Genomic DNA, 56,548 nt, shown 5'->3' with positions numbered 1-56,548 from the left:
ACCGACGGAACGCAGGAAGGCGTCGCCTACTGGAACGGGTTGTGGAAATACCCGACCTTCCGCGCTTCCCAGCGCTACATCACTATCGTGTGGGGCGTGGTGTTCCTACTCGAGGCCATCATCCGCGTCGTCGCCGCCTATTCCCTCCCCTTCACTACCGCCTACTGGCTGTCGAATGCAATGCCCTTCGCGGCTCTAGCTATTTGCTTAACGGCCACCTTCGTTATTGCTTCACGCACCCGCAAATCTGCACCGACCCCGGCCTAGCGCGTGAGCCCCCACAGAATCTGCTCGTGCACACGCGGGTCGTGGGGTAGATTTCCATGTTCGACTGGGGCCGATTCCACGTTGACCACGTCCGCGCCCGGAACAGCGCTGAGCTCAGAGGTCTGATTCGGTGTCACCGTATTGTCCGCCGGCGAGTAGATGGACGTGTAGGTGACACCAGGCGCGGTATCCGGAAGCTGGTTGAGATTCTCCATAAAATCCGAGCCCTCCAACTGCTCGATGCCAGCGCTGGTGCCGAGGAAATCAACCACAGCGGGCGCAATTTTTGCCGCCGTGTTGAGGGGCGTTGCTCTGTCACCCCACGTCGTCCCGTGAAAATTCGCACCGATGGTGACAACTCGGTTCACTTCTTCTGCTGAGCCATAGAGCTGCGTAAAGGTCTTGGTGTGCAGGCCGCCTTGGGAGAAGCCGACGAGGTTTACTTTATTTGCTCCGGTCACCTCACGGATGTGCTCGATGTGCCCGGCGATCTCGCGCCCTGAAGAATCTAGATCCGCAATACCCTTCATGTAGTCATAGGCGTTCTGGTACGTGATATCTTCAGCGCCATAGTCGAAGGCCCACACGCACATCCCCTGATCCTTGAGTTTCGGGATGAGGTCATTCCACTCGGCCGAATTTGCCGAAGTCCCATGCAATAAAACGACGGGTTCGGTGACGGAACCCGTGGGCTTACAGTCAGGATCGTTGATTCCGAGATCCTGCGCGGCGGAGGTCTCCATGGTCTGGGCATGAGCCGGAACGGGGGCGGCAGTGCCGAGGAGGATTGCAAGGAAAGCGCGCTGTAAAAAGCCGTTTTTCATGAGGCACTAGCTTATCCGCCGAGCCTGGCCAGCTACTGTGTGATTCCTGTGCGCAACTAAAGTACCCGTCACTACCATAGAGGTAGATAAACAAAGGACCTGAAATGAAGCGACTTCTCTGTATTACCTCTGCGCTCTTTGTGCTCGGCGGCTGTTCCTCTCTCGACGTTGAATCCACCCCTGCGAGTGAGACGTCGCCAAGCACAAGCACCAGCGTTACTGAAGACGCCCCACACCCCACCCTTCCCACTGCCGAGGAAAGCGCCGAAGATATCGGCGTGGATCAACCGCAAGAAGAAGTCATCGGCTTCACCGAGGCGCCCGGTGCGGCGCAACCTACTCCGATGGAGAAAACCATCGAGTCCTGCGGTGATGTCTCGCTACACGAAACCGGAACGACATTCTTCAGCGATGGAACCTCTGGCTGGACACAGCAGTGCGCCGACGAAATGATGGCTGCGAATCCCCCAGTGCAAGAAGCCGCCGCTATTTATGAAGCACCCGCCATTGAAGAGAACTACGTTCACCCCGGCGCGTATTGCAATGGCGGAAGCGGCGTATCAAAGAGAGGTGTCCCGATGACGTGCGCACCCGCTTCTGATGGCAGGATGCGCTGGCAAAGCGCGTAACCTCATTCCGGCAGTTGCGGGCCTTTACCCTTCTTCCACAACGCAAAGGCGATGACTCTGCGGATCAGTGCTGAAAGCCCTACGGGCAGGCAGCACAGGAGGGGCAAAGCAATGAGCATCTGGCCGATCCAGCCGAAGAGACCAAGCATCCCAATAACGACGAAAACGGCATCTAGGCGGAAATCTGTAATGTCCTTCCGCTGCATGGGCAGGGAAATAAGGTAGGCAATTCCCAGAAACACGAGTGCGGGAAGAACCACAAAGACCGCAAGGAAGCCACTTTCAGCATCAGTTCCTTGCGTATCGACGAAAAAGACGGCCACCAGCAGCCCAACAAACACGAACTCCACAAACGGTAACCGCAGCACTGGGAAATCTATAAGCCGCGGTGGCTGGGCGGAAGCGGGGCCGAACATACCGACAGTCTAGGCAAAACCCTTTCCCCGTCGTCTTTACCGAAGTAGTTAAGCCTTACGGAGCGTGAACTCTACGACGTCGACCTCATCATCCTCAGCTAATCCGGGATAGTGAGTATCGAGCGCTTCGTGGAGCTCAGCAAGAGAACCAAAGCCATCTCTTCGGGCTTGTTCCTCCGTCAAGGACCTCCGCTGGGTAGAGACGACAGAAGTGACTTCTGCGGGAATGGTGACAACCTCTCCGGATTCTTTCTCGAAGACAATCTGGGCGCTTCCTTCGTGGAAGGGGTCATCCACCCGAATGGTTTGTTGCTTTTCTCCGCTTCGAATTGATTCCTCGTAGCCTTCCCACATATAGATGCGTTGCTCTTTGTCCATGTCACGCCAGTTATATGCGAACGGTAAGAGCTCTTCCACGGTGAGTGCTTCAAGTCCATTGCTTCCGCGCACGATGCACCGGATAGACGGATCAGTATCAAATAGCACTTGGCGGCATTTTCCACAGGGCGAAAGCACCTGGCCAGTCGGACCGTGGACGGCGACTACCGCCCGGATGGGATCCTCGGGATGACTAGCAGCGTGGTTAGCTAAGGCAGAGATTTCACCACAGGGGCCACCGAGAAAATGGTATGCGTTCAAACCGAGCACGTGTTTGCCGGATTCAGTCAGGAGGGCTGCGGCTACGGTGTGATCTTCCTCGTCGTGGAAGCGCTGCGCATGGGTCGTGGCTACGGTCAGTAATTCTCGGAGTTCATTAGTAATCATCCTTCAAAGGTAGCTGTTACTGCCACAACTCCTAAGCCCAAGGGATCACAAATCTGTCACTGTCATTCACGGTAAATAAGGGCGAAAAACTTCGAATTTCTGACCGCTATAATTCCCCGAAGATATCAATAACCCCGGCGATTTACTCCTACTTTCGTAGTGCAGGGATCGTTCCGGGGTTTTCAAAGCGCACATTATCATATCCATATGGATAATCCAAGCCCAGCCCAAGTACAGCTGTCCCAGTGGTTTTCATCTGCGCGAATGAGCAGGTACGCCGATCATCCATCACCAGAAACGCTCTACCTTTGGAATACTCACCTCACGAAGACCTATCTCGCAGACATCGAACACCTCGAAGTACTCCTCCGAAATAGCATTCACAATGCCCTAACCGGAAGGTATGGCGAGCGATGGTTTGACGACGATCGAATACCTTTCAACGATGCAGCAAAGAAGAATATCCGCAAAGCAAAGAACCGGGCCGGGAAAAAGGATGCACCACTGGGAAAAATCATCGCTGAACTCAGCTTCGACTTTTGGCGCTTCCTCCTAAGCAGTCACTATCAGGCGAGCGTCTGGCCTCAGGTTAAGAAGGCGTTGAAGAAAACCCCTGGCAGCAGACAGCAGTTTGAAGATCTTGACTCCGTTGATAACGCCATCCAAATGGTGGCAAGCTTTATTGATCCTCATGCCGAAGCATGGATCAAGGACAATTCCCGAGTCCCCGATATACGGGCACAACGACCTTAGCTGTATACCGCAGGACAAAGCGGAAAAGAGCCGGGTTACTCGTAGCGAAGCGAGCTGAACATCCCGGTTTCCATGTGATAGGCGTTATGGCAGTGAAATGCCCACTCACCGGGGTTGTCAGAGATCAGGTCGGCGATCATGGTTTCACCGTGGCGGAGAAGGACGGTGTCCTTGCGTAGCCCGCCGCTGCCGGGCAGCGCCCACGTGTGACCGTGGATGTGCATGGGGTGGGGCATCATGGTCCTGTTGCGCATGACCATCCGCAGGCGCTGGCCCGCCTGCACGATCGCGGAGGAGGATTGGCCGTCGGTGAGAATGCTCCATTCATACGGCATCATCTGCCCGCCCAGGTCGATGCTGACTTCTCGGTCTGGTGTGTCCTCGGGCAGGAGTGCACGGTCTGCTGGCTTCAGGGAGGACAGAAGCAGTCCGGTGGACGACAACTCGGGGAAGTCGACATCGGGGTGAGGGGCCTGGCCGCCGGCGGTGCGGATGACGGCGAAGGCGCGGTCGTCTTTACCCACCGCCAAAGCCGTGAGCGGGAAGATGCCGTCGCCGAGGATGACCTCGACGTCGACACGCTCGCCCATCGACAGGTAGATCGATTCGGTCTCCCGGGGCTGGACGGGGAAGCCGTCGGTGTGGGTGACGGTCATGCGGTGACCACCGAGGGCCACCTTGAAGATGGTGTCACCGCCGGAGTTGATAAACCGCAGGCGGGCCTTGTCACCCGGGCGAGCCTCGAAGGTCCGGTGAGCACGGGGGATACGTCCGTTGATGAGGTAGTGCGGATACATCACATCGCCGGCATCCCCGCCCAGTACCCGGTCCGGGGTGCCGTGCATCATATGGCCGTGGCCTCCCATCCCCTTCTTCCCGTTATGGTCGCCCGAGCCCATTCCGGTGAGCTTGTCGAGCTCATCGTCGGGAGTGCCCTGAATGCCATCGACCCAGTCGTCGAGCACGATGGTCCACTCGACGTCCTGGTCCTCAGCGTCTTGCGGGTCACGGACGATCAGTGGGGCGTGGAGGCCGCGATCAAGCTGCAGGCCGGAGTGGGAATGGTAGAAGTAGGTGCCACCGTGGGGGACTTCAAAAACATAGGAGAAAGACTCGCCAGGTTCAATGGGGTCCTGGGTCATGCCGGGCACACCGTCGGCTGCGTTGTGGAGTGCGATGCCATGCCAGTGGATGGAGGTGCTCTCAGGCAGTTCATTGGTGATATCGACCTGGAGGACGTCGCCGACGGTGGCCTCAATGGCCGTATCCCCGGTGTCAGAGACGTATCCCCACGTCTTGGCTTCGATACCGCCGATATCCAGAGAGAGGGGCCGGGCGGTCAGTGTCCGGCGCACCGTCGGCTCGCCGAGCGCAGTGGGGGTGGGAGTGGGGCGAAGAGAGGAACCTGGTGCCGAAGCAGCGGGTCCAGGGTCGCTGGTGCAGGCGGCCACGGCCCCGGTGCCGGCGAGGACGAGCCCGCCGAGCAGAAACTGTCGTCGGGGAAACGCGTTCATCATGATTTAACCTTCCTTGGTGCTAGATTTCAGTGACACGGGAGACAGGTGCAGGTGAGGACCCTGCTGAGCCATCACGTCAGGCGCAGGTCTGTGACGCAGGTGGCACCGTCGTCGGCGGTGGAAAACTCCGTGGTGCCGGTACGCCCCTGGTAGCTGACCTCAATCAGGCCGGTGGCATCATCGGGAAGCCAGAAGCCAATAAACCCGTTGTCGAAGGTGGTTGTCGCCTCGTCCACCAGCACCTCACCGGTCGCCTCATCGGTGATCGTGACCTGGATATCCTCATTGTCGAGTTCCCCCAGGCAGGTCGTGAGGCTGTGGTAGAAGCAGTCGTGGGTGGAGGTGAGATAGGGTGCGATCGAGACATACGTCTGATTGTCGGGAAGATCGACCACGACTTCCTGGTCATCGCTCGAGAGCAGCAGTTCATCGGCACGCACTGAGGCGATCAGATCCGTGGGACGCTCCGTGACCTTCTGCCGGTCGAGGTGATCAATGATCTCCACCGCGTCCATGCCGGCCAGGCCATGGGTAGTCAGGAATGTATCCTGGGACACCGTCCCGTCGGCGGTGGGTTCCGGGTCGGCGGCCGAACACCCCGTGAGGGCGAGGGCAAGGGCGGCGGCTGCGATCGCTGCTCGTTTCACGTCAATCTCCTTGGATCGTGGTAAGACCGTGAGAAGACACCGCCTCAAGGTCGATGCCATACCTTTATCTAGCACGGGTGCCTGACGGACTAGAAATCAAAACCCCTGCTCACAGCCTTATAACAGGGCGAAAAGGGGGCGAATTCGGTGGGCTGGGTCACCACCGGGACACCACCCCACAGCCGTGGGCGATGTCCTTCTACCCGCCCCGGGTATGCGGTGCAGGCAGTGAAATCCCTGGTGGCGCCTGCTGAACCGACCAGGGGAGGCGATGCCGCCGGCCCGGGGTGGGGCGCAGGGGTGACGGCGGTCGAAGGGTGATGTTTGAAGATTTGATGAAGATTTCCCCGTTGGGCACTGAGCGAGGGTGATATTCCCCCTGGCCGGAGCGATACTGGGGTCCATGGCTAACCGCACACCGACCACCGCCACGCCCCCGGGGCGGGTGCTGGTCGTCGATGATGAACAACCCCTGGCTCAGATGGTGGCCTCCTACCTCATCCGGGCCGGCTTCGATACCCGCCAGGCGCACACCGGCACTCAGGCCGTGGACGAGACCCGTCGCTTTTCCCCCGATGTTGTGGTGCTGGATCTGGGGCTGCCCGAACTCGACGGCCTGGAGGTGTGCCGACGGATCCGCACCTTCTCGGACTGCTACATCCTCATGCTCACCGCGCGTGGCAGCGAGGACGACAAGATCAGCGGTTTGACCCTGGGGGCGGATGACTACATCACCAAACCTTTTAGCATCCGGGAACTGGTGACCCGAGTGCATGCGGTGCTACGCCGCCCGCGCACCAGCACCACCCCACCGCAGGTGACCACCCCCTTGATCGTTGGTGACCTCATCCTTGACCCCATCGCCCATCAGGTGCGGGTAGGGGAGACGACCGTGGAGCTCACCCGGACGGAGTTCGAGCTGCTGGTTGCCCTGGCCCTGCGCCCCGGCCAGGTGCTGACCCGCCACGACCTGGTCACCGAGGTCTGGGACACCACCTGGGTCGGTGATGAACGCATCGTCGATGTCCACATCGGCAACTTGCGTCGCAAGCTCGGCACCGACACCCGGGGCCGGGGGTTTATCGACACCGTGCGTGGCGTGGGCTACCGGGTGGGGCAACCATGAATCACGGACCCGGCCTGACCTTCCGCTTCCTGGCCGCCCAGGTGTTGGTCGTGGTGATTAGCCTACTGGTGGCCGCGGCCGTGGCCACGATGGTGGGTCCGACCCTGTTCCATGATCATATGTTGATGACCGGCCAGGAGGACCCCTCGCTGGAGCTGTTCCATGCCGAGCAGGCCTACCGGGGCGCCAACCTGATCACCCTGGCCGTCGCCCTGCCCACCGCCTTGATCAGCGCCCTGCTGGCCAGCCTGTGGTTATCGCGTCGTCTGCGCACCCCCCTGCAGGATCTCACCCGCGCCGCTACCAGCCTGACGGCCGGCAACTCCCGTATCCGCGTGCCCGCCGGAAAAGCAGGCCCCGAGGTCACCACCCTGGCGCATGCCTTCAACACCATGGCCGACCGGCTGGAACACACCGAACAGGTCCGCCGCCAGATGCTCTCTGATCTGGCCCACGAAATGGGCACCCCCTTATCGGTGCTCACAGTCTACCTCGATGGTCTCCAGGACGGGGTCGTGGACTGGAATAATGCCACCCACACGATCATGGCTGACCAACTCACCCGCCTGACCCGGTTGATGGAAGACATTGACGATGTCTCCCGGGCCCAGGAACACCGGATCGATTTGGACCTGGCGGAGGAAGGGCTCGGGGATCTGCTCCATACCGCCGCTGCTGCCGCGGGGGAAGCTTATGCTGACAAAGGCGTCGATTTACAGGTCGAGACCATTACGGACACCGCCCGGGTGCTCGTGGACCGGCAACGCTTCGGCCAGGTGATGAGCAATCTCCTGTCGAACGCGCTACGGCACACCCCGGCCGGCGGGCAGGTCCGGATCAGCGTCCACCGACAGGGGGCGTCCACCGCGCTCATCCACGTCGCCGATGACGGCGAGGGCATCCCACCTGACCAGCTCGGACACATCTTCGAACGCTTCTACCGGGGGGATGCCGCCCGCACCCGGGACAACGGCGGGGCCGGTATCGGTCTGACCATCTCCAAGGCATTGATCGAGGCCCACGGTGGCACTCTCACCGCCACCTCCCCCGGCCCCGGTCGCGGAGCGGTCTTTGCCCTCCGCCTCCCGCTGTCCCCTCCCGACAGTGAGGAGGCTGCTCGGTGACCACACCCTGCCCCGCGTGAGGGCCGCGACCTCGACCCATTGAAACTATACCCCCCTGGGGTATGCTGAAAATATACCCCCGGGGGGTATATGCTAGAGAGCGGCATCGCCGCACCCCACCGAACCGAAGGAGCTTTCCCATGATCACCTCCCCGCCCCGCCTCTTGCCGATGGCCTCCCACGGCTGCAGCTGTTGCGGACCTGCCTCACGTGCCGACACAACCTCCATCCCTGCCGCCAGCGACTCGTCAGCAGGAGGGTCCTCCCCTAGCTACCAGGTCACCGGCCTGACCTGCGGGCACTGCGCGAAAAGCGTGACCCAGGCCCTTCAGGCCCTCCCCCAGGTCGACGACGTCCAGATTGATCTCGCTGCTGGTGGTGTTTCCACCGTCACGGTCACCGGTGTCGTACCTCCGGAGATGGTTCGCCGGGCCATCGAGGAGGCCGGCTACACCGTCTTATCCTGATCAGTTTTACTCATCATCTCGACCCCGACCGGGTTGAGCGAAAGGAACGTCATGAGCACTCCCCACCATTCGGGTGATCACCATGGTGATCACCCCGCTCCGGAAACAGACCACACCCACCACCCGGATCATGCCAGCCACGAACACCACGCAGATGCCGACACCCACGGCCAGGCGATGCCCCACGATCACCCGCACTCCGCCCTGGACGAAGACCACCACGTTCATAGTCACGGCGAACACGCCGGACACAGCACCGCAATGTTTCGGGACCGCTTCTGGTGGTCGCTGATTCTGTCCATTCCCGTCGCTATTTTCAGTCCCATGGTCGCCCACCTGCTCGGCTACCACCTCCCGGCATTCCCCGGATCCACCTGGATCCCCCCGGTGCTGGGCACGATCATCTTCGGCTACGGCGGAACGCCTTTCCTCAAGGGCGGATGGAAAGAACTGAAATCCCGCCAACCCGGGATGATGCTCCTGATCGCCATGGCCATCACCGTGGCGTTTGTCGCCTCCTGGGTCACCACTCTGGGGCTGGGCGGTTTTGACCTGGACTTCTGGTGGGAGCTGGCCCTGCTGGTGACCATCATGCTGCTGGGCCACTGGCTGGAGATGCGCGCTCTCGGGTCCGCGTCCTCCGCGCTTGACGCGTTGGCTGCCCTGCTGCCGGATGAGGCCGAGAAAGTCATCGACGGGACCACCCGCACCGTGGCCATCTCCGAGCTGGTCGTCGACGACGTCGTGCTGGTGAGGGCCGGTGCCCGGGTGCCGGCCGACGGAACCATCCTCGACGGAGCCGCCGAATTCGATGAGGCGATGATCACCGGCGAATCCCGTCCCGTCTTCCGCGACACCGGTGACAAGGTGGTCGCCGGTACTGTGGCCACCGACAACACCGTCCGCATCCGGGTGGAGGCTACCGGCGGGGACACCGCCCTGGCCGGGATCCAACGCATGGTTGCCGACGCCCAGGAGTCCTCCTCCCGGGCCCAGGCCCTGGCGGATCGGGCGGCGGCGTTATTGTTCTGGTTCGCGCTGATCTCCGCTCTGATCACCGCGGTGGTGTGGACCATCATCGGCAGCCCGGACGATGTCGTGGTGCGCACGGTCACGGTGCTGGTCATCGCCTGCCCGCATGCCCTGGGCCTGGCGATTCCGCTGGTCATTGCGATCTCCAGCGAGCGGGCCGCGAAATCCGGGGTGCTCATCAAGGACCGGATGGCGCTCGAGCGGATGCGCACCATCGACGTGGTGCTCTTCGACAAAACCGGCACCCTGACCGAGGGTGCGCACGCGGTCACCGGTATCGCGGCAGCTGTCGGCGTCACCGAGGGCGAGCTGCTGGCCCTAGCCGCCGCCGCGGAGGCCGACAGCGAGCACCCCGTGGCCCGCGCCATCGTGGCGGCCGCGGCCGCCCATCCCGAGGCCTCCGGTCGGCAAATCCGTGCAACTGGTTTCAACGCCGCCTCCGGCCGGGGGGTCCGGGCCACTGTCGATGGCGCTGAGATCCTCGTGGGCGGGCCGAACATGCTGCGCGAGTTCAACCTCACCACCCCGGCCGAGCTCACCGACACCACCAGCGCCTGGACCGGGCGTGGGGCCGGTGTGCTCCATATTGTCCGCGATGGTCAGATCATCGGTGCGGTAGCCGTCGAGGACAAGATCCGCCCCGAATCCCGCGCCGCCGTGAAAGCCCTGCAGGACCGCGGGGTGAAGGTCGCGATGATCACCGGCGACGCCCAGCAGGTGGCCCACGCCGTCGGTCAGGACCTAGGCATTGATGAGGTCTTCGCCGAGGTCCTGCCCCAGGACAAAGACACCAAGGTCACGCAGCTGCAGGACCGGGGTTTGAGCGTGGCCATGGTCGGTGACGGTGTCAATGACGCCCCCGCTCTGACCCGCGCGGAAGTCGGTATCGCCATCGGTGCCGGCACGGATGTGGCCATGGAATCTGCCGGGGTGGTCCTAGCCAGTGATGACCCGCGGGCAGTGCTGTCGATGATTGAGCTGTCCCAGGCCAGCTATCGCAAGATGATCCAGAACCTGATCTGGGCCTCTGGCTACAACATCCTCGCCGTGCCGTTGGCCGCCGGAGCGCTCGCCTCGATCGGGTTCGTGCTGTCCCCGGCCGTGGGCGCGATCTTGATGTCTGCCTCGACCATCGTGGTGGCCCTGAACGCCCAGCTGTTGCGCCGCACTGATCTGGATCCGGCTCACCTGGCTCCGACCGAGCCGAAGGAGGAACACACCACGCCTACTCCGGCATCCACCGCCGTCCACTGATCCACCACTTCTCTCCACTGCCCCCATACGACCCTGAAAGGTGCTGTTGCAAAGTTGGGGCAGTAGGAAGAGCGACGTGAAATAATCACAGCCATGGGTATCTTCTCCGGTCGTCATTTCCCCTCGTGACATCATTTTGTGGGCAGTGCGGTGGTACTGCCGCTACGGGGTGAGCTACCGCGATCTGGAGGAAATGATGACTTCAGCGGGGCGTGCCGGTCGATCACACCACGATCTACCGCTGGGTCCAAAAATACGCCCCTGAGCTGGACAAGCAAACACGGTGGTACCGGCAGGTACCTGACTGGCAGGCCAGTTCCTGGCGGGTGGATGAGACCTATATCCGGGTCGGCGGCAGGTGGTGCTATCTCTATCGGGCGATCACCGCCGGTAGTCAGACCCTGGACTTTTACCTCTCTCCGAAGCGGAACGTGGCCGCAGCGAAGCGTTTCCTGGCCAAGGCCCTCAGATCCAATGCGTCAGCCGGGTATCCCAGAGTGATCAACACCGATAAAGCACCCTCACTAGCCAGGGCAATCGCCGAGTTGAAGTCAGAGGGAATCTGCCCGCCAACAGTGGAACACCGGCAGGTGAAATACCTCAACAACATCCTGGAAGGCGACCATGGTCGGCTGAAGCGGATCCTCGGGCCGAAAGGCGCGTTTAAGAACCGGACATCTGCATATCGGACGTTGAAAGGGATGGAGGCGATGCACTCATTGCGGAAAGGGCAAGGCACGATGTTTGCCTACGGGCAACCGAACCCGGACGCGGTGATCGTCAACCGAGTCTTCCAGAATATCTAAGCAGGCTGGACCATAATGCTGGCCAGGCGACGAAGAAAGGAGTGTTCGCGGTTCTCCACCCAACTTTGCAACAGCACCACCTTAGGACGCTTTTTCAACGGGTACTTCTGGGACTTGAATGGTGGTGCTGCCGCCGCGCTTAAGCATGCACGTAGCGGCCCTCAGAAACCCGTCCTTTCGGTTCCTCCTATTCCCCCAATCCCATCCATCCCTCCTGTACCCCCTATTGAACCAGTGCAGCCCGTATGGCCGATCCCTTTATTGGGATGGTCCTCTACCAAATGGGAAGAATTTATACGGGCATAGTTGGCACTTCACCGAATCATCGAAATTAGCCTCTGTTAAGCTCAGCCGGAGCTTCACCAGTCCTAAGAGGCCCTCGCACATGAAGACAATCTGAACCTCCGAAACCTTTACTCCACCACCCCGCGAGTGAAGCGAAAGCCATCGTTACTTACTTTTCTCCAATCATTAGATTCACGAGAGCTCCTAGATTATTAGCGCACCTCTTGCCATTTCAGCAGAGCTGTTACGACGGCATCCCGATGCCCATCATTGGTCTCTACGCTTCAGGATTTGTGGTCCCACTATGTCGTTTCGCAAGTTTGTTAGCTAGGTCAGCGGTAATTCGCACCGCTTCTGGGGGATCGGTGACCCAGATGTGGTCCCCAAACTGAAGCAATTGCCTTACCCCCTGAATATCTGCATATCCCACCACGATACGGACAAAGTTTTCGTCCACGGGTTCATGATGGATAAGTCGTGATCCCAAAATGCGAGATGCCATATCAAGCCGATTCGCTCGAAGAAGTGCGGTGATTCGAACAGGCATGTCTTCTTCCAATTGCTCAACGAGCTGCGCCCACACCCTTGCCAAACTTTGCCCTGAACGAAGCTGAGCAGCTTGACCTAAAACTCGAAAGGTTTTTAAACGCGAGACTGCCAACATCCTCGGTTCCCCATCGATATCGACGACTAAGTACCAATTTCTACCCTTGTGTACAAGCCCATAAGGATCAGCCACAGCACGTTGCTGTTTCTTGTCCCCACTTCGGCGATACAAGACCTCAATTCGAGCTTCTTTCCGTACAGCTTCTAGTAACTCTTCTAAGTCGCTTTGGGTTTCATTGCTAAACCAGCCACTGGAATCAAGTAGAACCTTCTCTTCCAAATTATGAGTATCGGACGCTTTCGAGAATGAGACTGCGTTCATTTTCTTCTGCAGCAGGGCGATGTCCTGGCCAAACCCCAAGTGTGCGAGTGAATCTGCCCCAACACCAAGAATCCTCATCAGCTGAATCTCAGTCGGATCCAATCGAGAAGCGTTCAACCGAGAACGCCTATCGAGCACAATCCCACCATGCATACCTTGCTCCGTATAAACAGGTATTCCTGCGGCCGAGAGTGCATCAACGTCACGCAGTATTGTGCGCTGGGAAACCTCAAAATGCGAAGCCAGCTCGGCAGCCGTAGCACGGCCTCGGGTTTGCAATAGCAAGAGCATAGACAACAGGCGCGCCGATCTCATGCCGCAATTATCGCTGGAACCACAATATTTTTCGGAATATGACACTCCTTGTCAGGTTTGTGTGCTCCAATGCACTGCGTCCACGTAAACAACACCACTCACCGAGAGGAGAATGGCAATGCCAACCCCCAATCTATTCCTGACCTATGTCTCCGATACAGAGATCTCGACTGCCTTCTACAGCGATTTATTCGACATGCAGCCATCGTTCATCAGCCCTCGATATGTAGCATTCGAAATTTCAAAGGATGTCCTGTTTGCTGTGTGGACCGGCCATAACACCCACATGGAGAAACAAACTCCGCGAACGAGCGAAATAGGCTTGATGCTGGATGGACCGGCAAGCCGCCTCGATGAGACATACCGTGTATGGAAATCAAAAGGAGTCCAAATTGTGCAGCCACCCTACGATGATGTCTTCGGCCGCACCTTCGTTGTTGCCGACCCTGATGGAAACCTTATCCGCGTCAGCCCAGTCGATTAACTCCTAAATCGGGACTCAACCGCTAGGAAATCCTCCAGCACCCGGGAAGCACCTCAGTTGGAGGATTCCAAGTGCCCCCTAAGTCGGCGCTAAAGCCAAGGATGGCTTAGGCAGACGAGCTTTCCCATACAAGGAACCCCTAAAACTGCTTGGCCTATGGGTCCCAGCTGAGATATATCGAACATAACGCCGCAGAGCCCAAAACGAACTACGAGATCGAGATCATGCATTAAAACTATTGTCCTCTCGACCTTGCCAACCAAAGCAAACATCAAGCCTCGGACTGACTGTGTTCAGAAGACTGAAATGGTAGCGGTGTGGTGAGTATCTGGTAGCGCCTGAGTGAGTATCCGGTAGCGGTGTCTTACTCAGGCGTTGTTGGTGGTTATGTGTTGGTGGTGAGGCGCATGTTTGGTCCTTCGAGTGTGATGATCTCGGCGCCGGAGACGAGTCGGTTGAGGATTGACTCGGAGATCACGGCGTCGGGGATGGACTTGTACCACTCCAGTGGGGTGAATTGTGAGGTCACTATCGTTGAGACTTTGCCTTCTCGCCCGGCGAGGATGTTGAGAAGTTGGTGCGCGGTCGCGGCATCCACAGGTGTGGTCAGGAAGTCATCGAGGACCAGGACGTCGACGTCGTGGAGGTGCTGGATGAACTTCAGCCGTGCGGGGTCATCGGGTTGGAGGACTGCCAGTTCGGCGGCGAGCATGTCGGTGCGGTAGAACCGTGCGGAGTAGTCGTTGCGGCATGCTGCTGTGATCAGGGCTTGGGCGAGGTAGGTTTTGCCGACTGAGGATTTGCCCAGGATGACAATGTTTTGGCCCAGGTGGCACCATTGTCCGTGAGCGAGTCTGCTGACTTGCTCGGGGTTGATGTTGCGGTCAGGCGTGCAGACCACGTTTTCAAGGCAAGCATCAAGGTTTGGCGATCGGGATGCTTTTAGCAGTTTGTTGATGCGTCGTTCACGCCTGGCCGCGACTTCTTTATCGAGTGCGTAGAGCACCTTTTGGGAAAACGTCCATGCGTCGAATGCGGGATCGTTGGCGATGTCGATGACGCTTCTGCCGAAGGCAGTCATCCGCAGCGCGGTGAAGTCGGGCAGGACGGACTCGTCAAGGAAGCGATCTGCTGGCGGGGTTGGTGATGACATGGGCTTTTAGTGTCCTTTCTTAGCGAGGTTGTCCATGCTGAACTGGTCTGCACCGCCGAGAAACGCGCCGGTGGTATCCCGGTCGGTGATTGCAGGGGCGGTGGGCTGGTTGACTGTGGTGCTGCGCGGGGCCTGGTCTAACCCGCGGGCCGGGTGGCGTGTTCTTTGCGTATGGCGGCCATCATGTTTTTGACCGCGGTATATGACACAGCCCGTCGGCTGCCGTCGTTGGCCATCAGGCGCTGGCATGCCTCTTCCAGGATTGGTTTGTTGCCGTGTTTGCCCATCGACAGCACGTTTCTACAGGACTGGTACGCCTGGGCCGGGATGGCTTTCGCCGCGATGAGTTCTTCGATGACCTTGCGTGTTGCCGGGCCGGTTTTGCTGGCTTCGCGATAAAAGTAATCGCTTGTCCACAGCCCACGGGTGGAGTCCATTCCAGATGGAATGTGCTCATAGTCAGTGACATAGGCCCCACGCTTATGCGAAACCTGGTGGGTTGCCACGGTTGTCCCCTGGTCAAAGACGGTCAAGACCTGGCCTGTGATGCGCACATCGACAGTGCGGCCAACAAGCTGGTGCGGAACGGAGTAGCGCACCGTTGCAACCGTGATATGGAAATCCGGGGCTACTTTCGCACGCTTCCACTCGGTATGTTGCCACGGGGTTGCCGGCAGGTCAGCAAGGAGATGCTGCTCGTGTGCTTCGAAGAGATCCCTGCGGCTTGACTGCTGACTGCGAAACGGCACGGAGGTGTTGATCGCATCGACTAAGCCCACAATCTTTCCGTTGAGCTCATCTAAGTCAACACACTGGTGGTCTTCAAGGGCGTGGATGATCTTGTGCGTGACGATCTTTACCGCAGCTTCCACATTTGCTTTATCCTTCGGCCGACGCGCGCGTGTGGGAAGTGCTGCTGTGTTGTAGTGCTCCAAGAACTGCTGGTAGGTGTCGTTGACCTTCCGATTCCTATCGGCAGTGCTGATTGCGTTTGATGCCGTCGACGCGTTATCGGGGACAACAACCTGGCAGACCCCACCGAAGTAGTCAAACGCTTGGCGGTGTGCATCAAGCCAGGACTGTTGCCGCTGGTCAACACACGCACAAGCAAACAGCATTCCTGAATACGGCAGCGAAGCGACGAAAATGCTGACTTTCGCACCCGGTGTGCCCGCAGGGTCGTACAGGCGCATCTTGTTCCCTGCCCAGTCCACCTGCATCGTATGCCCTGGTGCATGGGTGATCCGGGCGGTAAGCCCGGCCGCATCGACATGGGAGGCAACCAGCTGGCGGAACCGGTCGTAGCTGTAATGACGCTGGCCCGGCTGGGTGGGGGTGGTGGTGTAGCGAGCCCACAATACTTGCAGTGTCTGCTTCACACGCCCTGTGCGTGCTTTGACGACCGCGTCAAAGTCAATCGGGACGAACTCGCCTTGACCGCTGGTGCGTTTATCAACGAATATCTCGTCTAGCTCGTCATTCGTCAACGCCGCGACCTGCTGGGCAGTAGTCAGGCCAAGGCTTCGCAGCGCTTGGTTCGCTCGGGAAATCGCGCGGTGCGAGCACCCGAGCTGGTCTTCAATCTGGCGGTAAGAACGCTTCCTAATCAGCAGCGTCATCACCGCACGGTAATCCGTCATCAGCGGACTCCTTCCAGTACGCGCCGCACCCGAGTGGTGCGGCTACCGGAAGTATCACCCCGAGCGCCGCGAGCTGCTACCAGATACTCACTGAAGCGCTACCAGATAGTCACGACACTGCTACCAAATAGCCGGTCGCAACACTGACTGCCTTCACATCAAGCCGAAGACTCAGAACAAGGGTGCCAGATCAGAACTACGAGCAAAATGCTCTGTTGACACCATCGAAAACAAAATTCGAAAGACGTGTCGACCGGCGCGGGCGGGATTTAGGATGTAAATCCCCACACTTGCAATCCTCGACCGCCAAAGTTCAGAAAAAGAAAGAAACCGGAGGTCACGAACTCCTTCGAGTTTGTTACCTCCGGTGTCGCAGTTTGTTCAACTGCTCAGCGTGCCCGGGGCGGGACTTGAACCCGCACGTCCTATAAGGACACTGGCACCTGAAGCCAGCGCGTCTGCCAATTCCGCCACCCGGGCAGGGTATTGATGTCTTGGCGACTAGCTAACTCTAGCACGCAGCCCCAGCGAATCTACAAATCCGCTGGCAAACCTGAACTTTCCAGGGAACTTTGCCGCGCGCGTCTACGTTAAGTCAAGGAAAGCACCTTATACTGATCGCTGCTATATCTCTCCCTGAAAACATCCCGAAAGGAGGACGGCCCTTCCTATGGCATTGCTAGATAAGCTCGCCAAGCTGGATTCTTCCCTGCAACGCGGACTGGACAACGGCATGGCCTTTGTCTTCGGCGGCAAGGTCGTCCCCGCTGAGATTGAGGAGCTTCTCAAGCAGGAGGCGCAGGACAATTTGTCCCGCGGTGATGATGGCAAGCTGTATAGCCCCAACGTCATGACCGTCGGCGTATCCTCCAAAGATATCGAGAACCTCTCCCAAGACCGGGGTGTTCCCAAGGATCTAGCTGATCAGCTCACCCGCTTCATCCGTAACAGTGGCTGGTCCCTCGCTGGGCCGGTCATCGTACGCATCGCGGAGGAGTCGGGGCTGCGGACTGGGCAGTTGCGCGTGTCCTCCTTTTTGGATCACGAGCCCACCGAAGAAACCGGATTTGATGCGATTTTCCACCACGACCATGGTCAGGAGGACTCTATGACCCAGCCGCACAACGCCGATGAGGCCGCAACCACCACCTTTATGGCGCCCACCCCGAACGAGCCCGCACCGCAGGGGCCCGCGGTGACGCTTATGCTGCAGGACGGCTCCTCCCGCGTCTACCACGTGCAGGAGGGCTCCAACATCCTGGGCCGCAGCAATGACGCGGACCTGCGCCTGCCGGACACAGGTGTCTCCCGCCAGCACGCGGAGATCACCTGGAACGGCCAGGACGCCGTGCTGGTGGACTTGCAATCCACGAACGGCACCACCGTGAACGACACCCCGATTGAGAACTGGCTGCTTGCCGACGGCGACGTGATCACCCTCGGCCACTCCCACATCGAGGTGCGCATCACCGGCCTTGAGAACCAAGGCTACTAAGCCGCCTCAGCAACTTTTCCAGATTTTTTAGCGTAAGGACTTTCCATGGATTCGATCGTGCTGCTCTCGCTGCGCATCGGCCTGCTGGTGTTGCTGTGGCTGTTCATCTTGGCCGCACTCAACGCCATGCGTCGCGATGCCAATAAGGCCGCCGGCGTCTACCAGGCATCGTCCCCGGTGATGGGGGCCCAGAGGCGTCGCGAAGCGCCGCGTGAGATCACCATCGTGGACGGGCCGCTGCGCGGTTCCCACATGGAGCTAGGCACTCTTGAGGACTGTACGATGGGCCGCGCACAGGACTGTGACTTTGTCACTGGTGATGATTTCTCCTCCGGTCACCACGCCCGTTTGTTCCGCAGGGGCAGCGAGTGGTTCGTGGAGGACCTCGAATCCCGCAACGGCACCTTCGTTGGTGGCGTTCGCATTGACCAGCCAGAACGAGTCGGAGTCGGCTCCGATATCAAACTTGGCCGAACGACCGTGAGGTTGATGGCATGACTTTAAGCCTGACTTTTACTGCAGTGACGGACCGCGGACTGGTCCGCGAAAACAACGAGGACTCCGCCCACGCGGGCCCGCACCTGCTGATGTTGGCCGACGGCATGGGAGGCCACGCAGCCGGCGAGGTAGCGTCCACCACCATGGTGGAGCACATGGCCTCCCTCGAGCGCGATCCAGGCGATAATGACATGCTGGCGCTCCTTGGGGCCGCAGCAGAGGACGCCAATGCGGCGATCCGCGAGCACGTGGACGAGCACCCGGAGACCGAGGGCATGGGCACCACACTGACCGCCCTGCTCTTTAACGGATCTGAGTTCGGCGTATGCCACGTGGGCGATTCCCGCGGCTACCGGCTGCGCGAGGGCAAGCTGACCCAAATCACCAAGGATGACACTTATGTGCAGTCCCTCGTCGATGAGGGCAAGCTCGATCCGGCAGATGTCTCCTCCCACCCGCAGAAGTCACTGATCCTCAAGGCCTATACCGGCCGGCCCGTGGAGCCGACGCTCTTTACGCTCGATGCTGAACCGGGCGACCGCCTCCTGCTGTGTTCGGACGGCCTGTCGGATCCGGTGACGGCCTCTACCATCGAGCAGGCGCTGAAGCAGGGCACGGTCGAAGAGGCCGCCACCACCCTGCGGGATCTTGCGCTGCGCTCCGGCGGCCCGGACAACGTCACCATCGTGGTGGCAGAAGTCGTGGACGGTGAAGGCGATGACGTAGCCCCAATCACCGTCGGTGCCGTCCAAGGCGTCGTCCCGGAACCAACGCACCCCGATTCTTCTGCGAGCCGCGCCGCGAAGCTTATCTCGCCCCCAAAAGCGCAAGCCGCTGAGGAGAAGCCCCAGGACGAACCACAGCGGCGGCCACAGCGAAGCCGGATTGGGTGGAAGGTCATTGCGTGCCTTGCCATCATCATCGTGCTGGTCATCAGCGGCGGCCTCTGGATGAAAAGCTACCTGGGCAGCAACTACTACGTGACCGCCGATGAAGAAGGCGTCCTCACCATCCAAGAAGGCGCGGACTATGAGATCTTCGGCCGCCCGTTGCACCACACGTATCAGAATGCGTGCCTAAGCAAGGACAATGCGCTCAAGCTGGGGTACGGCGCCTGCGACGGTGATTTCGCACCGTTCGCGCTGAAGGATTTGCCCGAATCCGAACGCGCTGCCGTGGGCAATCTGCCCTCCGGCTCCTATGACGAGGTGCAAACGCAGCTTTCGCAGCTTTCGGACAAGGCGCTCAAGCCCTGCCCGAAGGCGTCGAAGGACGAGAAAAACAAAGATGCCAAGAGCGAATCCAAAGGAAACTGCCGGGAGGTGAAGTAGATGCGTAAGTTCTTTTCCCGCGGCACCGAGTTCGGCCTGCTCGTGCTCGCCACCGTGGTCTTCGCCATCACCCTGGTCAGCCTCGAGTTGTCGCAGGGCAACGTGCTGACCCTCGATGTCCTCTACCTCATCGGCGGTTTCATCGGCGTCTTCGCCGTCGCTCACTTGGTGCTCTGCTTCCTCGCGCCCTACGCGGATCAGCTCATGCTTCCCATCGTCGCGGTGCTCAACGGCACCGGGCTCATTCTGTTGAAGCGCCTCGACCTGGCGAATGGCGGCGGGCTGGCGGTGCGGCAGGTGATGTGGACCATCGTCGGCCTCATCCTCTTCGCGCTGGTGCTCATTCTCCTACGCGATCACCGCTCGCTGACCAGGTACTCCTATATCTTGGGTGCGCTCGGCCTGATCCTTCTCGCCTTGCCCCTCGTGTGGCCGCAACCGCCGGGCGTGGACGCTCGCATCTGGCTGTGGCTGGGGCCGTTTTCCATCCAGCCGGGCGAGTTCTCCAAGATCTTGCTGATCCTGTTCTTCGCCATGCTGCTTACCCAGAAGCGCTCGCTGTTCACGGTGGCCGGCTACAAGTTCCTCGGCATTTCTCTGCCACGCCTGCGCGATCTGGCCCCCATCCTGGTGATCTGGGGCATCGCGATTATCATCATGGGCATTTCCAATGACTTCGGTCCCGCCCTGCTGCTGTTTAGCACCGTGCTCGGCATGCTCTTTATGGCTACCAACCGCGTGAGCTGGTTGCTTATCGGCGTCATCCTCGTGGGTGTCGGCGGCTTCAGCATCTACCAGGTGTCGGACAAGATCCAGCAGCGCTTCTCCAACTTCTTGGATCCGCTGGGCAATTACGACACCACCGGTTACCAGCTTTCCCAAGCACTGTTCGGTATGTCCTCCGGCGGCATTACCGGATCCGGCTTGGGCCAGGGCCACCCGGACATGGTGCCGGTGGCACATTCGGACTTCATCCTGGCTGGTATCGGCGAGGAATTCGGTTTGGTGGGCCTGGCTGCGGTACTCATCCTCTTCGCCATGCTCGTCTCCCGCGGTTTCCGCACTGCGCTGACCTGCCGCGATACCTATGGCAAGTTGGTGGCCTCGGGCCTGGCGCTTACGCTCGCAGTCCAGGTCTTCGTCGTCACCGGCGGCATTTCCGCCCTGCTGCCCATGACGGGTCTGACCACGCCGTTCATGTCCGCCGGCGGCTCCTCGCTCATGGCCAACTACATGTTGCTGGCCGTGCTGCTGCGTATTTCCAACGCGGCTCGTCGCCCAGCGCGCGAGCTCACCTCGAACGCGCCGAGTGATACGTCCATGTTCCCCGCCATCCAGGAGGCCACCCGATGAATAGATCGATTCGCCTCGTCTCCCTCTTTGCCCTCATCCTTACCGCCGTGCTCCTGGTGAACCTCACCGTGGTGCAGGCGTTTTCGACGGATAAGTACGCCCACAACCCCAAGAACGTTCGCGGCTACCTAGAAATGCGCACTACCCCGCGCGGCCAGATTTTCGCCGGCGATACGGTCTTGGCGCAGTCCACCGCGGATGAGAACGGCAATTACTCGCGTTCCTACCCCACTGATTCCCCAGCCTTTGCCGATGTCACCGGTTACCTCTCGGAGCGCTTCGGCGCCTCCCAGCTGGAGGCCTCGCAGAATGACATCCTCAACGGCAAGGACGACTCGCTGTTGGCACACAACTGGCTCGATATGCTCTCCGGCAAGCCGCAGAAGGGTGCCAACGTGGAGGTCACCATCGACCCAGCGCTGCAGCAGGCAACCTACGACCAGCTGGCCGGCCCAGGCTACAAAGGCGCGGCCGTAGCCATCCAGCCCTCAACGGGCAAGATATTGGCCATGGCCTCCACGCCCAGCTTCAACGTCTCCGACCTCGTCGGGGACAACGCGGCCGAAACGTGGGATCAGCTGCAGAATCAAGAGGGCAATCCGCTCATCAACCATGCCACGCAAGACACCCTGCCCCCCGGGTCCATTTTTAAGATCATCACCACGGCCGCTGGCCTCAACAACGGCTTTAACCCGGACTCTACGCTGACCGGCGCGGCGTCCATCACGCTGCCGGATACGGTCACGGAGCTGACCAACGACGGCAACCGAGCCTGCGGCGGCGCGGAGAGCGTCACCCTACATACGGCCTTCGCGCTGTCCTGCAACACGGCTTTTGCGCAGATGTCGGAGAGCATCGGCGCCGATGAGCTGCGTAAATATGCGGAGGGCTTCGGCGTGGGTGAGAAGTACTCGCTCGGTGTGGAGACTTCCGCTGGTGCGCTGGGCGATCTTGGCGACGGCGCCCAAGTCGCCCAATCCACGATCGGCCAGCGCGACGTGACCATGTCCGCCCTGCAGGCGGCCATCATGGCCGGGACCATCGCTAACCAGGGCAAGCGCATGGAGCCCTACCTCATTAACCGCATCACCGATGCCCAGATGAATGAGCTTCGCACGACTCAACCACGTCAGGCAGCCGAAGCTGTCAGTGAAGAGACGGCCAACACCATCAAGGACCTCATGTTTGCCTCCGAGCACAGCACCTATGGCTATGACGGGAACGGTTTCGCCTCGAAAACCGGTACCGCCGAGCACGGCGAGGGCCTTGCCCCGCACGCGTGGTACGTGGCTTTCGATCCGGACAAGGACATCGCGGTAGGCGTCGTGGTCAAGGACGGCGGGCACCTAGGCCAGAATGCCTACGGCGGCCAAGTCTCCGCGCCCATCGGCCGCGCCATCCTGCGCGCATACGGAGGTGAGCAGTAGTGAACAGCGCTGATAATAAGGAACACCTACAAGCACTCATCGGCGAGGACTACCAGCTGCAGTGGATAGTCGGCCACGGCGGCATGTCCACGGTGTGGCTGGCGGACGACGTCCGCAATGACCGCGAGGTCGCCCTCAAGGTCCTGCGCCCAGAGTTCTCCGATAACAACGAGTTCCTCTCGCGCTTCCGCAACGAGGCCAAGGCCGCAGAATCCATCGATTCCGAAAACGTCGTAGCTACGTACGACTACCGGGAGCTCGAGGATAACGGCCGCATCTTCTGCTACATGGCCTTGGAGTACATTCGCGGAGAATCCCTGGCGGATCTCTTAGCCCGCGAAGGCGCACTGCCGGAAACGCTGGCCCTCGACGTCATGGAGCAGGCCTCCCACGGCCTCTCCGTGATCCACCACATGGGCCTCGTGCACCGCGATATCAAGCCCGGCAACCTCATGATTACCCAAAATGGGCAAGTCAAGATCACCGATTTTGGTATCGCCAAGGCCGCCGCCGCGGTGCCGCTGACCCGCACGGGAATGGTCGTCGGCACCGCCCAATACGTCTCCCCCGAGCAAGCCCAGGGATATGAGGTTGGCCCGTCCTCCGACGTCTATTCACTCGGCGTCGTGGGCTATGAAATGCTGGCTGGTAGGCGCCCCTTCAGCGGCGATTCCTCAGTATCGGTGGCGCTGGCGCACATCAGTCAGGCGCCGGAGCCCTTGTCGACGTCGATTAGCGCGCCCACCCGTGAACTGATCGGCATGGCCCTGCGCAAGGACCCGGGCACCCGCTTCGCCGACGGCAACGAGTTCACCAACGCGATTGCTGCTGTACGCCAAGGCCAGCGCCCGCCTCAGCCGAAGTCCGCGGCGCTCGCGCCTATCGCCGCCGAACCCTCGCCTTCCGCCTCCACGGAGATGCTGGCCAACATGGCGCACCCCACCACGGTGCGTCCGGCCGTTTCCACACCGCAGTCTGAAGAGCGCCCCGCCAAGCAGGGGGGCTTCGGCACCGGGCTGCTCATCGCCGTGGCCATCGCCGCCCTCGTGGCTATTGGCTTCATGGCCTATAGGCTGTGGGGCAACACCTCTCCAACTCCGCCGCCTCCGCCCACCGAGGTCATCGTGACCGAAACGGTAGAGCCAGAGACGACGGTGGAAGAGGAACCGGAAAGCCCCGAGACCGTCGAGATCACCACCGTGGAAGAGGAACCTACTCAAGTCACCGTCACAACGACGCACTCTGTCATCCCCTCCCCTTCCGTGACCACACACCACACGACCCATGAGGAACTGCCCACCCTCCCCGTGGAGGAGACGCAGCCACAGGTCAATGACAACCCAACGCTCGAGCCCGAACTAGACTCACAGAACAACCCCACCGAAGAATCCGCACTACAGGGAGGCCAGTAACCCACCATGGTCAGTGATCGGTACCACCTCCGCCAGTCCATCGGCACCGGCGGTATGTCCGAGGTCTACGAGGCCGAGGACACCGTCTTGGGGCGCACCGTTGCCATCAAGATGCTGCGCCCCGACATGGCGCGCGATGTTAATTTCCGTGAGCGCTTCCGCCGCGAGGCCCAGAACTCCGGCAAGCTCAACCACCCGAACATCGTCGCTGTCTTCGACACGGGTGAAAAAGACATCGACGGTCTGATGGTGCCCTACATCGTCATGGAATACGTGCAGGGGCGCACCCTGCGCGACATTGTCCGTGAGGATGGCCCCATGCCGGTGGAAGAAGCCGCACGCGTGCTGAAACCGGTAGCGGATGCCCTTCAGTCTTCCCACGAGGCAGGCATCATCCACCGCGACATCAAGCCGGCCAACATCATGCTCACCAACACCGGCCAGGTGAAGGTCATGGACTTCGGCATCGCCCGCGCGCTGGATGATTCCACGTCCGCGATGACGCAGACCTCCGCCGTCATCGGCACCGCGCAGTATCTTTCCCCGGAACAGGCGCGGGGCAAGCCTGCCGACGCCCGCTCTGACGTCTACGCCCTGGGCTGCGTCATGTATGAAACGGTCACCGGGCGCACGCCCTTTGAAGGTGAGACACCGTTTGCGGTGGCCTATCAGCACGTGCAAGAGGAACCAACACCGCCGTCGGATTTCATCACTGCGGACCTCACGGAACGGCAGCGACTCGGCGTTGATGCCGTCGTGCTCACGGCGATGGCCAAGCACCCAGCGGACCGCTACCAGTCCGCGTGGGAGATGGGCGATGACCTCGAACGCTTATCCCAGGGCCAGCTGCCCGAAGCGGCGCGCTCTCACGTCAACGATGAGGATCACCCCACCACGATGGTGGCACCCGTGGCCGCACAACACCGTGCGCCGGTGGCCTCCACCCGCCCTTCGGAGGATGAGGAGTCCGGATCTGGCTTGAAGTGGCTGGCGGCCTTGCTCGCCGCTTCCCTCGTCGCCATCATTGGCTACTTTGCCTGGGATTTCTGGGATAGCTCCCGCCAAGAGGCCCGCGAGCGCGAACAGGCGCAGCACGAGGCGGCCAAGCGCTCTGACATGGTCACGATCCCGAAGGTGGCCAACCGCCCACGCAATGAAGTGGTGGCGGAGCTGGAGAAGCTTGGCTTGTTGGTGACCGTCAACGAAGAGCCCAGCCCCGACGTGCCGCGTGGCAAGGTGATCCGCGTCAACCCGGCGGAAGGCTCGGAGCTGCAGAAGAATTCTTCGGTCACGCTGACAGTATCCTCTGGCAAAGAGGTCACCGAGGTCCCTGATCTCACCGGCATGAAACTGGATGAAGCCACCACCGCGCTGGAGGAAGCCGGCTTGGAGCTGAATACCGACGTGGAGCAGGTGAATGATGAGGCCCCCGCTGGCGAGATCATTTCCCAGAACCCGGCGGGCGGCACGCAGCTATCCAAGGGCTCGAAGGTACATATCACGGTGTCTAAGGGCCAGAAGGAAGTCAGCGTGCCGGACGTCAGCGGCATGGATCGTGACCGCGCGGTTGAGATGCTGTCCTCCATGGACTTCGACGTCTCCGTGAGTTCGGTGGATTCTGAGCTTCCGGAAAACCAGGTGCTCAAGGTCGTCGAACAAGGCCAGAAGCTTCCCAAGGGCAGCCAGGTCACACTGGAGGTCTCCAACGCGATGCTCATCCAGGCACCGGACATTACGCACTCCACGCAGCAGGAAGCCGAATCAGCGCTGCGTGCCAAGGGCTGGTCCGGCTCCTTGGAGGTGGGCGAGCGCATCCCGACGTCGAACCCGATCGACAGCAACAAGATTGGGTGGGCGTCGGCAAGCCGCGGCGATGTCATCCGCAAGGATCAGACCATCCAGGTCCGTTTCTGGGAGTTTGACCCGGCAGCGTTGCTGCCGCAGTAGCTCTCAGTACCGCAGCTGCTAAGGTATCCCACAGATTAACCACCCCTATTCTTCGTGAAGGTGTAATAATGCCAAAGTCCAAGATCACGACGGAGGGCTCCGCACTCCCGCAGTCCTCCAGCTCTGCTACTAACCGCACCCCGGTCAAGATCAACTCTGAGGGCACCCCGAAGTGGTACATCGCCATCATGCTGGGCCTCATGCTCATCGGCCTGCTCTGGCTCGTGGTGAACTACCTGGCTGGCGAGTCCATTCCGTTCATGCAGGAACTGGGGCCGTGGAATTACGGCATCGGCTTCGGCCTGGCCATCATCGGTCTCCTGATGACGATGGGCTGGCGTTAACTTTCAGCACCGCCGATGAACTCCTCGAAGTTCTATAGCATCGCCGGCGTTGGCTGCATCATTTTGGTGATGCTCACCGTCACGGTGGATAAAAACTTCCTCACCCCCGGCGCACTCGTCCTCGCCGGCCTCGGCGTCACCCTAACACCGCTGGCCGTCCGCTACCCACGCGTGGCGGCCTGCGGGTACGGTGCGCTTTTTGCACTGGCGATGTGGTTTTCCGATTGGCGGTCTTTCCTGCTCTTGGCGTGGAGCCCCGTCATCGTGGGCATCGTGGCGTTTCGCACGCGCTGGCTGTGGGCCGTTCCCCCAGCGGTGGCGTACACCTACATCGTCACGACGGATCCTTCGATTAATTATCTGCCTGTTTTCGACCCGTTAAGCCTGTCGATACCGCTTGTCTTGTATGCGGTGGCCATCGTCATTGGGGCCGTACTGCGCAGAACCTGGGACCAGCGTCTTGCCGCTGAGCAACGCGCCGCTGAGGAACGCGAGGCGCTTATGACAGCCCTCCATGATTCGGTCGCCGCGACCTTAACCTCCGTGGTCATGCGTTCTGAGACCCTAGCGCTGACCCAAACGGATCCCTCAGCGGCCGACTCCGCAGAGGCAATTGCTGACGACGCCCGCCGCGCCATGGGCGAGGTGCGCGATCTATTGCGCGTGATGAAGAACGAAAGCGTGACGAAGGGGGTCAAGTCCTTGGAGGAAGACCTCGACACTATGGTCAGCTTCCTGAGCAGTCATGGTTTTCAGTGTGAGCCGCAGATAACAGTGGACAAGAATGGCCAGCTTGCACTGCCGGAAAAGCTCTCCCTCGTGTTCTCCGAACTCGCCGTGAACATCCTCAAGTACGCCCGCCCTGAATCCCGTGTAAGCATCGAGGCAACGAGCACCTCCAAGACCATCGACGTGGTGATCACTTCCGTGATTGCGGCTCAGCAATCACGCCAATACATGACAACGAATCTGGGCTTGGGTGAAATCGCACGCCGCGTTCGCCGAATGCACGGCAGCTTCGGCAGCGGCAAAGAAGGCGAGCACTGGGTCACACGCCTTTCCCTTCCCACCGCCAGCCTCAGAAAAATATAGTAAGCTTTCCCGGTAGTCCGCCGTTTCTTAAATTTAAAAAGGTTTGACATGCGTACTTCCCTCGCCGTTGCCGCCGCAGCTCTCGCGCTGTTTTCCGCACCAATCGCCAGCGCCGCTGAGGCTCCTGCTGAAACCACCGTTGACACCGCTACTGAGAACACTGAGTCCACCGGATTCACCTTCTACAAGTCTTTCGCGGGCGAATTCGCTGACCACTTCCGTTGCTCCAACAGCCCCCAGCTCTGGTGGTGCGGCTAAACTGTTGCCATGAGCATTCGGGTTTTCCTCGTTGATGATGATGAGCTCGTTCGCTCGACGCTCCGCGTCTACTTCCAGACCACCGAGGACATCACGGTGGTCGGTGAGGCAACTAACGGCGCCGATTGCTTAGCCCAGCTTGACGAAGCCAAGCCGGACCTCGTCCTCGCCGATATTCACATGCCGCACATGGACGGCATTACGCTGCTCAAGCACCTTAACTCCGCTCCGAATCCCCCGACGTTTTTGGCCGTCACCGCCTTCGACTCGGATGACACGATGCTGAAGATCCTGCGGGCGGGCGGCGCGGGCTATATCTTGAAGAACCAGCGCCCGCGCTCCATCATCGAGGCTGTCCGCGCCGCCGTGGAGGGCGGCACCGTCGTGGCACCCGCCGCCATGCACCGTTTGGTGGACTACATTGGGGAACCCGCCACCCCACGCGATCCCGTCGCCGCCGCTATTGAAAGCCACGAGCTTCACGACGCCGAAATAGCCGTCCTCAAACTCCTCCTCGCCGGCAACTCCAATTCTGAGATTGCTGCCGCCACCCACTATTCCGAGTCCGCCGTGAAGAAGCATGTCTCACGCCTCATCACCATCTTCGGCGCCAGCACGCGCCTGAACCTGGTGGCCAAGATTCTGGGCGGCGCTGGCTCTTAAGCCCGACTTCACTCTGGCGACAGAACCCTTTTTCGTAATGCGATTCCGGCTATGAAGCATCCTGCAAAAGGCATCTGTCAAAAGGCATCTTTGGGTCTAAAAACACCATCTGCAATGACTAAAAGGCGTTTTCAGCCGTGAAAACGCCTTATGACTGATGCCTTTTGCTAGACGTCTTTTGCCAAACTCCACACAACCTGAGCACTGTTAACACCTTGGGTACAAAGTTATCCACAGGGTGGGGATAACTCTGTGGAGAACGAATTCCACAGCCTTTCTCCACACCCTGTGGATAAGTGTTTTCACGCTTCCCACAGCCCGCACAAAAACTTCGAACACAACCTAATACGCTGCTGATCTGCGGTTATCTTGGCGCACACGTTCGGTAAATTACAAAAATGTAGTTATCCACAGTGTGGATAACTTATGTGGAATTCTTTCGCACAGAGGTTTTGGTGGATAACACGCCCAAGTTATCCCCAAAGCCCAGCTCGCAGCGCCGCTGCAACAGCAGCTATCACCCCGATAAGCCATATCCCCAGCCAACGCAGCCACGCACGTTGGCGAAAGAGGAATGGCGCCAACAGCAGTCCTGTGAGCAAACCGCCCAAGTGACCCCACACGGAGACGTTCTCCGCCACGAAGCTGTAGACAACGTTGGCCACCACGAGGACGATGGGTGCGCGCAGATCCAGACCGCGGCTGCGGTACACACCAATGAGTAGACCCATGAGCGCAAAGAGAGCGCCGGAGGCGCCCACCGTGGGTGTGCCGAAATCCATCCACAGCACTGCGGCGGAAGAGCCAACAATGGAGATGAGATAGGCCGCCGCGTACAGCGCGCTGCCCAGGGCGCGTTCTACTTCCCTACCCACAAAGAACAGCATCACCATGTTGACCAAGAGGTGCCCGGCGTCGAGGTGCATAAACCCAGCCGTAAGCACCATGAAAGGGTGAGCGGCCACATCCGGTCCCCACAACGTCCAATCCTGGGCCAAGGAACTTTTGTAATACGGGGTGACCAAGGTCTTGGCCTGGATGGCCGTGACCAACCATGCCCCAATGCACAGCACCATGAGCACCATGGTGACTGGCGCTGATTTCAGATAGTTCTTCACACGGACTCCTAAAACAACGAGCCCGCCACCACATCACGTGGCAGCGGGCTCAGATGAAAAGCTAAGAACGCTTAGGCGATCTCGATGGACTCGATGACAACGTCCTCAGCCGGACGGTCCATGCGGTCGGTGGAGACCTTCGCAATCTTGGACACGACTTCCTGGGAAGCCGCATCGGTGACCTCACCGAAAATGGTGTGGTGGTTGTTCAGGTGCGGGGTCGGCGCCACGGTGATGAAGAACTGGGAGCCGTTGGTGCCCGGGCCGGCATTCGCCATGGCCAGCAGGAACGGGCGGTCAAACTGCAGCTCCGGGTGGAACTCATCCTGGAACTGGTAGCCGGGGCCGCCACGGCCGGTGCCGGTGGGGTCGCCGCCCTGGATCATGAACTGGTCGATGACGCGGTGGAAAATTGCGCCATCGTAGAACGGGCCGGACTGCTCGCCCTTGGCGTTCTGGGTGGTGTAGTCCTTCTCGCCCTTAGCCAGGCCGATGAAGTTCTCAACGGTTACCGGTGCGTGGTTACCGAACAGGTCGATAACAATGTCACCGTAGTTGGTGTGCATCGTTGCAGTTGCGGTCTTCTGAGTCATGCCAGCCATTGTATGGAAATTTCCACCATTTCGTTGTTCCGCCGCGACGCTGTCAGCGATCTGCGTAGGGTTGCAAGCATGATTCGCGCCGTTCTCTTCGATCTCGATGACACCCTCATGGACCACACCGCCGCGATGCATGCGGCCGTTGAGGAGTGGCTGCCGGGCGGGCACCATGAGCGCTTCGCGGAGATTGAGCGCAAGTGGTTCGCCGCCTACGAGCGCGGCGAGGTCACCCACCAGGGCCAGCGTGTGGAGCGCTGCCGCGAGTTCCTGGGCCGCCCAGAGATGACGGAGCAGGAGGCGCTGGCGGAATATGCCAAGTATTTGGCCGCGTATGAAAAGCATTGGCAGGCGCTTGGCGACGCCCTCCCCGCCCTCCAGCACGTCCTGTCCCGCGGCCTCAAAGTGGGCATTTTGACGAACGGAGCTCGCGAGATGCAAGAGGGCAAGCTAAAGGCGGGCGGGCTCGACCTGCCAGGCGTTGAGCTCTTTCCCACCGTGGAAATGGCTAAGCCAAAACCGCACCGAGAGGCCTACCTCGAGGCTTGTCGGCGCCTAGAGGTAGAGCCTGGCTCCACGCTCATGATTGGTGATTCGGTGGCTAATGACGTCGAGGGTGCACGTGCAGCGGGGCTCAAGGCACTGCACTTCGATAGGGCCGGAAACGGAGACATCGCCGCGCTCAGTGAGCTGACGGCGATGAACGGTTTAAATCTTTGGATTTAAACCTAGAGGCTAGAGCGGACCTCGTCACGGGCGAGGACCAGGTTGCGCAGGGAGGCCTCGGTCTCCTCGTAGCCGCGGGTCTTCAGGCCGCAGTCCGGGTTGACCCAGAGGCGCTCGACCGGAACGTTCTTGAGTGCCGCGCGGATGAGCTCGGCCATCTCCGCCACGGACGGGATGCGCGGGGAGTGGATGTCGTAGATGCCCGGGCCGATCTCGGAGTGGAACTTCTCATCGATGTCCTCGAGCAGCTCCATGCGGGAGCGGGCGGCCTCGATGGAGGTGACGTCGGCGTCGAGGCCGGCGACGGCGTCGATGATCTGGCCAAACTCCGAGTAGCAGAGGTGCGTGTGGATCTGGGTTTCAGGCTTCGCCTGCAACGAAACCACTCGGAAGGAGCGCACCGCCCAGTCGAGGTAAGCCTTGCGGTCCTTCTCGCGCAGCGGCAACAACTCACGCAGGGCGGGCTCATCGATCTGGATGATGTCGATGCCGGCCTCTTCGAGGTCGCGGACTTCGTCGGCCAGCGCCACGCCAAGCTGGTCGGCGGAGACGGACTGGTGGACGTCATCGCGCACGAAGGACCAGGCCAGGATGGTCACCGGGCCGGTGAGCATGCCCTTGACGTGCTTCTCGGACAGGGACTGCGCGAACTTCGCCCACTCGGTGGTCATGGCCTTCGGGCGGGAGATATCACCAACCACGATTGGCGGACGGGTGCAGCGGGAGCCGTAGGACTGAACCCAACCGTTCTCGGTGACGACGAAGCCGTCGAGAAGCTCGGCAAAGTACTGCACCATGTCGTTGCGCTCCGGCTCGCCGTGGACCAGAACGTCGAGGCCTAAGCGCTCCTGGAGCTCGATGACGGACTTCACCTCGTTGCGCAGGGCCTCGGTGTAGTCGGCGTCGGAGAGCTCGCCCTTGCGGTGCGCGGCGCGGGCGGCGCGGATCTCAGAGGTCTGCGGGAAGGAGCCGATGGTGGTGGTCGGCAGCTGCGGCAGGCCGAGGGCCTCCTGTGCCTTGTTGCGCTCAGCGAACTCCGGCTGGCGCTGGACCTGGCCCTCCGGCAGCTGCGCGGTGCGCTCCTGCACGGCCTGATTGTGGATACGTGAGGACTCGGCGCGGGTGCGCACGGCGCGGTCGGCCTGCGCGTATGCCTCCGGGGCGTCGAGCGGGCCGGCGGCGAGTGCCACTACCTCGCGGACCTTCTCGTCGGCGAAGGCGAACCAGGTGGCAACGTCGACCGGCAGGGAGGTCTCCGCCTCGACGGTGTGCGGGACGTGCTGCAGGGAGACGGAGGTGGTTACGGTGACGCCTTCGCCCAGGGTCTCGAGCTTTTCGCGCAGGTCGCGCAGGTTGGCGGCCCAGACGTTGCGGCCGTCGACAAGGCCGGCGGCGAGGTGGGTGGCTTCGGCAAGCTTAGCGACGCGCTCGAGGTAGAAGTTGTCCAGCGCCAAGGTGCCCACTGAGAGATCCACCTGGACCGCTTCCGGCTTGAGCTCAGCGATGACGTCAAGGCCAGCATTGAGGGAACCATAGGGCGTGGTCAGGTAGACCTGCGGGCGCTTCTCCGCGCTAAGGATGCGGCCATAAGCGCTCTTGAGCGCGGCGGCGAGGGTGGCGTCGTCAGCCGCGGCGAGGTCAGCGACCAGGGCCGGCTCAACGAGCTGGAGCCACTCCACGTTGGCGTCGGCAAGCTGCTCCAGCACGGTGAGGTAGGAGTCCACGAGCTCATCGAGGCGGTCGAGCGGCTGTTTGGTAGCGCCCTCGGCCTGCTTGGACAGGGCCAGCAGGGTCACGGGGCCAACGAGGACCGGGCGCACGGTGTGGCCGGCGGCGCGAGCCTCCTCGACGATCTTCAACACGCGCTGGGGGCGGGCACTAAAGGTCTGGTCATCGCTGATTTCAGGAACAATGTAGTGGTAGTTGGTGTCGAACCACTTGGTCATCTCCAGCGGCGCGGTGTCCTTGTTACCGCGGGCCAGGGTGAACTCATCATCGAGGCTCTCGCCCTGAGCAGCGCCCACGGTCAGCGCTGTCTCGAGGACATGGTCGTAGTAGGCAACGTCCGCGGGGATGGCGTAATCCTCAGTGAGCCCCAGCTCCTTGAGGCGGGCGTAGGTATCGAGGCGCAGGGAGTGCGCGGCGGATTCAAAGGTCTCGGCGTCGATCTTGCCGGACCAGTAGGACTCCAGCGCGCGCTTGAGTTCGCGGTGGGCGCCGACGCGCGGGTAGCCCTCAATAGTGGCCTTGGGGAATGGTGCGGTCATGGGGTGACTCCAATTCGATTAAGCAGGTCAGTCGTAATGTCTGGATTGTTGTGCGTGTAGATGTGCAGCCCGTCGGCGCCGGCGTTCATCACCGATTTCGCCAGGGAGGCCGTAATCTGCATGCCGATTTCTTTCTCTTCCTCGGGGGAGGTCGCTGCCGCGAGCTGGTCGAGGACCTTGGTCGGCCCGTCCAGCCCGGACAGCTGGCACATTCGCTCCACCCGAGCGCGGCTCGTCATCGGCATGATCCCGGGGATCAGCGGAATGCGCACGCCCGCCAGCCGGGCGCGCTGGGCGAAGCGGACGTAATCCTCCGCGTCGAAGAAGAGCTGGGTGATGGCGAAGTCGGCGCCGAGGCGTTGCTTGGCCAGGAGAACGTCGATGTCCTCGTCCGGCGTGGCGGACTCGGCGTGGCCGTTGGGGTAGCAAGCCACGCCCACGGCCAAGCGTCCAGCGGCCAAGCGCGCCACGCGGGCGGATTCCCAGCGGCGAATGAGCCGGACCAGGGAATCGGCATGCGGCAGGTGGCCTTCGGGCATACCGCCCTCCGGCAGGTCGCCGCGGAGCGCGAGGAGACCGCGCACGCCGGCGTCGACAAGCGTGTCGATCCAGTCAACGAGCTCTTCCTCTGTGCCGGCGGTGCAGGCCAGGTGAGCCAGGGGGCGCATCGCGGTATCGCGCGAAATTTTCTCAATGAAGGCCGCGGTTCCCTCCAGCCACCCGGAGCGCTGCGAGCTGGTGACGGCGATGTAATCGGGGTTATATGCGGCAAGCGTGTCGAGCAAGCGGTCAATTTTTGCAGCGTCCGCATCGTGGCGCGGCGGGATCACCTCGAAGGAGAGCGCGGTGCGCTGGGGGCGCTTAGGCGTATCTTCGCTGATTTGGTCTAGTGGTGCGGATGCGGAGAGTCGCGGGGACATGCTCACCTCCTCTGCAGGTCATCGTGGTCGGTCATCTGTGCTGTTGGTGGAAAACGTACCAAGCTGTCCATTTCGAGCGAAAGCATTTAGACAATGGTCATACCTTTCCAACCCAGCCAGCTGCACCGTTGCCCAAACCTGTGCTGAATAAAAAGGCCACTGTTCCGTACAAAGCTGTCTATCTACGTCATACCGCTCGCTACCTGTGGCCCCTGGTGGCAGGACGTAGCTGCCGCCACTACGCTGAAAGGGAGTATCCAGCGCTAACGCGGACACACATGTGCAGTGTCCCGTCCGGCGCAGACAACCACTCCATAAACAGTTACCCACCGAGCAATCGCCTCAAGCATTGACGTAAAGGAGCATCTCTCCCGATGAACCCCACCGCACTGTCCACAGCAATTAGCGCCACCTCCGCCCTGGTGGAGCGCCTCAAGGAACGCCGCGATGAAAAGGCCCGCGAGGCCTACTCCGTCCTGGAGACCGCCGCCGCCCGCATGGAAGAGCGCGATGGCGAGTGGTTCCCGGAGGCACGCCGCGAAGCCGGTGCCGTGACCAAGGCCGCGCATGCTCGCCTCGAGCGCACCCTCGAACAGCTCAAGGAGCGCAGCGAGGAAGCAACCGAGAAGCTCTCCGCTGCCGCCGCAGACGCCCAGGACAAGGCCACCAAGAAGTGGGAGAAGACCCAGAAGCAGGCTGAAAAGAAGGCCACCAAGGCCCGCAAGCAGGCCAAGAAGAAGGCTTCCAAGGCTGAGAAGAAGGCACAGAAGCACAGCGCCCAGCTGCAGAAGAAGGCCCGCGCCATCAGCGGCAAGGACAAGAAGAAGGGCTCGAAGATCTGGCTGATCTCCGCGCTGGTTGCCGCCATTGCTGCCATCGGCGGTGGCATCTACTACTTCTTCACCCAGAAGAAGGAGAAGGAATCCGCCGTCCCGCCGCGCGTTGAGGACTTCTCCTCCCCGTCCGCACCGCAGGGTTCCACCTTGGTCTACACCTCCACCACCGAGGATGACGCCAAGAAGGAGTCCGACCTGGCTGAGGAGGGCGTCGTCGAGCGCGATGAAGAGCTGCTGGGCTCGCTGGATGAACAGCTGGCCAAGCACCGCGAGGAAGAAACCGCCATCCAGGACGCCGTCGAGACCGAGATTAAGGTCAGCAACGCCGACAAGAAGGATGCCGATACCTCCCGCATCACCGATGATCACGAGTCCGAGGGCAAGCACCGCCTCCAGACCGAGGACGAGAACTAACCCCCCAACCTTGGGGGTGCGCATTTCGTTGCCTTGATCTCACTGCGTTGCCCCCGCGCGCCCGACCTGCTTGAATTGAAGGCTAATCGGCATCGATCCTCAAAGATCGGTGCCCGCGCGCTGTTTTGCGCGGGAAGCCCTATCAACAGCAGGCAAGGAGATCAGGCATGAGCTTTGAGTCGCTCGTAGTCAAGCTCAAGAGCGGGGAGACCTTTTATTTCCCCGCAGGTGCCGTGAGCGGCGATCCGTCCACCCGCGTGGATAACCTGCGCTTTGCCATTGAAAACGGCACGCAGTTTAGCTCCGTCGATGATTATGGAGTCGACCGCGAGTTCAACGGCTATGACGTGGAAAATTACCACTTGGCTTAATTCCCCACAGTGAGTCACCGATCGTAATCTGAATCACTCATCCATCCTTTTTGCGGCTTAAGGGACATTTCGTGTGGATTTGCGGCGTGTCGCGCTAAGGGACATTTCGTGTGGATTTAGGAGCGTCCGGCCCAGCCTTTTCTTATGCCTAAGCTGGGGTTCCATTCGTTGTCGATGTGGGTGTCGAATGTGGCAGGTCGCCCGTCTGGGTGGCCTCGTCGTTTAAGTTCTTCTCTTGCCCAGGCCGCGCGTGCTGCTTTTTCTCCTTGGCGTCCGAAGTCTTGTTGCTTGGCTAACTCCAGTGGCGCTACCGGGTCTTCGGTGTGGGTGTAGAGCCACCAGTCCATGGTGATGCGCTGATGCTCATCGAACATGCCACGATGATTGCCTGCTAAGTCTTTGAGCTGTTTGTTGATGCCACCTTCCAGCAGGTTCGTGGTGGCTTTTAAAGCCTGTGTGACACCTTCAGGCGGGTCAAGGAAGGTAAATAATTGTCCTGCGTGGATGAGCTTTTCCAAACGCTTTAGAGCCCTGCGGGCGTTGCGGTGGGTGTACCACCATTTCTGGTTGGGGCTGACCCATTTCGGTACTTGGCCTGCAGGTGTAGCACTGCGGTAGGTTCGCTCTTTAAGCCAATCAGCAAAGGTAATACGGGTGTGGTGGACTGCAGCTGTAAACCGCGCAGCATCGTCGGGATTGCGTACTTGGACAAGCATGTAGCCCAGTTTCCGGATTGCTTTATGCGCTGGGTGAATCGGGTTGCGGCTGATATCAGCAAAAGTGTTGCGTTGGACGTGAACTAGGCAGCGCTGGATGGCAACGTCGGGCCATTTAATGCGCAGTGCCTTGAGCGCTCCACCTGCCCCGTCGGTGGTGACGATGAGTGGTTGCGCGATTTTGTCGAGCAGTTTCAGGTACTCGTATGAGCTTTCACGCAGGCACCAGTGCCAGGCGATGACGTGTGTTTCGGTGCAGGCTACCAGCAGGCATTTCTTGTGGAAATAGGTGCCGTCGATAAAGACCTGGTCGTAAACACGATAGGGGTCAGTAGACGTGGGCACGGTGATAAACCACAGCAGCTTGAACCACCGGGTCAAAGTCCGCCTTGTTACCCCAAGGCGTTTGGCTAAATGGTCTGCGGATTCGCCGGAAAGAATCCAGTCAATAAAGATTTTGAAGTGCCGAATCTCGCTGGTGTGTGCGCGGGCATTAATCGATGAAACGTTGCATTTAGGACACAACCAGCGCTGGGTTCCTGCCGCGGTTTTGCCGTTCTTAACCAGTCCGTGGCCGCACATGTCACACGACGGCCGATTCCTATTAGCCATAGGAATTGGCCTTACCGCACCAGCAGCAGTCCTCCTATCACAGACCTAGGACTATCCAGTGTTGATTTCACAGATCGGGCCGTTGGAACCGATTCAAAATCAAGATCACCGTATTATCCCAGGCTGCCCTGGGAATCCGTATCGGTTTATCCACACGAAATGTCCCTTAAGCCCTTTTTGCGCTATAGGATGAGTCTTTATGACTCACTATCCACGCATGCGGACGTGGTCGTGGTATCTCCCCGATAAGCCACCTTCCGGCGAGGTTTCCCTCACCGAGACCACCAACTTCTCCCGCCCAGCTAAAGCAACGTGGCATCTGCTCGGCGCCCAGCGCACCGGCGTTATCGGCATCTTCGTTGCCACCCTCATCAACGCGCCGCTGGGCGCGTTGGTCTCCGTCATCATCGGCCAGACCACGCAGTATGCCTTCTCCGAGCCCTCCTGGCGCACCGTAGCGCTGCCGCTTGCGGCCACGGCGATCCTCCTCTTCATCGCCTATATCTGCGAGGCCACGGCGGATGCTTTCACAGACTTATCCCAAGCCCGCACCACCCATACGCTGCGCCTTAACCTGCTGGATAAGTTGCTGAGCGCTTCCACTGCAGGCATTAGCCCCGGCCGGCTGCTCAACACGATGGATGAGGATTCGCACTACATCGGCCAACTCAAGCAGATCCTCAACTTCCCACTGGTCATGGTGGGCTACCTCTTGGGCGCGGTGGTCAGCCTGGCCCCGATTTCCTGGCAGGTCTCAGCTGTGCTGCTGGTTGGCGCACTCGCCACCGCGCTGGCCTCCTGGGCCACCACGAAGCCGCTGACGAGGATCGCCGCGCGCCGCCGCCAGTTGGAGAACACCGCGCTTTCACTCGCCACGGACTTCGCTCAAGGCTCCCGGGTCATCAAAGGCCTCGGCGCCAAGGACATCGCGCGCCAACGTTTTTCCGACGCCGCCCAGAACTCCTTGGGTGCCATGCTCCGCGAGGCCAAGCTGTCCTCCCTCATGGCCTGGCTGCGCCAGATGGTTCCCGCGTCCTTTGCCGTGGGCATTCTTGCCTGGACCTCCTGGGAAACCTTCGAGGGCCGCATCGCCCCCGGCGGGATGATGGCGATCACCATGCTCGTCCCGCCCGCGCTCACCGCGCTGGGTGTGTCTCTCGGCCTGCTCACGGAGAACTGGGCGCGGGCGCGTGCTTCCGTGGAGCGCGTCGGCGAGCTACTCGGTCAGCTTTCTTCCAACACCACCGAAACCGCCGGCACGCCGATTGACCTCTCCCCCGGCTTGCACGTGTGGATGCCTATCAGCACAAAGGGGCGCAGCACCGTGGACTCTTGGGTGCGCTACCTCCATGAGCACGGTGCCTTGTGCCCGCCCCACCGCATCTCCGTGTTGGAGGGCACCCTGCAGGACAACGTCGATCCGCTGCGAAGTGCTAGCGCTACGCAGCTTCACGACGCCCTCCACGCCTCCGCCTGCGAGGATATTGTTATCCGCCTCGGTGGGCTTGGTCCCAACGGCGAGCTGCCCACCGCGCCCATCGGTGAGGCGGGCCTCAACCTCTCCGGCGGCCAGCGCCAGCGCGTCGCGCTTGCCCGCGCGCTCTCTGTGGACCCGGAAGTTCTCGTGCTGGACAACCCCACGACGGGGCTGGATTCGTTGACCCTGGCGGACGTCGCCAAGCGCGTGCGTGAACTGCGCGCCGGCAAGACCACCGTGATCATTACATCCGCCTCCACGTGGGCCGCCAACGCCGATGAAGTGGTGGAGCTATGAGCCAGCAGGATCGCGCGGATGCCCTTGCACCTGCCTCCCCAGGGGAGTGTCTCCGTTTTCTGAAGACCCTGCCCAGTGCACCCAGCCGGCTTGGCATCGCCCTTTTCTTCGGCCTGTTTACCATTACGGTCATCATGATGAACCTGGTCTCCCAGGTGCTTGGCCGCGTCGTGGACATCATCCAGGGCGTGGAGATCCCCATCCTTGGCACGGGGCGCGCAGCCATGGTGGGCGCGCTCATCGTTATCGCGGTGGGCTTCCTCGTGGAGGTCACCGGCCGCACTGTGGGCCGCTTGTTGGTTACCTCCACCACCCGCCGGCTCTCGGTGGATCTGCGCACCTCAGCGCTGGATTCCACCCTCGGCGCCCCCGTGCCCGCCGTGATGGAATTGGGCACCGGTAACATCATCACGCGCCTATCCAAGGACATCGACACCGTGGTCATGACCATCTCCATGATGGGTGACCGCCTCGTGCTCACGCTCTTCATGCTGCCGCTGACCGCGCTCATGATGATCTTCATCCACCCCGCTTATGCGCTGCTCTTCATCGCGGTGAGTTGTCTGCTCTACCCCTTCATCCGCGGCACCATGCGGGATATCCCCGCCGTGGCCAACGAGGTGTCCTCGGTGGAGGCCTACCGCAACAACGTGCTGCTGGACACGATTCGCGCCCTGGAGACCCTCCGTCAGTTCTCCCTGAAGGATTGGGCGCATGCACGCATGGAGCGCTATTCCTGGGACACGGTACAGGCCTGGGGCGACAAGGTGCCGCTCATTAACCGCATCCTGGGCCAAGGCGCCCTGGCCTTTGCGGTGTTGCTCTTGGGATCGGTCCTCATGTCCGTGCCGATGGTGATGTGGGAATGGTTGACACCTGGCGAGGCCACCGCCGCTGTGCTGCTGGTCATGCGGTTGGAGATCCACGTGTTCAACATCCTCTTCTTCGCCGGCGAGATCCAGCATTCCGTGACGTCCCTCGGCCGCGCGGTGGCCCTGGCCACCCTGGAGAGCAGCGCTGGTACGAAGGAGCTCAAGGACACTCCCCGGCTAAACGACGCCCCCACCATCACCATCGAGCACCTTTCCTACGCCTACCCCGGCGGGGCACGCGTGCTTGACGACGTCTCCCTGACCCTCACCGCCGGCACCACCACCGCCCTGGTGGGTACCTCCGGCGCAGGTAAGTCCACGCTCGCTGCTCTCGTGGCGGGCCTGCAGTACCCTACGGCGGGGAGCATCAGCCTCGACGGGATTGATACAGCCACCGTGCCGAACACGTGGATTACAGAGCACGTTGCGCTCATTACCCAAGAAGTGCACCTTTTTTCTGGCACGTTGCGCGAGGACCTGCTCCTGGCCAAACCTGACGCCAGCGATGAGGATCTATGGCAGGCGCTTAACACCGTGGGCTTGGATAAACATTCGCGGTGGCTGCCCCAGGGCCTCGATACGCTCATTGGTGCGGGCAACGAAGAGATCGGTGCGGAGGCCGAGCAACAGCTTTCCCTGGCCCGCATGATCCTGCGCCAGCCGCCGGTGCTCATTATGGATGAGGCCACCTCCGAAGCGGGCTCCGAGCACGCCAAGGTACTCGAAAGCGCCGCCAAGGCAGTCACCAAGGGGCGCACCGCGCTCGTCGTTGCCCACCGCCTGGACCAGGCCCGCGAGGCCGACCGCATCATCGTGATGGAACAGGGTCAGATCGTTGAGGATGGCACCCACGCCGAGCTGATGGATCTGGGCGGGCGCTATGCCTCGGCCTATTCCCAATGGGAGCACGGCTCATAGGTGGTGCACGCCGCGTCCTACCATGGAAGCTATGCATCTTCTTTCCCTTACTGAAGCTGACCGCACCTACCTCGCCCGCATCAATTTCCTCGCCGATACCTTCGGCGATGAGCACAAGGAGCTTCCTGCGGGTTTCGAGGAAGGCTTTGACTACTACCTCGGCGGTTGGGAGCCTTCCCGCGGAGGTTTCATCGCCTGGGAGGGCCACGTCCCTGCCGGTGGCGTGTGGCTAAATTGGGGCACAGCTGAGCGCCATGGTTTCGGCCACGTTATTGAAGGCATCCCAGAGCTTGCTCTAGCTGTGGAACCTCGCTTCCGCAGCCAAGGAGTAGGCACCATGCTTATCGACGCCGCCACCGAACTCGCCCGCGAGATGGGCGCCCCAGGCATCTCGCTGTCGGTGGCTAAAGACAACGACCGCGCCCACCGCCTTTACCTGCACCTTGGCTTTGAGCCGGTGAGCGAGAGAGACGGGCACATCGTCCTGGTCAAGCGCTTCAAGGATGCCGACTAAGTTAAGCGAAAAGCACGGAAAAGTTAAAAGGCGCTCACTGTGTGAGCGCCCTGTGGAGCATAGGGGAATCGAACCCCTGACCTTTGCATTGCGAACGCAACGCTCTACCAACTGAGCTAATGCCCCAATACCTGTAGAGCGTACTCCTCTCGGTGAAAGCAACGAAATCACCCCCAGGACGGGCCTAATAAAACCTCAGGAGTTAACTTTTTTCACTCTAGTTGCGTGTCACTAGGGATAATGCACCTTCACCGGGCAGACAATGAGGGGTCTGAAAAAGTCTGTGGAAGGTTGTCATGCGCCGAAAAAGTGTTCTTGTCCGCTCCCTCATCGCCCTTGCAGCAGCCACGGCCCTGCCCAGCACGGCTACCGCTGCGGAGCTTCCTCATCCGGTGATTCAGCAGCCGACGTTGCCACAACTCCCCGACGTCCAGAAGGACCTTAAACAGCTGGAACAGGACGCCTACGACGCTCTTCCCAAGGAGCTGCAGAACAATCCCGTGTTTGCCGGCTCCTCGCGGCCCGCTCAGAAGCCCGCGCCGACCGGCAAACGGCAGTCGCAGTCGGTTGCTGATTCCACCTGCTCCAACTGCGTGGCTATCACCTATGACGATGGCCCCGGCGAGTTGACCGCTCAGCTCCTCGACACCCTGAAGGCCAAGGACGCCCACGCCAGCTTCATGGTCTTAGCTCCCAGTGCCACCGCGCACCCGGAGCTGCTGCGCCGCATGAAGGCTGAGGGCCACACCGTGGGAAACCACACCGCATCCCACCGCGAGCTCAACAAGCTCTCCCCCAGCGACGTGGACGGCGAGATCAAGGCCGGGGCCGCCGCAATCAAGGCAGCAACGGGTGAGAACCCTCGGTGGATGCGTCCCCCGTACGGTGCCACCAACGGCACTGTGGAGGCCGCTGCGAAGGCTAATGGCCAGGCGCAAGCCCTGTGGTCCGTCGACACCGTGGATTGGAAGGACCGCAATTCTGAGCACGTCTGCGAGGCCGCAGTCAACGGCGCGCAGCCCGGCTCCATCGTCCTCATGCACGACATTCACGCCACAACCGTAGGCGCCGCAGACTGCGTCATCGACGGACTGCGCGCGAAGGGCCTGGAGCCAGTCAGCCTCGACCGCCTCATCCCCAATCCGCAGGCGGGAAAGCAATACCTCACCCGCTAGCGCACAGCAGCCTGTTCTGGGACCAAACTAAAGGCACCTTATGCAGATTTCCGTATCCATCTACCTGGTGTTTTCGGGTCGGAGGTCTCCATATGGTGCCTTTAGTTTGGTCCTTTAACCCGCCCCTGTGGGCTTAAGGGACATTTCGTGTGGATAAATCGATACGGATTCCCGGGGCAGCCTGGGATAATGCAGTGATCTTGATTCTAAATTGGTTCCAACAGCCTGATCGGTGAAATCAACACCGGATAGTCCTAGGTCTGTGGTAGGTAAGCCGCGGCTGGAGCGGTTAGGTCAATTCCTATGGTGACGTCCGCACCGAAGCCCCTGTACATCCACTGGACCTAGCCAGGCATCAAGAGTTTGGACGCAATGGGGAGAAGCGGCATACGCGGCCTAGACGAAAGAAGAGCTCACACGACGCGGCCACCCAGACGGGCGACCTGCCACATTCGACACCCATATCGACAACGAGTGGAACCCCAGCTTAGGCATAAGAAAAGGCTGGGCCGGACGCTCCTAAATCCACACGAAATGTCCCTTAGTGCGACACGCCGCAAATCCACACGAAATGGATATAATTAGACCCATGTTGATTTCAGGTACCGCTTTCTTGCGGTTGCGCACCAACCGCTAAGGCGGTTTCCTACCCCGTAGGTTAAAAACCGCTCCGGTCCTTTAGCCGGGCGGCTATTTGTCATGCCCGGCTCCCTTTCAAATCCAAGGAGCACACCTGATGTCTGCATACGGACACGGCCGTCACGAGCATGGCCAAAATTTTCTCACCAACCACAAGATCATCAACTCCATCATCGACCTTGTGAAACAAACCTCCGGCCCCATCATTGAGATCGGACCAGGAAGCGGTGCCCTCACTCACCCGATGGCCCACTTGGGGAGGGCGATAACGGCAGTTGAAGTGGACGCAAAACTAGCTGCCAAAATCACACAAGAAACCTCCTCGGCGGCGGTCGAAGTGGTCCATGATGATTTCCTTAACTTCCGGTTACCCGCCACTCCCTGCGTCATTGTGGGAAACATTCCCTTTCACCTCACCACTGCCATTCTTCGAAAGTTGCTGCATGCGCCAGCATGGACTGACGCTGTACTCCTCATGCAGTGGGAAGTCGCTCGCCGCCGGGCCGGGGTAGGCGCAAGCACGATGATGACGGCTCAGTGGTCCCCATGGTTCACATTTCACCTGGGTTCTCGGGTACCAAGGACTGCTTTCCGGCCACAGCCAAACGTTGACGGGGGGATCTTAGTGATCCGCCGGGTGGGTGACCCGAAGATTCCGATAGAGCAGCGCAAAGCCTTTCAGGCGATGGTGCACACCGTTTTCACTGCCCGGGGACGCGGGATAGGGGAAATTCTCCGAAGGGCAGGGTTGTTTTCATCACGTTCAGAAACACAATCATGGTTGCGCTCGCGAGGAATCGACCCCGCGACCCTACCTCCCAGATTGCACACCAACGACTGGATCGATCTCTTCCAGGTGACTGGTTCCTCTCTACCTCACCATCGACCCATTTCACCATCGGGAAGTAGTCAACGACCTCCTCAACGGAAAAACCGAAGCCGGCGGCGTTAATCCCCACCAAAACCGAAATCCACCAGTAGTACTAAAAGGGCTCTTCCGGTTTTAGAGTGCATTGATTAGTTCGCCGGGGGTTCGGGCGTGGCACAAGATATTGGGGTCCTTGGCTTTGTAGGAAAAAGGTATCTAATCCATCCGTACAAAACTAAGGACCTACTGTGCAGCCTAACGGAAATGTCATCGTCGATACCATCTGCCGCACCGCAAAACTAGGAACTACTATCACCGGTGCCACAGAAAACGGTGACGTCACTGTTATTGAAGCCGAACCCGTCGAGCCGATCAATGAATGCCCTACCTGCGGGCAGCCTGGAGTATTCCGCGACCACGTCATCCGCAGCCTGGTCGATCTGCCCATCGTCGGCCACCCAACAACTTCATGTGCGCCTTCCACGCTACCGGTGCACCAACAAGCGTTGCTTGCAGAAGATCTTCCGTGCTGGCCTTGCCTGCGCGCCCGACAATTCAAAGACCACGGACCAGGTGACCCACTGGATCCTGCAACGACTCTGCCTAAATCGGATGAGCGTTGCCGCTGCACCCAAGTCATTAGGCCTGGGGTGGGATATGAAGTGTCCCAGGTTTTGTTCCGTTTGATGAAACCCGTTTTTGAAACAACGTACGGAGCACAACGCACGCCGATGCCAAAGCTTCCGCAACATCGACTACCTCATCAAACCCACGACAGTGGGATTCACACCCTCAATCCCCACGCGTGCAATCTGTCCCTTAAGCCCCCCTGTGTGACCAGTTTGGCCGAACGCGAAAAGCGCCCAGCGTTTCCGCCGGGCGCCTTCCACTTATGCTGTGGAGCATAGGAGAATCGAACTCCTGACCTTCTGCTTGCAAAGCAGATGCTCTACCAATTGAGCTAATGCCCCATTGTTCCGTGGTGGGCCTAGCTGGAATCGAACCAGCGACCTCATCGTTATCAGCGATGCGCTCTAACCGACTGAGCTATAGGCCCTTGACCGGAACGAGTAGTTACTCTACATAGGACCGGCGATCTATTACAAATCGCCTGGTCATATGTAGTTTTTCTCGGTGATATTCGCTAGTTATGCGGTTCGTCTTGGAGGCGAATCTTGAATCCACCGAAGACGTCCACGATGGCGTTGTAGATCACCGCCAGAAGCGGCGCCAGGATGGTCATCAGCACAGCGATGATGGCACCAAACAGTGCGGCCGCGGAGACGACCAACCCGAAGGAGACCTCAAAGCCGCCGCCAACACCGCCGACGAGGCTATTGAAGGAATCCCAGATGCCCGCCTGGTCAAGGCCGAGATACAACAGGCACACGGCGATGATCCAGGCGACGAGGCCGACGAGGGACATGGCCAAGCCAACGCGGAACGCCGACATGGGCGAAATCCGGGCTAGGTGAAGCTCTCGTCCAATCATGGGTTACTCCTCGTCCTTATCGGCATCCTTGCTTTCAGCTTCGTCCTGCTTGGAGTCTTCCCCAAGCTTGAGGTGCTCAGGCTTGACGTCCTCCACGGACTTCTCACCCTTGGCCACTGCCTGGGCATTCTCCTCGCCGTCGTCCTCCACGTTGCGGTCGATGGCCAGCAGTTCGACGTCGTCAGCCAGGTTAACCAAACGCACGCCCATGGTGGCGCGGGAGCTCGGGCGAATCTGGTTGACCTCAGTGCGCACCACGCCGCCGGCGGAGGTGATGGCGAAGATCTCGTCGTCCTCGTCCACAGCGATAGCCGCAATGAGCTTGCCGCGCTTCGGGGTGTACTTGAAGGTCATCACGCCGAGGCCGCCGCGGCCCTGCGGGGTGTACTCTTCGATGGCCGTGCGCTTGCCGTAGCCGCCGGAGGTGGCAACCAGGAGGAACTGACCGTCGTTGACCACAGACATGGACAACAGCTGGTCGTCGCCTCGGAAGCGCATGCCCTTCACGCCGGCGGTAGCGCGGCCCATTGGGCGGAGCTGGTCGTCGTCGGCAGTAAAGCGGATGGCCTGGCCCTGCTCAGAGGTGAGCAGGATGTCATCGCCCTCGTTGACCAGCTGGGCACCGATCAGCGCATCGCCCTCGTTGAGGTTGATGGCGATGAGCCCAGCGGAGCGTGCGGATTCGTAGTCGGTGAGGCGGGACTTCTTCACGCGGCCCTGCTGGGTAGCAAGGACGAGGTAAGGAGCGTCCTCATAGGACTGAATCTGGATGACCTGGGCGATCTTCTCCTCCGGCTGGAACTCCAGCAGGTTGGCCACGTGCTGGCCGCGGGCGGTGCGGCCTGCCTCCGGAAGCTCGTAGGCCTTGAGGCGGTAGACGCGGCCGAAGTTGGTGAAGAACAGGATCCAGTCGTGCGTGGAGCAGACGAAGAAGTTCTTGACAATATCGTCCTGCTTGAGCTCCGCGCCGCGCACGCCCTTACCACCGCGCTTCTGTGCCTTGTAGGCATCCACCTTGGTGCGCTTGGCGTAACCGGTAGCGGTGATGGTGACAACGACATTCTCGCGGGCAATGAGGTCTTCATCGGACACGTCACCGGAAGCGGCGACGATCTGGGTACGGCGCTCATCGCCGTACTTTTCGACGATCTCCTCCAGCTCATCGTGGACGATCTGACGCTGGCGCTCCTCGCGGGCCAGGATGTCCTTGAGGTCCGCGATGATCTCCTCGATCTCCGCCAACTCATCAATGATCTTTTGACGTTCCAGGGCAGCCAGGCGGCGCAAACGCATGGCCAGGATGGCATCGGCCTGGATCTCGTCGACGCCGAGAAGCTGCATCAGGCCGTCACGTGCCTCCTCCACCGTCGGGGAACGGCGGATCAGCGCAATGACCTCATCGAGCATGTCGAGCGCCTTAACCAAGCCGCGCAGGATGTGGGCGCGCTTCTCCGCCTCATCCAGGCGGAACTGGGTACGGCGGACGATGACCTCGATCTGGTGAGCAACGTAGTAGCCCAGCATCTGATCGAGGCGCAGGGTGCGCGGCACGCCATCGACGATGGAGAGCATGTTCGCGCCGAAGGAGGTCTGCAGCTGAGAGTGCTTGTACAGGTTATTGAGCACCACGCGAGCCACGGCGTCACGCTTGAGGGTGACCACGATGCGCATACCCACGCGGTCAGAGGACTCGTCCTCGATCTTGGCGATTCCGGCGATCTTGCCGTTGACCACGGACTCCGCGATGTTGGAGATCATGTTATCCGGGTTGACCTGGTAGGGCAGCTCAGTGATCACGATGGTCTGACGGTTGCCCACCTCCTCAATGGAGGTCACACCACGCATACGGATGGAGCCGCGGCCGATGGTGTAGGCATCCTTGATGCCTTGGTCGCCCACAATGAGGCCCGCAGTCGGGAAATCTGGACCCTTGACGCGCTCCATGCACGCAGCCAAGGCTTCTTCCTCAGAAGCATTCGGGTTATCCAGCAGCCAATAAATAGCCTCCGCCAACTCGTTGAGGTTGTGCGGCGGGATATTGGTGGCCATACCGACGGCGATACCGCCGGAGCCGTTCATCAGCAGGTTCGGAACGCGGGAGGGCAGGATAGTCGGCTCCTGCGTCTTGCCATCGTAGTTCGGCGCAAAGTCGACGGTGTTTTCGCGGATATCACGCACCATCTCCATGGCCAGCGGCGTCATACGGCACTCGGTATAACGCATAGCTGCCGGGCCGTCATTACCGCGGGAGCCGAAGTTACCCTGGCCGTCGACCAGCGGGTAGCGCATGTTCCACGGCTGGGCTAGGCGCACGAGGGTGTCGTAGATAGCGAAGTCACCGTGCGGGTGGAACTGGCCCATCGTGTCCGAGACCGGGCGGGCGGACTTTACGTAGCCGCGATCCGGTCGGTAGCCGGAGTCATACATGGCGTAGAGGATGCGGCGGTGGACAGGCTTAAGACCGTCACGCACCTCTGGCAGGGCGCGGCCGACAATGACGGACATGGCGTAGTCGATGTAGCTCGACTCCATCTCCTCATTGATGTCAATTGGTTGGATGCGATCGAAAAGATCACCGTTATTGTCGCTCATAACGCCCTATCCTACCTTCTAGGGCCGTCTAAGGCCGTTTGTGGCACAGCTGTAGTATCACGGTGATACCATGTCCTCTATGGCTATGACGCTGCGCCTGACCCCGGACCAAGACCATGCGCTGACCTTGTTGGCTTCCGCGCAAGGAACCTCCAAGCACGAGGCGGTGGTCCGCGCCGTTGTTGCGGCGGCTGCGCGAACCCTCACCGATGCCGCCGTACAGGACACCGCGCGCCGGCTGCTGCCTGGGCGTTCAGAATTAGAAGCGGAGATCCGCCAGGCCCGAGGCGCACGCCAGTGAACGTGGAACAACTGCTCCTCATCGCCCGTGAGTTTTGTCGAGCCCATCGGGTACGGATTAGTAATTTCGCCGCACTAGCCGCCGCGGCCGCCGCGAGCACGGCCACCATTGAGGGAATTGCCGTTCATGGCAACCGCGATGCGGCGGCGGAATCACTGGAGACAGTCTTGCGTTCTGTCCCCGCGCTCAGCGGAAAGAATGAAGAATTCGCGCGATTTTGCGCCGAGGTCTATCTTTCTGTTGCAGAAGTTATGTAAGTTAAACATGATATAGAAGTCTCTATTCCCTTGTAGAAAGGAATCCCCCTATGCCCTCGAAGTCATTGAAGAAGCTCCTCACCGCTGGTGTCGTGGCCACCACCCTCGCCACTGCCGCGACGCCGGCTGCGGGTGCTAAGACCGCTGACAATGACTGGCAGAAAAACCTCAACCCCGACTTCGAGCAGGGCGAAGGCGGCTCTTCCCTCACCGGCTCCACGCCGATCGACATGACGCTCATCATCGGCGGTAGCATCGCCGCCGCAGCGGCACTGCTCAAGCTGGTAGTGGATAACGTCCCGGCACTGCGCGCCCAGGTAGACGAGTTTGCCGCCCAGATCGGGATGGCCGGCTCCTCCGGTTCTTCTGAGAACAGCCGCCTCTACGAAGGTGGCCTCGACTTCGACCTCGAGCGCCTGGCCCGCACCAACGGCTTCCCGGAGATTGCTGACCAGCTCGCCGCGCTCAAGGCAGGCTCCACCGCACCGGCACAGTAAGCTCGCCTGTATGACAAACCTCACCCAGCTTCTCCAATCCCCTACCCGCAACGCCGTAGTGGCGGACTTGGCCACGGCCGCCGATGACACCGTCTCTTCGCTCTCCGGCATTTCCGGAATGGCCTTCAAAGGCGCTTTAGGCGCCGCCAAGAAGGCAGATTCTAAGGTCTTGTCCAAGGGAATCAACCACATGCTTCCGGAGTTGCTCAATAGCCTGGATTCCTACTGGAAGGAATTCGAAGGCTCTGAGCAGTCTGACTTCGGTACCTACCTGGACGGGCGCAGCGCTGAGATTACCGAAGCCATCATGGCAACCGCTGACAAGGCCGCGGAGAATGTGAACGCGCCTGGCATCGCCCGCACCTACAAGTCACTGCGCGGCAAGGCCTCCTCGATTCTGGAGCCCAACGTCGCGACCATCGGCCGCGTTCTGCAGCGCCATATGGCTACTGTTTAAGCGCCTGCTTAACGACGAAATAAGACCAGCACCTCATATGAGGTGCTGGTCTTTGCGGGTTTTGACCTAGCGTTTAGACGTCGAGGAAGCGTACGTCCTTCGCGCGGCGGGTAATGAAGGAGCGGCGAGCAGACACGTCATCACCCATGAGGATGGAGAAGAGCTCGTCGGCGCGCTGGGCGTCCTCCAAATCCACACGGCGAAGCACGCGGGTGGTCGGATCCAGGGTGGTCTCCCACAACTCGGAGGCGTTCATCTCACCCAGACCCTTGTAGCGCTGGATGCCGTCATCCTTGTTGATCTTGCGTCCCTGCTCCAGGCCCTCAGCAAGCAGCTTGTCACGCTCGGCGTCGGAGAAGGCGTAGCCCGGCTGGCCCTTGCCCCACTTCAGCTTGTACAGCGGCGGGTTAGCCAGGAAGACGTGGCCATCCTCAACCAGCTGCGGCATGAAACGGAAGAGCAGGGTCAGCAGCAGCGTAGCGATGTGTTGGCCGTCCACGTCAGCATCGGCCATGAGCACGATCTTGTCATAGCGCAGCTTGGAAATGTCGAATTCTTCGTGGATGCCGGTGCCCAGGGCCGTGATGATGGCCTGAACCTCAGCGTTCTTGAGCACCTTGTCCATGCGGGCCTTTTCCACGTTGAGGATCTTGCCGCGCAGCGGCAGGATGGCCTGGAACATGGAATCGCGGCCGCCCTTGGCAGAACCACCTGCGGAGTCACCCTCCACGATGTAGAGCTCAGAAAGCTTCGAGTCCTTGGAACGGCAATCCGCCAACTTACCCGGAAGGCCACCGAGGTCACCGGCGGACTTGCGGCGTACCAATTCGCGCGCCTTTCGCGCCGCCACACGGGCGTGCGCAGAGGACACGGCTTTGTTGATGATGACCTTGGCCTCAGCCGGGTTGGCATCAAACCAATCGTTGAGGTGCTCGTTAACAGAGCGCTGGACAAATCCTCGAATCTCCGAGTTACCCAGCTTCGTCTTGGTCTGGCCTTCGAACTGCGGATCCCCAACCTTGACGGAAATGACGGCGGCAAGGCCTTCGCGGCAGTCTTCGCCGGAAAGGTTGCCATCCTTTTCCTTGAGGAGCTTGTGCTCCTTGGCATAGCGGTTCATCAGGGAGGTCAGCGCCGCGCGGAAGCCTTCCTCGTGCGTGCCGCCTTCGTGAGTGTTAATGGTGTTGGCGAAGGTGTGGACGGACTGCTTGTAGCCCTGGTTCCACTGCAGCGCGATTTCCACCTCATGATCCTCACCCTTAACGTCGAAGGCAACGATGGTGGGGTGGATGGCGGTCTTGTTCTTGTTGAGGTGCTCAACATAGTCCTGCAGACCGTTTGGGTAGTGGTAGGTGACTTCCTTCTTCTTTTTCTTGGAGGCCTGGTCTTCGTCACCGTCGGCAGCCTCAGTGGACTCCCCCTTCTCATCCAGGCTGCTCAAGCTCACTGGGGCATCGCCAGCCTCGGCGATCTCCTCCAGTTCGGCCTGCTCCTTAGAGATGGCGCGCTCATCGCGCAGCACGATGGTCAGGCCCTTGTTCAGGAAGGCCATCTCCTGCAGGCGGCGAGCGATCGTGTCGTAATTAAACTCGACGGTCTCAAAGATCTCCGGGTCCGGCCAGAAGCGGATGGTGGTTCCGGTACCGCGAGCATTATCGCCTTCCACGAGTTCATCCGGGATGGCATTGTTGAAGTTCTGGTACCAGTGCTTGCCGTCGCGCTTGATATCTGCCTCGACGCGGGTGGACAAAGCATTGACCACAGAGATACCCACGCCGTGGAGGCCGCCGGAAACGGCATAGGATTCGGAGTCGAACTTACCGCCGGCATGCAGCTGGGTCATGACCACCTGGACGGTGGGAACGCCAGAGGCGTGCATCTCCACCGGGATACCACGGCCGTTATCGATAACTTCGATGCCGCCGTCTTCGCGGAGGGTGACGATGACCTTGTCGGCAAAGCCCGCCATCGCCTCATCGACGGAGTTGTCAACGATCTCCCAGATCAGGTGGTGCAGGCCACGGGCACCGGTGGAACCGATGTACATGCCGGGGCGCTTACGGACGGCTTCGAGGCCCTCCAGAATTGTGATTGACCCCGCATCATATGCGTGTTGTTCAGCCACGGATTCGTGTTCTCCTTTTGGCTAGAGCTAAATCTAAGACTCTAGCCATTCTACACTGTGTCCCCCCACGCAAGGGCACTGCACGCCCGTGAGAGCCCCAAATTTGCGTGAATTTCGCGGTCGCCCAAAATCAGCCGTACGTATCTTGCGAACCTTGCGGCTTGACCCATTGGCGGCCCTCATAGTTGCGGTGCTGCTTGGGGCCCTGAATGTGCAGCTTAACCACCACGTCCGGGCCGAGGCGATCTGCAATCTTCTGCAAAATGGGGCGCTGCAGGTAGCGCAACTCGGTGGCCCAGCTGGAAGAATCACACGCCACGTAGACAACCTGCTCTTTGATGGTGAGCGGTTGCGTGTGCGCGGCGATGCGCTCGCCGACGAGGTTTTCCCAATTACCCATGACCCAACCATGAGCCAATTCGTGTTCCCAGCCGCGTTTGCCAATCTCTCGTTGAATCTGTGCGCCGAGGCTAGGGATCTCGAGGCTGCGGCGCCGGCGGCGGCCATCGGGTCCGCTCGGCCGGCCACGCCGATACGGCGTTGGCTGTTGCTCCGAAGGAGTCGGCGTCAGGTTCATCTTGGGAGCCGGCTTGTTTAGCTTCGGCGGATTCTTGGAATTACTTCGCGTGCGCTCGAAGAGCGCCTTGACCGGATCGAAGTCCTGCTCAGTCATCCTCGTCACCGCCCGCCGTATACGGAGTGATCTCGGAGATTCGGCCCTCGTCGGTGTCGCGCACTGTGACCGTAAAGCGTTCAATGGGCTGCAAATTTCCAGGCAAATCCTCATCCACCGCCGCAGTAATGAGCACCTGCTCCGCACCCGCGGCGAGGTGAACGAGCTTTTCGCGCCTTTTCGCATCGAGCTCGGCGAAGACATCATCAAGGATGAGAATCGGATCAGTGCCGTCTTGGCGCAGCAGGTTGAACTCCGCCAGCCGCAAGGAGATGGCATAGGACCAGGTCTCGCCGTGGCTGGCAAAGCCCTTGGCGGGGCTCGTGCCAAGGTTGAGCACCAGATCGTCGCGGTGCGGGCCAACGAGCGAGATGCCGCGTTCGATCTCTCGTTGACGCTTCGTGGCAAGCTCGGTGAGCATCATGGCCTCGATAACCTCGCGGTCTGAGATGTCCACGGTGGATTTGTAGTCAATGGCGGCCGGTCGCGACTCCGGGGCGAGCCCGGCATAAGCGGCGGGAATGTGCTCGCGGAGTTCGTCGACAAGCGCTAGGCGTGCCTGAATCACCTGCGCGCCGAGGGAAGACAGCTGCGTATCCCACACGTCGAGAGTGGCCAGCGCCGAGGCACCGTCACTGTCGCTGTAGCCCCGGCGCAAGCTTGGCGACGCCGACTTCAACAAGGCATTGCGCTGCTTCAGGACCTTGTCATAATCAGCTTTCACTCCCGCCAGGCGTGGCGTGCGGGAGGCAATGATGTCATCCAAATACTGGCGGCGTGCTGCAGGTTCGCCGCGCACGAGGGACAAATCCTCCGGGGAAAACAACACGGTTTTCACCACGCCAAGTAACTCGCGCGGGGACTTCAGGCGCGTGCGGTTGATCTGCGCCTGGTTGGCCGCGTGGGGTTTGATGAGCAAGTGCGCGGTGAGCTCTCTGCCCTGGTTCACCGCGGTGGCGGAGATGCGGGCATTGTGCGCGCCGTGGCGCACGAGGGGGGCATCGTGGGCCACACGGTGCGAAGAAAGATGCGCGGTATACCCGATGGCCTCGACGATATTGGTCTTGCCGAAACCGTTGCGGCCGACAAACAGGGTGATCCCCGGTTTCAGCCTGAGGGTGAGCTCGGGCCAGGAGCGGAAGTCCCTGACATCGAGATCGCGAATGTACATACGGCCTAGCCTGGCAAGCGCACTGGCATCAGCAGGTAGGTGAAATGAGTCTCCGGAGTCGGGAACGAGCCGTCCTCGTTGGCCGCTGGTAGCTCCTCCGGCTCCGGAATCATGATCGCAGGCCGCGAAGGCTCGGTAAAGCCAAAGACCACGCGGTCCGTGTGGACCACGGCCAATCCATCCTTGAGGTAGGACGGGTTGAAGGCGATGACGAAGTCCTCACGGCCGTTGAAAGCACAAGGCAAGGACTCGCTGGCGCGGCCGGAATCAGCACCGGCTGCCAAGGTCACCTCGCCCTCGCGGAATTCCATGCGGATCTGCGCATTGCGATCCGTCAACAACGAGACGCGGCGAATGGCTTCCTGGAGCGGAGCAACCTCAATGCTGGCCATAGCGCTGTGGGTCTTGGGCAGCAAGGGTGCAACGTTGGGGAAATCCGCGTCCAGCATGCGGGTGGTGGTCTCGCGGTTATCCGCATGCAGGCCGAACAGGCCTTCCGCAGCGATGTTCTCACCAGTGCCCACGGCGATTTCAACCGGGATGTTGAGGTGCGTGTCCAAGGAACGGCCGGTCTCCTGCAACGTCTTGGCCGGGACGAGGAGCTTGGCCTGGACGTCAGGAGATACCGGCTCCCACTCGAAGGTGCGCATGGCCAGGCGGAAGCGGTCCGTTGCCGTCATTTCCACGTGAGAACCATTGATGTCAATGTGCACGCCGGTGAGCATCGGCAGCGTGTCATCCTTGCCGGCCGCGGCAACGACCTGGCTGATGGCTTCGACGAAGAGCTGCGGGTTAATGGTGCCGGTGACCTCCGGCAGGACAGGGAGTTGGGGGTAATCATCCAGCGGGATGAGCGGCAGCTCGAAGCGCGAAGAACCACAGGTCAACAGAACCTTGTTATCCTCCTGCGTCATCTCGATTTCCTTGTTGGGCAAGGAAGCAACGATGTCAGAGAGCAACTTACCGGCCACTGCGATGCGTCCCGGCTCATCCACCATGCCGGCGATGCGCACGCGGGTGGAAACCTCGTAGTCGAAGCCGGTGAATTCCAAACCATTGTCATCCGCGGTGATCAGCATGGCGCGCAGTACTGGTTGGGTGACCTTCGAAGGAAGGCTGCGCGCGACCCACGCTACGGCGTTAGCGAGATCATCTTTGGCAACGCGAAATGACACGGACTGCTCCATGATGGTGAGACGCTCCTCTAGTTGCGGATGGAAGATTCTTGCAAGCTCACTCCAACTTACAGGATCGGTGCCGAAGCACAGGATTTTGTCATTCACCTTCCGTGCTTTGCGATTCAAGCGCGCGACCGTGCAGGGCGCCGACGAATCACACACATCCTTTTTCTTCTTGGTTAGGGAGAAAACAAAATAGGAGTAGTAATAAGCGCTGTGGGATCTGTGGACAACCCGCTAAAAGCCAAGCTCTTCACGGTGAAACGATCTGTGAGTCAGGGTGTGGGATCACTGTGATCAAATGACAAGAAATGTGAGTAACTGGGTCGGGGTCAAAGTTATCCACAATTCATCCCCAGATCTGTCTGCGCTGATCACAGAGTTAATCACAAGGGCGATGACCCTTCTGATCTGCTGTGGAAGAAGAAAACGTGATGAGGATCTACAAATTACAACAATGAAATTACACAGCTGTGAATAACGGTGTGGATAACTTTTGGGTGGATAGCAAAGACGCCCCTACCCACGCCCGCGGGGAGGAAATTGCGGGAGGTGGGCAGGGGCGTCGCCAAGCGCTGCGTGGTGCTAGCGCTGGTTGTGGTTCTTCACGCGTTGGGTTAGGGCCTGGATCTCGTCGTACGTGTTGCGGTTCTCAGTCATCTCCTTACGGATCTTGCGGTCCGCATAGATGACGGTGGTGTGGTCCTTGCCGCCGAATTGATCACCAATCTTCGGCAGGGAAAGCTCTGTGAGCTCGCGGCACAGATACATGGCCAGCTGGCGGGCGTGGGCGACGGCGCGCTTCTTACCAGAACCGCGCAGGGTATCCACGTCGATGTCGAAGTAATCCGCTGTGACCTCGATGATGGCCGCCGCGGTGATCTGGCGATCCGCAGAGTCCGGGGCTAGATCATGCAGGGCAATCTCCGCCATCTCCAAACTGATCGGTTCATTGACCAGGGAAGAATACGCAGAAACACGGATGAGCGCGCCCTCCAGCTCGCGGATCGAGGATTCGAAGCGAGAGGCGATGAGCTCGAGGACCGAGCGATCGACGTCGGTGCCGTCCGCGGAGGCCTTCTTCATGAGGATGGCGATGCGCGTTTCCAGGTCTGGCGGCTGAATATCCGTAATCAGTCCTCCCTCGAAGCGTGTGCGCAGGCGATCCTCCAGCGTGGTCAGCTGTTTCGGAGGGCGATCGGAGGACAAAATGATCTGTTTATTGGCCTGGTGCAGCGCATTGAAGGTGTGGAAGAACTCCTCCTGCGTGGACTCCTTGCCCTCTAGAAACTGGATGTCATCGACCATGAGGATGTCCAGGTTGCGGTAGCGGCGCTTGAAGGATTCCTGGCGGTCATCACGCAGGGAATTGATGTAGTCGTTGGTAAATTCCTCCGAGGAAACGTACTTCACGCGCAGGCCCGGATGCAGGACCTGGGCGTAATTACCGGCCGCGTGCAGAAGGTGGGTTTTGCCCAAGCCGGAGCCGCCCCAAATGAAGAGAGGGTTATAGGCGCGGGCGGGGTTTTCGGCCACGGCCACGGCGGCGCCGTTGGCAAAACGGTTGGAGGACCCGATGACGAAGTTTTCAAAAGTGTGCTTCGGGTTGAGGGACTTTTCGCGGTTTGGGTTGTGCGCCGGTTCCTCGCGCGGGATGCGCGGCCCGGTTGCCTCGGGGTAGCCGCTCGGAACGCTGCTTTGCTGATCGCTGTAGTGCTGCGCCAACTCATCCAAGCTGGCCGGAGAATGCGCAGTGTCCCAGGAGCGCGGTTGATGGTGGCTTGGCGTCTCTGGCTGAGTAGGTGGCGTGGGCGGCATGGGCTGCTGGAAAGCCTGTGCCTGGTGCCCCATGCCGTGCTCGGGGGCCTCTGTTTGGATGGGGCGCTGGGGTGCGGGCGCTTCTGGCGCTTCTTCGTGAGCCGGCTGCGGCGGCGCCGCAATGGTCACGGCCAAAGAACAAGGGCGCCCCATATGCTGCGACAAGGTGCGGGTGATGTACTCCCCCAACTCGGCCTCGATGACATTCTTGGCGTTCTCGTGCGGAGCGGCGATCAGCGCATAGCCATCACCGATCATGATGGGTTCTACAAGTTGAAGATTGAGGCGCTGGCTATGGGAGAAATTGGGTACGTCCGAACTTGGTTGTTCGGACTGAGCCAGTAAATCACTGACCACAGCTTTCCAGCTGGCCCGGAGGGCTGCTTGCGGATCAGACAA

At 60.4% G+C, this 56,548-nt stretch carries 53 protein-coding genes, 4 tRNA genes and 3 pseudogenes (1 of these 60 cut by a window edge); 36 read left to right on the top strand and 24 right to left on the bottom strand.

What is annotated here, in order from left to right; translation table 11 throughout:
* Positions 1–267, top strand: partial view of a VC0807 family protein gene (locus tag R3O64_RS00290; protein WP_339017086.1) — the end only. Its footprint begins 366 nt before the window's first position; the window shows 267 of its 633 coding nt (coding positions 367–633); its start codon lies off the left edge, out of view; the stop codon is at positions 265–267.
* Here R3O64_RS00290 and R3O64_RS00285 read toward each other — a convergent pair.
* Entirely contained in the window at positions 264–1,091 is an 828-nt protein-coding gene (locus tag R3O64_RS00285) for an alpha/beta fold hydrolase (protein WP_144676035.1), read from the bottom strand. The genes R3O64_RS00290 and R3O64_RS00285 overlap by 4 nt on opposite strands.
* A 104-nt stretch (positions 1,092–1,195) precedes the next feature.
* Here R3O64_RS00285 and R3O64_RS00280 point away from each other — a divergent pair, with 104 nt between their 5' ends.
* Positions 1,196–1,720, top strand: coding sequence for a hypothetical protein (locus R3O64_RS00280; RefSeq protein ID WP_154762296.1), 525 nt, complete (start codon positions 1,196–1,198; stop codon positions 1,718–1,720).
* Positions 1,721–1,722: 2 nt separating this feature from the next.
* Here the strand turns inward: R3O64_RS00280 and R3O64_RS00275 are convergent, their stop codons facing one another.
* On the bottom strand, positions 1,723–2,136 hold the full coding sequence (locus R3O64_RS00275) for a hypothetical protein (RefSeq protein ID WP_154762295.1): 414 nt from the start codon (positions 2,134–2,136) through the stop codon (positions 1,723–1,725).
* Positions 2,137–2,184: 48 nt separating this feature from the next.
* Positions 2,185–2,901 carry an ASCH domain-containing protein gene (locus tag R3O64_RS00270; protein WP_102234716.1) on the bottom strand — a complete coding sequence of 239 codons (717 nt, stop codon included), beginning with the start codon at positions 2,899–2,901 and terminating at the stop codon, positions 2,185–2,187.
* 207 nt (positions 2,902–3,108) lie between these two features.
* On the opposite strand from R3O64_RS00270, the gene R3O64_RS00265 reads away from it, so the two are divergent.
* Positions 3,109–3,654: a hypothetical protein gene (locus tag R3O64_RS00265; protein ID WP_154762294.1), complete on the top strand. Its 546-nt coding sequence runs from the start codon at positions 3,109–3,111 to the stop codon at positions 3,652–3,654.
* Between the two features lie 35 nt (positions 3,655–3,689).
* Here R3O64_RS00265 and R3O64_RS00260 read toward each other — a convergent pair whose 3' ends face one another.
* Positions 3,690–5,171 carry a multicopper oxidase family protein gene (locus R3O64_RS00260; RefSeq protein WP_070520396.1) on the bottom strand — a complete coding sequence of 494 codons (1,482 nt, stop codon included), beginning with the start codon at positions 5,169–5,171 and terminating at the stop codon, positions 3,690–3,692.
* 71 nt (positions 5,172–5,242) lie between these two features.
* Positions 5,243–5,818: a CueP family metal-binding protein gene (locus R3O64_RS00255; RefSeq protein ID WP_070520399.1), complete on the bottom strand. Its 576-nt coding sequence runs from the start codon at positions 5,816–5,818 to the stop codon at positions 5,243–5,245.
* Positions 5,819–6,221: 403 nt separating this feature from the next.
* Here R3O64_RS00255 and R3O64_RS00250 point away from each other — a divergent pair, with 403 nt between their 5' ends.
* From R3O64_RS00250 to R3O64_RS12855, 6 genes and pseudogenes are all read left to right on the top strand, one after another.
* Positions 6,222–6,944 carry a response regulator transcription factor gene (locus tag R3O64_RS00250; protein WP_118781224.1) on the top strand — a complete coding sequence of 241 codons (723 nt, stop codon included), beginning with the start codon at positions 6,222–6,224 and terminating at the stop codon, positions 6,942–6,944.
* Positions 6,941–8,068, top strand: coding sequence for a sensor histidine kinase (locus R3O64_RS00245; RefSeq protein ID WP_070520402.1), 1,128 nt, complete (start codon positions 6,941–6,943; stop codon positions 8,066–8,068). The genes R3O64_RS00250 and R3O64_RS00245 overlap by 4 nt, the downstream gene beginning before the upstream one ends.
* A 140-nt stretch (positions 8,069–8,208) precedes the next feature.
* The gene (locus R3O64_RS00240; RefSeq protein ID WP_154762292.1) at positions 8,209–8,535 is read left to right on the top strand and encodes a heavy-metal-associated domain-containing protein; all 327 of its coding nucleotides are present in this window, start codon (positions 8,209–8,211) and stop codon (positions 8,533–8,535) included.
* A gap of 51 nt (positions 8,536–8,586) precedes the next feature.
* Positions 8,587–10,821: a copper-translocating P-type ATPase gene (locus R3O64_RS00235; RefSeq protein WP_154762291.1), complete on the top strand. Its 2,235-nt coding sequence runs from the start codon at positions 8,587–8,589 to the stop codon at positions 10,819–10,821.
* A 93-nt stretch (positions 10,822–10,914) separates the two neighbouring features.
* Positions 10,915–11,627 (top strand): annotated as a pseudogene (locus tag R3O64_RS00230) (IS6 family transposase).
* 15 nt (positions 11,628–11,642) lie between these two features.
* Positions 11,643–11,933 (top strand): 4-fold beta flower protein, encoded by a 291-nt coding sequence (locus R3O64_RS12855; protein WP_425248908.1) that lies wholly within the window; start codon positions 11,643–11,645, stop codon positions 11,931–11,933.
* 256 nt (positions 11,934–12,189) lie between these two features.
* On the opposite strand, the gene R3O64_RS00225 is transcribed toward R3O64_RS12855, so the two are convergent.
* Positions 12,190–13,200 (bottom strand): helix-turn-helix transcriptional regulator, encoded by a 1,011-nt coding sequence (locus R3O64_RS00225; RefSeq protein WP_222119602.1) that lies wholly within the window; start codon positions 13,198–13,200, stop codon positions 12,190–12,192.
* Between the two features lie 73 nt (positions 13,201–13,273).
* Between R3O64_RS00225 and R3O64_RS00220 the strand changes: the two genes are divergently transcribed.
* Positions 13,274–13,639 carry a VOC family protein gene (locus R3O64_RS00220; protein ID WP_143335375.1) on the top strand — a complete coding sequence of 122 codons (366 nt, stop codon included), beginning with the start codon at positions 13,274–13,276 and terminating at the stop codon, positions 13,637–13,639.
* 385 nt (positions 13,640–14,024) lie between these two features.
* Here the strand turns inward: R3O64_RS00220 and R3O64_RS00215 are convergent, their stop codons facing one another.
* From R3O64_RS00215 to R3O64_RS00205, 3 genes are all read right to left on the bottom strand, one after another.
* A complete protein-coding gene (locus R3O64_RS00215) occupies positions 14,025–14,792 on the bottom strand; it encodes an ATP-binding protein (RefSeq protein WP_070624366.1) in 768 nt (255 codons plus the stop codon).
* Between the two features lie 137 nt (positions 14,793–14,929).
* Positions 14,930–16,432 (bottom strand): IS21 family transposase, encoded by a 1,503-nt coding sequence (istA, locus tag R3O64_RS00210; protein WP_339016744.1) that lies wholly within the window; start codon positions 16,430–16,432, stop codon positions 14,930–14,932.
* 395 nt (positions 16,433–16,827) lie between these two features.
* A tRNA-Leu gene (locus tag R3O64_RS00205) sits at positions 16,828–16,912 on the bottom strand.
* Positions 16,913–17,102: 190 nt separating this feature from the next.
* On the opposite strand from R3O64_RS00205, the gene R3O64_RS00200 reads away from it, so the two are divergent.
* The 11 genes from R3O64_RS00200 (at position 17,103) to R3O64_RS00150 (ending at position 28,252) form a co-directional block, all read left to right on the top strand.
* Positions 17,103–17,927, top strand: a complete 825-nt coding sequence (locus R3O64_RS00200; RefSeq protein WP_144268824.1) for a DUF3662 and FHA domain-containing protein — start codon at positions 17,103–17,105, stop codon at positions 17,925–17,927.
* 45 nt (positions 17,928–17,972) lie between these two features.
* Entirely contained in the window at positions 17,973–18,425 is a 453-nt protein-coding gene (locus tag R3O64_RS00195) for an FHA domain-containing protein FhaB/FipA (protein WP_144268823.1), read from the top strand.
* A complete protein-coding gene (locus R3O64_RS00190) occupies positions 18,422–19,756 on the top strand; it encodes a PP2C family protein-serine/threonine phosphatase (protein ID WP_239249547.1) in 1,335 nt (444 codons plus the stop codon). The genes R3O64_RS00195 and R3O64_RS00190 overlap by 4 nt, the downstream gene beginning before the upstream one ends.
* On the top strand, positions 19,757–21,109 hold the full coding sequence (locus tag R3O64_RS00185) for an FtsW/RodA/SpoVE family cell cycle protein (RefSeq protein ID WP_339017085.1): 1,353 nt from the start codon (positions 19,757–19,759) through the stop codon (positions 21,107–21,109).
* On the top strand, positions 21,106–22,536 hold the full coding sequence (locus R3O64_RS00180; RefSeq protein WP_339017084.1) for a penicillin-binding protein 2: 1,431 nt from the start codon (positions 21,106–21,108) through the stop codon (positions 22,534–22,536). The genes R3O64_RS00185 and R3O64_RS00180 overlap by 4 nt, the downstream gene beginning before the upstream one ends.
* On the top strand, positions 22,536–23,948 hold the full coding sequence (locus R3O64_RS00175) for a serine/threonine-protein kinase (protein WP_143335956.1): 1,413 nt from the start codon (positions 22,536–22,538) through the stop codon (positions 23,946–23,948). The genes R3O64_RS00180 and R3O64_RS00175 overlap by 1 nt, the downstream gene beginning before the upstream one ends.
* Before the next feature lie 6 nt (positions 23,949–23,954).
* Positions 23,955–25,895, top strand: a complete 1,941-nt coding sequence (gene pknB / locus R3O64_RS00170; RefSeq protein WP_144268821.1) for a Stk1 family PASTA domain-containing Ser/Thr kinase — start codon at positions 23,955–23,957, stop codon at positions 25,893–25,895.
* Positions 25,896–25,963: 68 nt separating this feature from the next.
* A complete protein-coding gene (gene crgA, locus R3O64_RS00165; RefSeq protein ID WP_070523252.1) occupies positions 25,964–26,239 on the top strand; it encodes a cell division protein CrgA in 276 nt (91 codons plus the stop codon).
* A 15-nt stretch (positions 26,240–26,254) separates the two neighbouring features.
* A complete protein-coding gene (locus R3O64_RS00160; protein WP_339017083.1) occupies positions 26,255–27,331 on the top strand; it encodes a sensor histidine kinase in 1,077 nt (358 codons plus the stop codon).
* A gap of 48 nt (positions 27,332–27,379) precedes the next feature.
* Positions 27,380–27,589: a hypothetical protein gene (locus R3O64_RS00155; protein ID WP_101736644.1), complete on the top strand. Its 210-nt coding sequence runs from the start codon at positions 27,380–27,382 to the stop codon at positions 27,587–27,589.
* Positions 27,590–27,598: 9 nt separating this feature from the next.
* A complete protein-coding gene (locus R3O64_RS00150) occupies positions 27,599–28,252 on the top strand; it encodes a response regulator transcription factor (protein WP_144268818.1) in 654 nt (217 codons plus the stop codon).
* A 473-nt stretch (positions 28,253–28,725) separates the two neighbouring features.
* Here R3O64_RS00150 and R3O64_RS00145 read toward each other — a convergent pair whose 3' ends face one another.
* Together R3O64_RS00145 and R3O64_RS00140 are read right to left on the bottom strand one after the other, a co-directional pair.
* Entirely contained in the window at positions 28,726–29,370 is a 645-nt protein-coding gene (locus tag R3O64_RS00145; protein ID WP_339017082.1) for a rhomboid family intramembrane serine protease, read from the bottom strand.
* Positions 29,371–29,441: 71 nt separating this feature from the next.
* A complete protein-coding gene (locus tag R3O64_RS00140; protein WP_039672975.1) occupies positions 29,442–29,972 on the bottom strand; it encodes a peptidylprolyl isomerase in 531 nt (176 codons plus the stop codon).
* Positions 29,973–30,041: 69 nt separating this feature from the next.
* On the opposite strand from R3O64_RS00140, the gene R3O64_RS00135 reads away from it, so the two are divergent.
* On the top strand, positions 30,042–30,692 hold the full coding sequence (locus R3O64_RS00135) for an HAD family hydrolase (RefSeq protein WP_339017081.1): 651 nt from the start codon (positions 30,042–30,044) through the stop codon (positions 30,690–30,692).
* A 2-nt stretch (positions 30,693–30,694) separates the two neighbouring features.
* Here the strand turns inward: R3O64_RS00135 and metE are convergent, their stop codons facing one another.
* A complete protein-coding gene (gene metE / locus R3O64_RS00130; RefSeq protein ID WP_339017080.1) occupies positions 30,695–32,959 on the bottom strand; it encodes a 5-methyltetrahydropteroyltriglutamate--homocysteine S-methyltransferase in 2,265 nt (754 codons plus the stop codon).
* Positions 32,956–33,879 (bottom strand): methylenetetrahydrofolate reductase, encoded by a 924-nt coding sequence (locus R3O64_RS00125; RefSeq protein ID WP_339017079.1) that lies wholly within the window; start codon positions 33,877–33,879, stop codon positions 32,956–32,958. The genes metE and R3O64_RS00125 overlap by 4 nt, the downstream gene beginning before the upstream one ends.
* Positions 33,880–34,253: 374 nt before the next feature.
* On the opposite strand from R3O64_RS00125, the gene R3O64_RS00120 reads away from it, so the two are divergent.
* Both R3O64_RS00120 and R3O64_RS00115 read left to right on the top strand, forming a co-directional pair.
* Positions 34,254–35,129: a hypothetical protein gene (locus tag R3O64_RS00120; protein ID WP_339017078.1), complete on the top strand. Its 876-nt coding sequence runs from the start codon at positions 34,254–34,256 to the stop codon at positions 35,127–35,129.
* A 167-nt stretch (positions 35,130–35,296) separates the two neighbouring features.
* Positions 35,297–35,500, top strand: coding sequence for a hypothetical protein (locus R3O64_RS00115; RefSeq protein ID WP_070533568.1), 204 nt, complete (start codon positions 35,297–35,299; stop codon positions 35,498–35,500).
* A gap of 116 nt (positions 35,501–35,616) precedes the next feature.
* On the opposite strand, the gene R3O64_RS00110 is transcribed toward R3O64_RS00115, so the two are convergent.
* Positions 35,617–36,828, bottom strand: a complete 1,212-nt coding sequence (locus tag R3O64_RS00110) for an IS1249 family transposase (protein ID WP_339016864.1) — start codon at positions 36,826–36,828, stop codon at positions 35,617–35,619.
* Positions 36,829–37,027: 199 nt separating this feature from the next.
* On the opposite strand from R3O64_RS00110, the gene R3O64_RS00105 reads away from it, so the two are divergent.
* The 3 genes from R3O64_RS00105 to R3O64_RS00095 are packed head-to-tail and all read left to right on the top strand — an operon-like array spanning position 37,028 to position 40,906.
* Complete coding sequence (locus R3O64_RS00105) at positions 37,028–38,602, top strand: ABC transporter ATP-binding protein (RefSeq protein ID WP_339017077.1); 1,575 nt, start codon at positions 37,028–37,030, stop codon at positions 38,600–38,602.
* The gene (locus R3O64_RS00100; RefSeq protein WP_339017076.1) at positions 38,599–40,392 is read left to right on the top strand and encodes an ABC transporter ATP-binding protein; all 1,794 of its coding nucleotides are present in this window, start codon (positions 38,599–38,601) and stop codon (positions 40,390–40,392) included. The genes R3O64_RS00105 and R3O64_RS00100 overlap by 4 nt, the downstream gene beginning before the upstream one ends.
* 22 nt (positions 40,393–40,414) lie before the next feature.
* Positions 40,415–40,906 (top strand): GNAT family N-acetyltransferase, encoded by a 492-nt coding sequence (locus R3O64_RS00095; protein ID WP_339017075.1) that lies wholly within the window; start codon positions 40,415–40,417, stop codon positions 40,904–40,906.
* Between the two features lie 53 nt (positions 40,907–40,959).
* Here the strand turns inward: R3O64_RS00095 and R3O64_RS00090 are convergent.
* Positions 40,960–41,032, bottom strand: a tRNA-Ala gene (locus R3O64_RS00090).
* 170 nt (positions 41,033–41,202) lie between these two features.
* Here R3O64_RS00090 and R3O64_RS00085 point away from each other — a divergent pair.
* The 5 genes and pseudogenes from R3O64_RS00085 to R3O64_RS00070 form a co-directional block, all read left to right on the top strand.
* Complete coding sequence (locus R3O64_RS00085; RefSeq protein WP_070533578.1) at positions 41,203–42,081, top strand: polysaccharide deacetylase family protein; 879 nt, start codon at positions 41,203–41,205, stop codon at positions 42,079–42,081.
* Between the two features lie 317 nt (positions 42,082–42,398).
* Positions 42,399–42,604: pseudogene (locus tag R3O64_RS00080) on the top strand (IS256 family transposase); the annotation flags it as partial.
* A 48-nt stretch (positions 42,605–42,652) separates the two neighbouring features.
* Positions 42,653–42,718, top strand: coding sequence for an erythromycin resistance leader peptide (locus R3O64_RS12850; protein WP_071569110.1), 66 nt, complete (start codon positions 42,653–42,655; stop codon positions 42,716–42,718).
* Between the two features lie 99 nt (positions 42,719–42,817).
* Positions 42,818–43,672: a 23S ribosomal RNA methyltransferase Erm gene (erm, locus tag R3O64_RS00075; protein WP_005390949.1), complete on the top strand. Its 855-nt coding sequence runs from the start codon at positions 42,818–42,820 to the stop codon at positions 43,670–43,672.
* Between the two features lie 164 nt (positions 43,673–43,836).
* Positions 43,837–44,254 (top strand): annotated as a pseudogene (locus R3O64_RS00070) (transposase family protein); the annotation flags it as partial.
* 232 nt (positions 44,255–44,486) lie between these two features.
* Here R3O64_RS00070 and R3O64_RS00065 read toward each other — a convergent pair.
* From R3O64_RS00065 to gyrA, 4 genes are all read right to left on the bottom strand, one after another.
* Positions 44,487–44,559 (bottom strand) — tRNA-Ala (locus R3O64_RS00065).
* Between the two features lie 9 nt (positions 44,560–44,568).
* Positions 44,569–44,645: transfer RNA gene (locus tag R3O64_RS00060), tRNA-Ile, on the bottom strand.
* An 87-nt stretch (positions 44,646–44,732) separates the two neighbouring features.
* Positions 44,733–45,080: a DUF3566 domain-containing protein gene (locus R3O64_RS00055; RefSeq protein WP_070521969.1), complete on the bottom strand. Its 348-nt coding sequence runs from the start codon at positions 45,078–45,080 to the stop codon at positions 44,733–44,735.
* A gap of 3 nt (positions 45,081–45,083) precedes the next feature.
* Positions 45,084–47,672, bottom strand: coding sequence for a DNA gyrase subunit A (gene gyrA, locus R3O64_RS00050; protein ID WP_339017074.1), 2,589 nt, complete (start codon positions 47,670–47,672; stop codon positions 45,084–45,086).
* Between the two features lie 79 nt (positions 47,673–47,751).
* On the opposite strand from gyrA, the gene R3O64_RS00045 reads away from it, so the two are divergent.
* The 4 genes from R3O64_RS00045 to R3O64_RS00030 are packed head-to-tail and all read left to right on the top strand — an operon-like array spanning position 47,752 to position 49,184.
* Complete coding sequence (locus tag R3O64_RS00045) at positions 47,752–47,973, top strand: CopG family transcriptional regulator (protein WP_070533755.1); 222 nt, start codon at positions 47,752–47,754, stop codon at positions 47,971–47,973.
* A complete protein-coding gene (locus R3O64_RS00040; RefSeq protein ID WP_070563712.1) occupies positions 47,970–48,230 on the top strand; it encodes a cell filamentation protein Fic in 261 nt (86 codons plus the stop codon). Before R3O64_RS00045 ends, R3O64_RS00040 begins: the two co-directional genes overlap by 4 nt.
* A gap of 50 nt (positions 48,231–48,280) precedes the next feature.
* Positions 48,281–48,727, top strand: coding sequence for a hypothetical protein (locus R3O64_RS00035; RefSeq protein ID WP_339017073.1), 447 nt, complete (start codon positions 48,281–48,283; stop codon positions 48,725–48,727).
* Between the two features lie 10 nt (positions 48,728–48,737).
* Positions 48,738–49,184, top strand: coding sequence for a DUF6918 family protein (locus R3O64_RS00030; protein ID WP_339017072.1), 447 nt, complete (start codon positions 48,738–48,740; stop codon positions 49,182–49,184).
* Between the two features lie 73 nt (positions 49,185–49,257).
* On the opposite strand, the gene gyrB is transcribed toward R3O64_RS00030, so the two are convergent.
* The 5 genes from gyrB to dnaA all read right to left on the bottom strand — a co-directional run bounded on the left by gyrB (position 49,258) and on the right by dnaA (position 56,548).
* A complete protein-coding gene (gyrB, locus tag R3O64_RS00025; RefSeq protein ID WP_070521954.1) occupies positions 49,258–51,309 on the bottom strand; it encodes a DNA topoisomerase (ATP-hydrolyzing) subunit B in 2,052 nt (683 codons plus the stop codon).
* 130 nt (positions 51,310–51,439) lie between these two features.
* Positions 51,440–51,982, bottom strand: a complete 543-nt coding sequence (locus tag R3O64_RS00020; protein ID WP_070521951.1) for a DciA family protein — start codon at positions 51,980–51,982, stop codon at positions 51,440–51,442.
* Positions 51,975–53,153: a DNA replication/repair protein RecF gene (gene recF, locus R3O64_RS00015; RefSeq protein WP_070533584.1), complete on the bottom strand. Its 1,179-nt coding sequence runs from the start codon at positions 53,151–53,153 to the stop codon at positions 51,975–51,977. Before recF ends, R3O64_RS00020 begins: the two co-directional genes overlap by 8 nt.
* Positions 53,154–53,158: 5 nt before the next feature.
* Positions 53,159–54,340: a DNA polymerase III subunit beta gene (gene dnaN, locus R3O64_RS00010; protein WP_070533586.1), complete on the bottom strand. Its 1,182-nt coding sequence runs from the start codon at positions 54,338–54,340 to the stop codon at positions 53,159–53,161.
* Positions 54,341–54,916: 576 nt separating this feature from the next.
* Entirely contained in the window at positions 54,917–56,548 is a 1,632-nt protein-coding gene (gene dnaA, locus R3O64_RS00005) for a chromosomal replication initiator protein DnaA (RefSeq protein WP_250224463.1), read from the bottom strand.

The organism is Corynebacterium hesseae, assembly GCF_037850265.1.
Classification (GTDB): Bacteria; Actinomycetota; Actinomycetes; order Mycobacteriales; family Mycobacteriaceae; genus Corynebacterium; species Corynebacterium hesseae.
The sequence above is the reverse complement of the archived record's forward strand: the minus strand, read 5'-3'. Positions and strand labels throughout refer to the sequence as shown.

Bases quoted from the DNA above. Each gene is read 5' to 3' on its own strand.
- R3O64_RS00285 (WP_144676035.1), bottom strand. From the start codon at position 1,091: ATGAAAAACGGCTTTTTACAGCGCGCTTTCCTTGCAATCCTCCTCGGC.
- R3O64_RS00280 (WP_154762296.1), top strand. From the start codon at position 1,196: ATGAAGCGACTTCTCTGTATTACCTCTGCGCTCTTTGTGCTCGGCGGC.
- R3O64_RS00275 (WP_154762295.1), bottom strand. From the start codon at position 2,136: ATGTTCGGCCCCGCTTCCGCCCAGCCACCGCGGCTTATAGATTTCCCA.
- R3O64_RS00270 (WP_102234716.1), bottom strand. From the start codon at position 2,901: ATGATTACTAATGAACTCCGAGAATTACTGACCGTAGCCACGACCCAT.
- R3O64_RS00265 (WP_154762294.1), top strand. From the start codon at position 3,109: ATGGATAATCCAAGCCCAGCCCAAGTACAGCTGTCCCAGTGGTTTTCA.
- R3O64_RS00260 (WP_070520396.1), bottom strand. From the start codon at position 5,171: ATGATGAACGCGTTTCCCCGACGACAGTTTCTGCTCGGCGGGCTCGTC.
- R3O64_RS00250 (WP_118781224.1), top strand. From the start codon at position 6,222: ATGGCTAACCGCACACCGACCACCGCCACGCCCCCGGGGCGGGTGCTG.
- R3O64_RS00245 (WP_070520402.1), top strand. From the start codon at position 6,941: ATGAATCACGGACCCGGCCTGACCTTCCGCTTCCTGGCCGCCCAGGTG.
- R3O64_RS00240 (WP_154762292.1), top strand. From the start codon at position 8,209: ATGATCACCTCCCCGCCCCGCCTCTTGCCGATGGCCTCCCACGGCTGC.
- R3O64_RS00235 (WP_154762291.1), top strand. From the start codon at position 8,587: ATGAGCACTCCCCACCATTCGGGTGATCACCATGGTGATCACCCCGCT.
- R3O64_RS12855 (WP_425248908.1), top strand. From the start codon at position 11,643: ATGCTGGCCAGGCGACGAAGAAAGGAGTGTTCGCGGTTCTCCACCCAA.
- R3O64_RS00220 (WP_143335375.1), top strand. From the start codon at position 13,274: ATGCCAACCCCCAATCTATTCCTGACCTATGTCTCCGATACAGAGATC.
- R3O64_RS00215 (WP_070624366.1), bottom strand. From the start codon at position 14,792: ATGTCATCACCAACCCCGCCAGCAGATCGCTTCCTTGACGAGTCCGTC.
- istA (WP_339016744.1), bottom strand. From the start codon at position 16,432: ATGACGGATTACCGTGCGGTGATGACGCTGCTGATTAGGAAGCGTTCT.
- R3O64_RS00200 (WP_144268824.1), top strand. From the start codon at position 17,103: ATGGCATTGCTAGATAAGCTCGCCAAGCTGGATTCTTCCCTGCAACGC.
- R3O64_RS00195 (WP_144268823.1), top strand. From the start codon at position 17,973: ATGGATTCGATCGTGCTGCTCTCGCTGCGCATCGGCCTGCTGGTGTTG.
- R3O64_RS00190 (WP_239249547.1), top strand. From the start codon at position 18,422: ATGACTTTAAGCCTGACTTTTACTGCAGTGACGGACCGCGGACTGGTC.
- R3O64_RS00185 (WP_339017085.1), top strand. From the start codon at position 19,757: ATGCGTAAGTTCTTTTCCCGCGGCACCGAGTTCGGCCTGCTCGTGCTC.
- R3O64_RS00180 (WP_339017084.1), top strand. From the start codon at position 21,106: ATGAATAGATCGATTCGCCTCGTCTCCCTCTTTGCCCTCATCCTTACC.
- pknB (WP_144268821.1), top strand. From the start codon at position 23,955: ATGGTCAGTGATCGGTACCACCTCCGCCAGTCCATCGGCACCGGCGGT.
- crgA (WP_070523252.1), top strand. From the start codon at position 25,964: ATGCCAAAGTCCAAGATCACGACGGAGGGCTCCGCACTCCCGCAGTCC.
- R3O64_RS00160 (WP_339017083.1), top strand. From the start codon at position 26,255: ATGAACTCCTCGAAGTTCTATAGCATCGCCGGCGTTGGCTGCATCATT.
- R3O64_RS00155 (WP_101736644.1), top strand. From the start codon at position 27,380: ATGCGTACTTCCCTCGCCGTTGCCGCCGCAGCTCTCGCGCTGTTTTCC.
- R3O64_RS00150 (WP_144268818.1), top strand. From the start codon at position 27,599: ATGAGCATTCGGGTTTTCCTCGTTGATGATGATGAGCTCGTTCGCTCG.
- R3O64_RS00140 (WP_039672975.1), bottom strand. From the start codon at position 29,972: ATGGCTGGCATGACTCAGAAGACCGCAACTGCAACGATGCACACCAAC.
- R3O64_RS00135 (WP_339017081.1), top strand. From the start codon at position 30,042: ATGATTCGCGCCGTTCTCTTCGATCTCGATGACACCCTCATGGACCAC.
- metE (WP_339017080.1), bottom strand. From the start codon at position 32,959: ATGACCGCACCATTCCCCAAGGCCACTATTGAGGGCTACCCGCGCGTC.
- R3O64_RS00125 (WP_339017079.1), bottom strand. From the start codon at position 33,879: ATGTCCCCGCGACTCTCCGCATCCGCACCACTAGACCAAATCAGCGAA.
- R3O64_RS00120 (WP_339017078.1), top strand. From the start codon at position 34,254: ATGAACCCCACCGCACTGTCCACAGCAATTAGCGCCACCTCCGCCCTG.
- R3O64_RS00115 (WP_070533568.1), top strand. From the start codon at position 35,297: ATGAGCTTTGAGTCGCTCGTAGTCAAGCTCAAGAGCGGGGAGACCTTT.
- R3O64_RS00110 (WP_339016864.1), bottom strand. From the start codon at position 36,828: ATGGCTAATAGGAATCGGCCGTCGTGTGACATGTGCGGCCACGGACTG.
- R3O64_RS00105 (WP_339017077.1), top strand. From the start codon at position 37,028: ATGACTCACTATCCACGCATGCGGACGTGGTCGTGGTATCTCCCCGAT.
- R3O64_RS00100 (WP_339017076.1), top strand. From the start codon at position 38,599: ATGAGCCAGCAGGATCGCGCGGATGCCCTTGCACCTGCCTCCCCAGGG.
- R3O64_RS00095 (WP_339017075.1), top strand. From the start codon at position 40,415: ATGGAAGCTATGCATCTTCTTTCCCTTACTGAAGCTGACCGCACCTAC.
- R3O64_RS00085 (WP_070533578.1), top strand. From the start codon at position 41,203: ATGCGCCGAAAAAGTGTTCTTGTCCGCTCCCTCATCGCCCTTGCAGCA.
- erm (WP_005390949.1), top strand. From the start codon at position 42,818: ATGTCTGCATACGGACACGGCCGTCACGAGCATGGCCAAAATTTTCTC.
- R3O64_RS00055 (WP_070521969.1), bottom strand. From the start codon at position 45,080: ATGATTGGACGAGAGCTTCACCTAGCCCGGATTTCGCCCATGTCGGCG.
- gyrA (WP_339017074.1), bottom strand. From the start codon at position 47,672: ATGAGCGACAATAACGGTGATCTTTTCGATCGCATCCAACCAATTGAC.
- R3O64_RS00045 (WP_070533755.1), top strand. From the start codon at position 47,752: ATGGCTATGACGCTGCGCCTGACCCCGGACCAAGACCATGCGCTGACC.
- R3O64_RS00035 (WP_339017073.1), top strand. From the start codon at position 48,281: ATGCCCTCGAAGTCATTGAAGAAGCTCCTCACCGCTGGTGTCGTGGCC.
- R3O64_RS00030 (WP_339017072.1), top strand. From the start codon at position 48,738: ATGACAAACCTCACCCAGCTTCTCCAATCCCCTACCCGCAACGCCGTA.
- R3O64_RS00020 (WP_070521951.1), bottom strand. From the start codon at position 51,982: ATGACTGAGCAGGACTTCGATCCGGTCAAGGCGCTCTTCGAGCGCACG.
- recF (WP_070533584.1), bottom strand. From the start codon at position 53,153: ATGTACATTCGCGATCTCGATGTCAGGGACTTCCGCTCCTGGCCCGAG.
- dnaN (WP_070533586.1), bottom strand. From the start codon at position 54,340: ATGGAGCAGTCCGTGTCATTTCGCGTTGCCAAAGATGATCTCGCTAAC.